This window comes from Pigmentiphaga sp. NML030171 (genome assembly GCF_002188635.1).
Taxonomy (GTDB): domain Bacteria; phylum Pseudomonadota; class Gammaproteobacteria; order Burkholderiales; family Burkholderiaceae_B; genus Pigmentiphaga; species Pigmentiphaga daeguensis.
Genome location: NZ_NINX01000033.1, coordinates 279,657 through 334,230 on the forward strand (window position 1 = coordinate 279,657; position 54,574 = coordinate 334,230).

Annotated in this window: 59 protein-coding genes (2 of these 59 only partly in view); 31 read left to right on the plus strand and 28 right to left on the minus strand. The window is 68.2% G+C overall.

Annotated elements, in window-relative coordinates; translation table 11 throughout:
• Both CDO46_RS28505 and CDO46_RS13555 read left to right on the plus strand, forming a co-directional pair.
• Positions 1–715, plus strand: partial view of a cytochrome c gene (locus tag CDO46_RS28505; RefSeq protein WP_087838988.1) — the 3' portion only. It extends 614 nt beyond the left edge of the window; only the last 715 of its 1,329 coding nucleotides appear in the window; the start codon falls outside the window, past its left edge; it ends in the stop codon at positions 713–715.
• A 278-nt stretch (positions 716–993) separates the two neighbouring features.
• On the plus strand, positions 994–1,308 hold the full coding sequence (locus CDO46_RS13555) for a DNA-binding protein (protein WP_087838989.1): 315 nt from the start codon (positions 994–996) through the stop codon (positions 1,306–1,308).
• Between the two features lie 7 nt (positions 1,309–1,315).
• Here CDO46_RS13555 and CDO46_RS13560 read toward each other — a convergent pair whose 3' ends face one another.
• From CDO46_RS13560 to CDO46_RS13600, 9 genes are all read right to left on the minus strand, one after another.
• On the minus strand, positions 1,316–2,407 hold the full coding sequence (locus tag CDO46_RS13560; protein ID WP_087838990.1) for an aromatic ring-hydroxylating dioxygenase subunit alpha: 1,092 nt from the start codon (positions 2,405–2,407) through the stop codon (positions 1,316–1,318).
• 201 nt (positions 2,408–2,608) lie between these two features.
• The gene (locus CDO46_RS13565) at positions 2,609–3,595 is read right to left on the minus strand and encodes a tripartite tricarboxylate transporter substrate binding protein (RefSeq protein WP_165963257.1); all 987 of its coding nucleotides are present in this window, start codon (positions 3,593–3,595) and stop codon (positions 2,609–2,611) included.
• Between the two features lie 49 nt (positions 3,596–3,644).
• Positions 3,645–4,220 carry an NADPH-dependent FMN reductase gene (locus CDO46_RS13570; RefSeq protein ID WP_087838992.1) on the minus strand — a complete coding sequence of 192 codons (576 nt, stop codon included), beginning with the start codon at positions 4,218–4,220 and terminating at the stop codon, positions 3,645–3,647.
• Between the two features lie 35 nt (positions 4,221–4,255).
• Positions 4,256–4,777, minus strand: a complete 522-nt coding sequence (locus tag CDO46_RS13575) for a DinB family protein (protein ID WP_132980250.1) — start codon at positions 4,775–4,777, stop codon at positions 4,256–4,258.
• A gap of 20 nt (positions 4,778–4,797) precedes the next feature.
• Entirely contained in the window at positions 4,798–5,862 is a 1,065-nt protein-coding gene (locus tag CDO46_RS13580) for an ABC transporter substrate-binding protein (RefSeq protein ID WP_176400735.1), read from the minus strand.
• Positions 5,863–5,893: 31 nt separating this feature from the next.
• The gene (locus tag CDO46_RS13585; RefSeq protein ID WP_176400736.1) at positions 5,894–6,505 is read right to left on the minus strand and encodes a nuclear transport factor 2 family protein; all 612 of its coding nucleotides are present in this window, start codon (positions 6,503–6,505) and stop codon (positions 5,894–5,896) included.
• Between the two features lie 10 nt (positions 6,506–6,515).
• Positions 6,516–7,721, minus strand: a complete 1,206-nt coding sequence (locus CDO46_RS13590) for an FAD-dependent monooxygenase (RefSeq protein WP_087838996.1) — start codon at positions 7,719–7,721, stop codon at positions 6,516–6,518.
• A complete protein-coding gene (locus CDO46_RS13595) occupies positions 7,718–7,927 on the minus strand; it encodes a DUF2783 domain-containing protein (RefSeq protein WP_087838997.1) in 210 nt (69 codons plus the stop codon). Before CDO46_RS13595 ends, CDO46_RS13590 begins: the two co-directional genes overlap by 4 nt.
• On the minus strand, positions 7,917–9,608 hold the full coding sequence (locus CDO46_RS13600) for an FAD-dependent oxidoreductase (protein ID WP_176400737.1): 1,692 nt from the start codon (positions 9,606–9,608) through the stop codon (positions 7,917–7,919). The genes CDO46_RS13595 and CDO46_RS13600 overlap by 11 nt, the downstream gene beginning before the upstream one ends.
• A 222-nt stretch (positions 9,609–9,830) precedes the next feature.
• Here CDO46_RS13600 and CDO46_RS13605 point away from each other — a divergent pair, with 222 nt between their 5' ends.
• From CDO46_RS13605 to CDO46_RS13645, 9 genes are all read left to right on the plus strand, one after another.
• Positions 9,831–10,346 carry a MarR family winged helix-turn-helix transcriptional regulator gene (locus CDO46_RS13605; protein WP_087838999.1) on the plus strand — a complete coding sequence of 172 codons (516 nt, stop codon included), beginning with the start codon at positions 9,831–9,833 and terminating at the stop codon, positions 10,344–10,346.
• Between the two features lie 110 nt (positions 10,347–10,456).
• A complete protein-coding gene (locus CDO46_RS13610; protein WP_087839000.1) occupies positions 10,457–11,422 on the plus strand; it encodes a tripartite tricarboxylate transporter substrate binding protein in 966 nt (321 codons plus the stop codon).
• A gap of 2 nt (positions 11,423–11,424) precedes the next feature.
• Positions 11,425–12,048, plus strand: a complete 624-nt coding sequence (locus CDO46_RS13615) for a 2-hydroxychromene-2-carboxylate isomerase (RefSeq protein WP_087839001.1) — start codon at positions 11,425–11,427, stop codon at positions 12,046–12,048.
• The gene (locus CDO46_RS13620) at positions 12,045–13,628 is read left to right on the plus strand and encodes a class I adenylate-forming enzyme family protein (RefSeq protein ID WP_087839002.1); all 1,584 of its coding nucleotides are present in this window, start codon (positions 12,045–12,047) and stop codon (positions 13,626–13,628) included. Before CDO46_RS13615 ends, CDO46_RS13620 begins: the two co-directional genes overlap by 4 nt.
• A 196-nt stretch (positions 13,629–13,824) precedes the next feature.
• The gene (locus CDO46_RS13625; protein ID WP_087839003.1) at positions 13,825–14,535 is read left to right on the plus strand and encodes an aspartate/glutamate racemase family protein; all 711 of its coding nucleotides are present in this window, start codon (positions 13,825–13,827) and stop codon (positions 14,533–14,535) included.
• Between the two features lie 30 nt (positions 14,536–14,565).
• A complete protein-coding gene (locus tag CDO46_RS13630; protein ID WP_087839004.1) occupies positions 14,566–15,390 on the plus strand; it encodes an IclR family transcriptional regulator in 825 nt (274 codons plus the stop codon).
• 3 nt (positions 15,391–15,393) lie between these two features.
• Positions 15,394–15,957, plus strand: a complete 564-nt coding sequence (locus tag CDO46_RS13635; protein ID WP_087839005.1) for a GNAT family N-acetyltransferase — start codon at positions 15,394–15,396, stop codon at positions 15,955–15,957.
• A gap of 79 nt (positions 15,958–16,036) precedes the next feature.
• Positions 16,037–16,834 (plus strand): class I SAM-dependent methyltransferase, encoded by a 798-nt coding sequence (locus CDO46_RS13640; protein ID WP_087839006.1) that lies wholly within the window; start codon positions 16,037–16,039, stop codon positions 16,832–16,834.
• Positions 16,831–17,559, plus strand: a complete 729-nt coding sequence (locus CDO46_RS13645) for a bifunctional 2-polyprenyl-6-hydroxyphenol methylase/3-demethylubiquinol 3-O-methyltransferase UbiG (RefSeq protein ID WP_087839007.1) — start codon at positions 16,831–16,833, stop codon at positions 17,557–17,559. Before CDO46_RS13640 ends, CDO46_RS13645 begins: the two co-directional genes overlap by 4 nt.
• 42 nt (positions 17,560–17,601) lie before the next feature.
• Here CDO46_RS13645 and CDO46_RS13650 read toward each other — a convergent pair whose 3' ends face one another.
• From CDO46_RS13650 to CDO46_RS13670, 5 genes are all read right to left on the minus strand, one after another.
• Positions 17,602–18,900, minus strand: coding sequence for an MFS transporter (locus CDO46_RS13650; protein WP_087839008.1), 1,299 nt, complete (start codon positions 18,898–18,900; stop codon positions 17,602–17,604).
• Between the two features lie 74 nt (positions 18,901–18,974).
• A complete protein-coding gene (locus CDO46_RS13655; protein ID WP_087839009.1) occupies positions 18,975–20,273 on the minus strand; it encodes a M24 family metallopeptidase in 1,299 nt (432 codons plus the stop codon).
• Between the two features lie 21 nt (positions 20,274–20,294).
• The gene (locus CDO46_RS13660; protein WP_087839010.1) at positions 20,295–21,398 is read right to left on the minus strand and encodes an alcohol dehydrogenase catalytic domain-containing protein; all 1,104 of its coding nucleotides are present in this window, start codon (positions 21,396–21,398) and stop codon (positions 20,295–20,297) included.
• Positions 21,399–21,428: 30 nt separating this feature from the next.
• Positions 21,429–22,409 (minus strand): hypothetical protein, encoded by a 981-nt coding sequence (locus CDO46_RS13665; protein WP_087839011.1) that lies wholly within the window; start codon positions 22,407–22,409, stop codon positions 21,429–21,431.
• A gap of 259 nt (positions 22,410–22,668) precedes the next feature.
• Positions 22,669–23,919, minus strand: coding sequence for a LysR family transcriptional regulator (locus tag CDO46_RS13670; protein WP_087839112.1), 1,251 nt, complete (start codon positions 23,917–23,919; stop codon positions 22,669–22,671).
• A 281-nt stretch (positions 23,920–24,200) separates the two neighbouring features.
• Between CDO46_RS13670 and CDO46_RS13675 the strand changes: the two genes are divergently transcribed.
• Both CDO46_RS13675 and CDO46_RS13680 read left to right on the plus strand, forming a co-directional pair.
• Positions 24,201–25,226: a tripartite tricarboxylate transporter substrate binding protein gene (locus tag CDO46_RS13675; protein ID WP_176400738.1), complete on the plus strand. Its 1,026-nt coding sequence runs from the start codon at positions 24,201–24,203 to the stop codon at positions 25,224–25,226.
• A gap of 144 nt (positions 25,227–25,370) precedes the next feature.
• Positions 25,371–26,411 carry a porin gene (locus CDO46_RS13680; RefSeq protein ID WP_176400739.1) on the plus strand — a complete coding sequence of 347 codons (1,041 nt, stop codon included), beginning with the start codon at positions 25,371–25,373 and terminating at the stop codon, positions 26,409–26,411.
• Between the two features lie 3 nt (positions 26,412–26,414).
• On the opposite strand, the gene CDO46_RS13685 is transcribed toward CDO46_RS13680, so the two are convergent.
• The 4 genes from CDO46_RS13685 to CDO46_RS13700 all read right to left on the minus strand — a co-directional run bounded on the left by CDO46_RS13685 (position 26,415) and on the right by CDO46_RS13700 (position 30,322).
• The gene (locus CDO46_RS13685; RefSeq protein WP_087839014.1) at positions 26,415–27,410 is read right to left on the minus strand and encodes a tripartite tricarboxylate transporter substrate binding protein; all 996 of its coding nucleotides are present in this window, start codon (positions 27,408–27,410) and stop codon (positions 26,415–26,417) included.
• 61 nt (positions 27,411–27,471) lie between these two features.
• Positions 27,472–28,470 carry an FAD-binding oxidoreductase gene (locus CDO46_RS13690; protein WP_087839015.1) on the minus strand — a complete coding sequence of 333 codons (999 nt, stop codon included), beginning with the start codon at positions 28,468–28,470 and terminating at the stop codon, positions 27,472–27,474.
• 11 nt (positions 28,471–28,481) lie between these two features.
• Positions 28,482–28,979: an aromatic-ring-hydroxylating dioxygenase subunit beta gene (locus CDO46_RS13695; RefSeq protein ID WP_176400740.1), complete on the minus strand. Its 498-nt coding sequence runs from the start codon at positions 28,977–28,979 to the stop codon at positions 28,482–28,484.
• The gene (locus CDO46_RS13700; protein WP_087839017.1) at positions 28,979–30,322 is read right to left on the minus strand and encodes a Rieske 2Fe-2S domain-containing protein; all 1,344 of its coding nucleotides are present in this window, start codon (positions 30,320–30,322) and stop codon (positions 28,979–28,981) included. The genes CDO46_RS13695 and CDO46_RS13700 overlap by 1 nt, the downstream gene beginning before the upstream one ends.
• A gap of 103 nt (positions 30,323–30,425) precedes the next feature.
• On the opposite strand from CDO46_RS13700, the gene CDO46_RS13705 reads away from it, so the two are divergent.
• Positions 30,426–31,391, plus strand: coding sequence for a LysR family transcriptional regulator (locus CDO46_RS13705; RefSeq protein ID WP_176400741.1), 966 nt, complete (start codon positions 30,426–30,428; stop codon positions 31,389–31,391).
• Here CDO46_RS13705 and CDO46_RS13710 read toward each other — a convergent pair.
• The 3 genes from CDO46_RS13710 to CDO46_RS13720 are packed head-to-tail and all read right to left on the minus strand — an operon-like array spanning position 31,380 to position 35,129.
• Entirely contained in the window at positions 31,380–33,602 is a 2,223-nt protein-coding gene (locus CDO46_RS13710; protein WP_087839019.1) for a xanthine dehydrogenase family protein molybdopterin-binding subunit, read from the minus strand. The genes CDO46_RS13705 and CDO46_RS13710 overlap by 12 nt on opposite strands.
• An 11-nt stretch (positions 33,603–33,613) precedes the next feature.
• Positions 33,614–34,615 carry a xanthine dehydrogenase family protein subunit M gene (locus tag CDO46_RS13715; RefSeq protein ID WP_087839020.1) on the minus strand — a complete coding sequence of 334 codons (1,002 nt, stop codon included), beginning with the start codon at positions 34,613–34,615 and terminating at the stop codon, positions 33,614–33,616.
• 10 nt (positions 34,616–34,625) lie between these two features.
• Positions 34,626–35,129 (minus strand): (2Fe-2S)-binding protein, encoded by a 504-nt coding sequence (locus CDO46_RS13720; protein WP_243724602.1) that lies wholly within the window; start codon positions 35,127–35,129, stop codon positions 34,626–34,628.
• 198 nt (positions 35,130–35,327) lie between these two features.
• Here CDO46_RS13720 and CDO46_RS13725 point away from each other — a divergent pair, with 198 nt between their 5' ends.
• From CDO46_RS13725 to CDO46_RS13760, 8 genes are all read left to right on the plus strand, one after another.
• Positions 35,328–36,299: a dipeptidase gene (locus CDO46_RS13725; RefSeq protein ID WP_087839022.1), complete on the plus strand. Its 972-nt coding sequence runs from the start codon at positions 35,328–35,330 to the stop codon at positions 36,297–36,299.
• A 15-nt stretch (positions 36,300–36,314) separates the two neighbouring features.
• The gene (locus CDO46_RS13730) at positions 36,315–37,079 is read left to right on the plus strand and encodes an RraA family protein (RefSeq protein ID WP_087839023.1); all 765 of its coding nucleotides are present in this window, start codon (positions 36,315–36,317) and stop codon (positions 37,077–37,079) included.
• Positions 37,076–37,441 (plus strand): NIPSNAP family protein, encoded by a 366-nt coding sequence (locus CDO46_RS13735; protein ID WP_087839024.1) that lies wholly within the window; start codon positions 37,076–37,078, stop codon positions 37,439–37,441. Before CDO46_RS13730 ends, CDO46_RS13735 begins: the two co-directional genes overlap by 4 nt.
• A 46-nt stretch (positions 37,442–37,487) precedes the next feature.
• Positions 37,488–38,465, plus strand: coding sequence for a tripartite tricarboxylate transporter substrate binding protein (locus CDO46_RS13740; protein ID WP_176400742.1), 978 nt, complete (start codon positions 37,488–37,490; stop codon positions 38,463–38,465).
• Positions 38,466–38,494: 29 nt separating this feature from the next.
• A complete protein-coding gene (locus CDO46_RS13745) occupies positions 38,495–39,286 on the plus strand; it encodes an IclR family transcriptional regulator (protein ID WP_165963252.1) in 792 nt (263 codons plus the stop codon).
• A 67-nt stretch (positions 39,287–39,353) separates the two neighbouring features.
• Positions 39,354–40,097: an IclR family transcriptional regulator gene (locus CDO46_RS13750; protein WP_087839027.1), complete on the plus strand. Its 744-nt coding sequence runs from the start codon at positions 39,354–39,356 to the stop codon at positions 40,095–40,097.
• Positions 40,098–40,287: 190 nt separating this feature from the next.
• Positions 40,288–41,226, plus strand: coding sequence for an ABC transporter substrate-binding protein (locus CDO46_RS13755; RefSeq protein WP_087839028.1), 939 nt, complete (start codon positions 40,288–40,290; stop codon positions 41,224–41,226).
• 57 nt (positions 41,227–41,283) lie between these two features.
• Positions 41,284–42,261: a tripartite tricarboxylate transporter substrate binding protein gene (locus CDO46_RS13760; RefSeq protein WP_087839029.1), complete on the plus strand. Its 978-nt coding sequence runs from the start codon at positions 41,284–41,286 to the stop codon at positions 42,259–42,261.
• A gap of 222 nt (positions 42,262–42,483) precedes the next feature.
• Here the strand turns inward: CDO46_RS13760 and CDO46_RS13765 are convergent, their stop codons facing one another.
• The gene (locus tag CDO46_RS13765; protein WP_087839030.1) at positions 42,484–43,218 is read right to left on the minus strand and encodes an ABC transporter substrate-binding protein; all 735 of its coding nucleotides are present in this window, start codon (positions 43,216–43,218) and stop codon (positions 42,484–42,486) included.
• A 43-nt stretch (positions 43,219–43,261) separates the two neighbouring features.
• Positions 43,262–43,909, minus strand: a complete 648-nt coding sequence (locus tag CDO46_RS13770; RefSeq protein ID WP_087839113.1) for a GntR family transcriptional regulator — start codon at positions 43,907–43,909, stop codon at positions 43,262–43,264.
• Between the two features lie 345 nt (positions 43,910–44,254).
• On the opposite strand from CDO46_RS13770, the gene CDO46_RS13775 reads away from it, so the two are divergent.
• From CDO46_RS13775 to CDO46_RS13800, 6 genes are all read left to right on the plus strand, one after another.
• On the plus strand, positions 44,255–45,181 hold the full coding sequence (locus tag CDO46_RS13775) for a fumarylacetoacetate hydrolase family protein (RefSeq protein ID WP_087839031.1): 927 nt from the start codon (positions 44,255–44,257) through the stop codon (positions 45,179–45,181).
• A gap of 14 nt (positions 45,182–45,195) precedes the next feature.
• Positions 45,196–45,780, plus strand: coding sequence for a VOC family protein (locus tag CDO46_RS13780; RefSeq protein ID WP_254914602.1), 585 nt, complete (start codon positions 45,196–45,198; stop codon positions 45,778–45,780).
• A gap of 204 nt (positions 45,781–45,984) precedes the next feature.
• Positions 45,985–46,974: a tripartite tricarboxylate transporter substrate binding protein gene (locus CDO46_RS13785; protein ID WP_087839032.1), complete on the plus strand. Its 990-nt coding sequence runs from the start codon at positions 45,985–45,987 to the stop codon at positions 46,972–46,974.
• 182 nt (positions 46,975–47,156) lie between these two features.
• A complete protein-coding gene (locus tag CDO46_RS13790; RefSeq protein ID WP_176400743.1) occupies positions 47,157–47,942 on the plus strand; it encodes an enoyl-CoA hydratase/isomerase family protein in 786 nt (261 codons plus the stop codon).
• Positions 47,943–47,954: 12 nt separating this feature from the next.
• Positions 47,955–49,154, plus strand: a complete 1,200-nt coding sequence (locus tag CDO46_RS13795) for a CaiB/BaiF CoA-transferase family protein (RefSeq protein ID WP_087839034.1) — start codon at positions 47,955–47,957, stop codon at positions 49,152–49,154.
• A 49-nt stretch (positions 49,155–49,203) separates the two neighbouring features.
• Positions 49,204–50,172 (plus strand): tripartite tricarboxylate transporter substrate binding protein, encoded by a 969-nt coding sequence (locus tag CDO46_RS13800; protein WP_087839035.1) that lies wholly within the window; start codon positions 49,204–49,206, stop codon positions 50,170–50,172.
• Between the two features lie 34 nt (positions 50,173–50,206).
• Here CDO46_RS13800 and CDO46_RS13805 read toward each other — a convergent pair whose 3' ends face one another.
• On the minus strand, positions 50,207–50,980 hold the full coding sequence (locus CDO46_RS13805) for an IclR family transcriptional regulator (protein ID WP_087839036.1): 774 nt from the start codon (positions 50,978–50,980) through the stop codon (positions 50,207–50,209).
• A 53-nt stretch (positions 50,981–51,033) separates the two neighbouring features.
• On the opposite strand from CDO46_RS13805, the gene CDO46_RS13810 reads away from it, so the two are divergent.
• The gene (locus CDO46_RS13810) at positions 51,034–51,963 is read left to right on the plus strand and encodes a fumarylacetoacetate hydrolase family protein (protein WP_087839037.1); all 930 of its coding nucleotides are present in this window, start codon (positions 51,034–51,036) and stop codon (positions 51,961–51,963) included.
• 31 nt (positions 51,964–51,994) lie between these two features.
• Positions 51,995–52,270 (plus strand): DUF2164 domain-containing protein, encoded by a 276-nt coding sequence (locus CDO46_RS13815; protein WP_087839038.1) that lies wholly within the window; start codon positions 51,995–51,997, stop codon positions 52,268–52,270.
• 9 nt (positions 52,271–52,279) lie between these two features.
• Here the strand turns inward: CDO46_RS13815 and CDO46_RS13820 are convergent, their stop codons facing one another.
• Positions 52,280–52,531 carry a hypothetical protein gene (locus CDO46_RS13820; RefSeq protein ID WP_087839039.1) on the minus strand — a complete coding sequence of 84 codons (252 nt, stop codon included), beginning with the start codon at positions 52,529–52,531 and terminating at the stop codon, positions 52,280–52,282.
• Positions 52,532–52,729: 198 nt separating this feature from the next.
• Complete coding sequence (locus CDO46_RS28510) at positions 52,730–52,924, minus strand: hypothetical protein (RefSeq protein WP_087839040.1); 195 nt, start codon at positions 52,922–52,924, stop codon at positions 52,730–52,732.
• A gap of 133 nt (positions 52,925–53,057) precedes the next feature.
• On the opposite strand from CDO46_RS28510, the gene CDO46_RS13830 reads away from it, so the two are divergent.
• A complete protein-coding gene (locus CDO46_RS13830; RefSeq protein ID WP_165963251.1) occupies positions 53,058–53,972 on the plus strand; it encodes a LysR family transcriptional regulator in 915 nt (304 codons plus the stop codon).
• A 41-nt stretch (positions 53,973–54,013) separates the two neighbouring features.
• On the opposite strand, the gene CDO46_RS13835 is transcribed toward CDO46_RS13830, so the two are convergent.
• The gene (locus tag CDO46_RS13835; protein WP_087839042.1) at positions 54,014–54,511 is read right to left on the minus strand and encodes a DUF4411 family protein; all 498 of its coding nucleotides are present in this window, start codon (positions 54,509–54,511) and stop codon (positions 54,014–54,016) included.
• Positions 54,511–54,574 carry the 3' end of an ImmA/IrrE family metallo-endopeptidase gene (locus tag CDO46_RS13840; RefSeq protein WP_087839043.1) on the minus strand. The gene runs 1,085 nt beyond the window's last position, so only the last 64 of its 1,149 coding nucleotides appear in the window; its start codon lies beyond the right edge, outside the window; its stop codon occupies positions 54,511–54,513. The genes CDO46_RS13835 and CDO46_RS13840 overlap by 1 nt, the downstream gene beginning before the upstream one ends.

Consider the following 54,574-nt stretch of genomic DNA (forward strand, 5'->3'; position numbering starts at 1 on the left):
CGCCTGCCATACGCCCCGCAACGCGCTGGGCGCCGAAAAAAGCGGAAAGGACTACCTGGGCGGCGGCGAAGCCGAAGGCTGGATCGCCCCGGCGCTCAATGGGTCCTCCAAGGCGCCGATACCGTGGACCGAACAGGCCCTGTTCGACTACCTGCGCGCCGGCTACTCGGACCAGCATGGCGCGGCCGGCGCATCCATGACCCCGGTTGTACGCGTCGGCACCTCGCAGATCGCCGAGTCCGACACCCGTGCGCTGGCCACCTACATCGCCAGCCAGATGGCCGGGGCCGGCCAGGGCAAGACCGGCCCCACGCCGCCACAGCGCGAGGCGGCGGCGCAGGCCGCGGTCGCCACCACCGACACGCTGGGCGCCCGCATCTACGCCAACGCGTGCGCGGCCTGCCACCACCCCGGCCCCGGCGGCCCCGACCTGTTCGGCACCCAGCCGCCGCTGTGGCTGGCCACCTCGCTGAACCTGGACCAGCCCGACAACGTGATCCGCTACGTCCTGAACGGCACCCAGCACGATGCGGGCAACCCGCGGGGCGGCCACATGCCGGGCTATGCGTATGCACTGAACGATGCGCAGGTCGCGGCGGTGGTGCAGTTCATGCGCGAGTCCTTCACCGGCCAGCCGGCCTGGAATGGCGTGCAGGATGCGGTCAGGCGGATCCGGGGCGAGTATCCGCTGGCGTTGCAAGGTAGGGGGGAATAGCGACGACAGGGCGCCCATGCGCGAGCCAGCCTGAGCGGGCGGCCTCGATTCGAGGCCGCCCGTTTTTTGTGGGGCAAGGCTGAAAAGCTCCTACTACGTATTTCGTGACGCAGTCATACCAGGGACTATCGGACAAGGAACGTTCATTCCTATTGACTGAGAATTCGTCTATAAACGAAAATATCTACTGCTGCTATCCGGCGGCAACAAATCCACACAGCGGTCGGACATCGATCGAGCGGTTGACTGCTGGCAGGACTGGAAACGACGAGGCAACCATGAAAAGCAGGCCCCATGACGACGCAATGGCGGAGCTGTACCGCAGCGATCCGGCGCTGGCACTGGAAGTCATCAACGACATCCTGAAGGATGGCGACCAGGCCGAGTTGCTGATCGTGCTGCGCCAGCTCGCACAGGCGTTCGGAGGCGTGCAGGCCGTGGCCCGCCAGGCACGGCTGAATCCGACCCAGCTCTATCGCACGCTCTCGCCCACTGGCAACCCGGCCTTGAGCAGCGTGACGGCCATACTGAAGGCGATGGGGTTGCGGCTGGCGGTACAGCCGCTGCCCTTGGCGGAGCAAGCGTCCGCCTGACTACCCTTCAACCCGCCGCGGCCGCCTGCGCCGTTGCCGCTTCGGCGGACGCCGCGATGCGGCTGGCCCGTTCGGCCGCTTCCGCGGCCAGCAGGCGATCGAGCACGACGCGCGACTGCACGCCCCCGGCATCGATGTTGAGCTTCAGGATCTTGCGGCCCGGGTTCTCGGACAGGTTGCGCTGCTGCGCTTCCAGCATGTCCAGGTCCTCGCCGAAGATCTTGTCCTGGCCTTCCCGAATCGTGGCCGTGAGCTGTTCGTCGTTGGGCTTGAAGTTGCGCGCCATGCCCCAGAAGTACCAGATCGAGGTCTCGGTCTCGGGGGTGATGAAATCGACCACGATGCTCGAGGCCTTGAACTCGGCCGGCGCGTTGTAGCCGCCCTTGCCGGCATGCGCCACGCCCACTTCGATCAGCACGTGGCTGGGCGGCGTGAAGCGGCAGATCTGCCAGCGGTCGCACAGGACGTCGTCGGCCAGCCCGTTGCCGCGCAGCGCCGCGGCCCAGAACGGGGGCGGCTTGATGTTTTCCATGTGGCGGCTGGTCACGACCTCGTCGCCGATGGTCTTGGTGGACGGGGCCGATTCCTCGATCTCGGCCTGGCCGATGCTGCTGGCGTGGACGTAGGTCTCATGGGTGAGGTCCATGAGGTTGTCGATCATGAGGCGATAGTCGCAATGGATGTGGTACAGGCCGCCACCGTAGGCCCAGTCGGGGCTCTCGGCCCATTCCAGGTGGTGGATCTTGGCGGGATCGGCCAGCTCGGCGTCGCCCGGCCACACCCAGATGAAGCCGTAGCGTTCCACGGCGGGGTAGCTGCGGATGCTGGGGAAGGCGCGCACGCGCTGCCCGACCATGCCGGCGCAGGTGCCGTCCGGGTTCATGCGCAGGCCGTGGTAGCCGCAGACCAGTTCGCCCTTGTCGATGAAACCCAGCGACAGCGGCGCGCCGCGATGGGGGCAGAAGTCTTCCAGCGCGGACACCTTGCCGTCCTGGCCCCGGTAGAAGACCATGCGTTCGCCGCAGATCTGGCGGCCCAGCGGTTTTTCGGCGATTTCATCGGGGGTACAGGCGACGTACCAGGTGTTCTTCAGAAACATGGTCTTCCTCCAGGAGCCCGGCCCGTGGCAGCGGCTAGGCGCATGCGAGGAACGGAGCATCATCAAATCTGTATACAGGTTGATTTTGCTCCCGAATCAAAACAAGGGAAATAGCGGGAAAACCCTAGGATTTTTGCCCCTTATCTCTGATCATCGCCTTTTTCTGTGGAAAATCTGTATACAGGTTTGCACATCCCCTCACTATTGCTCCAGCGTGATTCCCCGCTTGCGGATCACGTCCCCCCAGCGCTTCAGGTCGCCGGCCGTCAGGGCCGCCATGTCGGCCTTGCCACCCTCCATCGGCTCGACGCCTATCTCGCGCAGGCGTGCCTGGACGTCTGGGCTCTTGACGATCGCCTGCAAGGCCGCCGACAACCGGTCGACGGTAGCGGCAGGCGTCCCCGCCGGCACGACCACGCCCTGCCAGGCATAGGCCACGATGTCGCCCGCCCCGGCCTCGGCCAGGGTCGGGATCTCGGGCAGCGAGGGCAGGCGGGACGCCTCGGCCACGCCCAGCGCGCGCAGCTTGCCCGCCTGGACCTGCCGCATGCCGGTGGGCACGCCTATGAAAGAGACGCCGATATGGCCGCCCAGCAGATCCTGGGTCAGCGGCGCGGTGCCCTTGTAGGGGACGTGCAGCAGCGGCGCGCCGGTCATCTCCTTGAACAGCTCGCCGGCCAGGTGCTGCGGACTGCCCAGGCCGGGCGAGGCATACCCCATGGATCCGCCCGCCGCCTTGGCCAGGCGCACCAGCGATGCGACCGAGTCGGCCGGCACCACCTGCGGATTCACCACCAGCAACAACGGAAACTTGCCGTACAGGGCCACCGGCGCGAAGTCGCGCGATGGGTCATAGGGCAGTTTCTTGTAGAGCAGGGGGTTGAAGACGACCGTGCCGTTGTCGACCGAGAACAGCGTGTAGCCGTCCGGCGCGGACTTGGCCGCCGTTTCCGCCGCGACGATGGTGGCCGCGCCCGGATGATTCTCGACGATGACGGGCTGCCCCAGCTTCTCGGCCAGCCTGGCCGCCAGTATCCGCACCGCGTTGTCGCTGCCCCCGCCGGCCGGATAGCCGACGATCCACCGCAAGGGCTTGGCGGGAAAGCCCTGCGCATGGACACCCGCGGTAGCCAGGCCCACCATCGCCATGCCCCCGATCCGCAGCAACCGCTTCATCAATCCGAACATCGCCATTCTCCGGTTGGAACGATATGGACGCAGGACGGCCGTCCGCCCGTCAGGACTGGGTCCGCCCGCGCCGCACGAACTGCACGAACGCCTGCAGGGCGGCCATCTGCCGGCCCAGGATCTCCCGGGTCGGGGCGTCGGCCAGCGCGCCGGCCGCATCGAACTTGCCCGGCGCCATGCCGATGAAGACCTCGGGCTTGTTCAGCACCAGGGCGTCCAGGAAGACCATGATCTTGCGCAGGTCGTACTGTGACCGCGCACCGCCCAGCGGCCCCTGGGTGGCGCTGAGGATGGCGACCGGCTTGCCGGCGAAGGGCTGGTCGTCGCCGCGGGAAATCCAGTCGATCGCATTCTTCAGGACGCCGGACACCGAGAAGTTGTATTCCGGGCTGGCGATCAGCACGGCATCCGCGCCGCGCACGGCCTCCCGCACTTTCCGGACGGCAGTGGGCATTCCTTCGGCCAGGACGTCGGCGTCGAACATGGGAAAGCCCCGGATGTCGAGCACCGACAGCTCCATGCCGGCCGGCATGAGACTGCCGGCGGCCTCCAGGGCCAGCCGGTTGTAGGAGGCTTTGCGCAGGCTGCCGCACAGGCCCGCGATGCGTAGGGGGGAAGTGGTCATGGGTCAGGATCGCAAGAGAGGGAAAGGGACCGGCATCAGGCCATGATGGCCGGGTTGAACTCGAAGAACTCGGGCCCGACCACGTCGCTCTGCCGCAGATAGATGTCGATGTTGCCGACGTGGAAGGCGCGGTGGGCGTACATGCCCCACAACAGCCCCATGCCGGACCATTCCCGGCCGACGAAGTGCACCTTCTTGCCGAGCTCGGCTGGCGTATAGCGGCCCAGCGCCTCGAGGTTCTCGTCGTGCAGGGCAAGCGCCGTCGCGCGCAGGTCCCCCTGTTCGAAACGGGCCGCGGCGGCGGGATCGCTCGGCAGGGGAATGACACCACCGGGCTCGCAGGCCGGGATGGCGCGCACCCAGTTGCGCTCGGCCAGCACCGTATGGATCAGCAGGCTGCGCACGGTGATGCGCGACACCCGCGTGCCGAAGCGCGTGCTGGCGTTCTCGATCGGGGCCCAGTCCATCTTGCCGGCGTCCATGCGCGCCACCCAGTCGTCGGAGTAGCGGACCAGCCGGTCGAACAGGGTCAGGAAGCGGGTGAATTCCTCGGGCATGGCGGTCTCCTTGTCTTTGTTCACTGGGACACGGCCGCTTCGCCGGCCAGGATTTCCCGGGCGCGCCGCAGCGGGCCATGGTCGACGAAACGGTCGAAGTCGATGGGCGCGGCCAGGAAGCCATGCCGCAGCAAGTGGTCGTGTTGCACCCGCAGCGCCTCCACCCACTCCGGACGCAGGTCGACCTCGAGCTGGCGGTGGACCTCCTGCGGAAAGGCCGCGTCCACGAGTTCCTCGGGCAGGCCGGTGTCGGCAGCGATGACACGCTTGGCCTCGCGCTCGTTGGCCGCCGCCCAGGCGGCCGCGCGCAGGACCGCGGCCAGGCAGCGCGCCACCAGTTCCGGCTGCTCGGCCAGCAGGTCCTCGCTCACGGTCAGGGCCAGCGGTGCATCGTTGTTCACGCGACCGGCCAGGTCGGGACTGGAGGCCGCGTCGGCGATGGCCACCGCGCCGGTGAACCCCATGACCACGGCGGCAATCGCGCCCTGGCTGTAGAGCGCGTCCACCTCGCCCCGGACCAGCGCGAAGGCTTCCTCGCGCTGGTGGCCCAGCATGCACTGCGCGCCCCACAGCGTGGCCGTCCGGGCGGTGGAGGCCGTCGCTCCGTCCATGAACGTCCGGTTGGTCGAGACCGGCGTCATCGCCACGTCATCCATGGTCATGCCCTCGCGCGCCAGCGCGAGTTCGGTGCCCCGCAGCGACGAGGCCTTCCAGAAATCGATGGAATCGCCGGCGCGTATCGGCAGCGAGACCTTCCTGCCGGCCAGTTCGCGCACCGAGGCGATGCCGCTGTCCGGCATGACCAGCATGGGCTTGATGCTGTCGTTCCACGACAGGCCGATCAGCTTGACCCGGCCGCCGCGCGAGCGGGTCACCAGCGGAGGGCCGTTGCCGCCGTGGCGGAACGAGTTGGGCTGGGAATGGTGGAAATGCGACTGTCTGACCTGGTTGTCGGTGCTGGATGCGAGCGAACGCGCCACGATGCCGTCGCGCGCCAGTTCGGCATCGAGAAAGCCCCGCTCGACGGCGACGCCGAACGCCGTCGGCACCGGGCAGCGGGTGTACCAGAGAGTGGAGGGGTTCATCACGCGGGACTCATCGTTCAAGGGGGAATGTTCACTGGCCATCGCGCCGCTCCAGCCATGCCCAGGCCGCGCGCCGCAATTGCTGCTCGGCCTGGCTGCCGCCCACCACCGTCGAGGCGGACACGTCGCGGCCCTTCTTGCGTTGCCGCAGGCGCATGAAGGCCAGCCCGGCATCCGGGGCCGCCAGATCCACCTCGCGCAGCCATGGGGGCGCCTCGCCCTGCGCGGGATCGAGGCGGTCCTTGTCGAAGATCGCCGTCCAGTGCAGGATGCCCCACCTGCCGGCGCGGCGTTCCACCTGGTCGAGGAAACGGCAGTAGCCGGTGTAGTCGAACAGTTGTCCGTCGAGGTGCTCGCGGATCAGGATGGCCATGTCGGACTCCAGCAGGGCCCGGTCGCCACGCTGGTCCACGCGGCAGTTCCCGACCCAGTGCTTGCCGTGTTCGCCGGGCTTGCGCGCCGCGTCGCTGGCCGCCAGCAGCGGCACCAGGTCCGCGACCTTGCCGTTGAACCACGAGATGCTGGCGGTCGCCTCGGGGTGGAAGCAGCCGGCCATGCCGGCGAAATCGCCCTGGTCGCGATGGAAGGCCCATCGCTGCCGCAGGCTCCGTATGGCGAGATCGTCGGCGGCGGAAGAAGACATGGCGGCGCTCCTAGGCGAAAGGCTGTTCGATGGCGTCATAGCCATAGACCCAGTCGTAGCGGTCCTCGACACGGTGCGGCTCCCACTCGCGCCGGATGTGTTCCCGCGCGGCGCCGGCCTCGGCCAACACGGGCGCATGGACGCGCGTGATCTGGGCCGCCGACTCGTTCACGATCCGCGTGGTCCGCTCGACCCGCATCCGTTCATACGAGGCCAGCGCGGCCGGAATGTCATCGGGTGTGCGGCGCAGGCAGCGGCCCAGCACCATGGCGTCTTCCAGCGCCATGTTGGCGCCCTGGGCCATGAAGGGCAGCGTGCTGTGGCAGGCATCGCCCAGCAGGGCAACGTGCCCCCGCACCCAGACGGGCAGGGTATCGCGCACGATCAGTGCCCATTTGTAGGGCACCTCGATGCGCTCGATCATGGCGATTACGTCCTCGTGCCAGCCTTCGAAATCCGCCAGGCATTCCGCTATCGTGCCGCGCGCGTTCCATGACTCGACCGTCCAGTCCGCCCGGTCCACCATGCCGATGAAGTTCAGCATCCGTCCCTTGCGGATGGGATAGGTCAGCACGTGCGCGGTCGGCCCCAGCCAGGACACGCCGCCCGTGCGGTTGATCGATGCCGGCAGGCGGCTCGCGTCGATCAGGCCACGCCAGGCCATGCAGCCGGTGAACCGGGGCCGGTCCGCACCGAACAAGGCCTGGCGCACCTTGGAATGGACGCCGTCGGCGCCGATCAGCGCATCGGCCCGGACGGTCCGGCCCGAGGCCAGGCGCATCTCGGCGCCCCCGTCAGCCGTGCCCAGGGACGCGAAGGCGGCGTTCAGGTGAATGGCGTCGCGTTTCTCCCGCCGCACGGCTTCCAGCAGCAGCGCATGCAGGTCCGCGCGATGGAACGTCAGGTAGGGCGCGCCGTACTTCGATACCGACGCGGCGCCCAGCTCCAGGTAGCGATTGGCGTCCGCCGTGTTCCAGACGCGGATCTCCTTGCCCCTGGTCTGGGTGCCCAGTTCGAACATGGCGTCGCCCAGCCCCCATGCCTGGAGCAGCCGCGTACCGTTGGGGCTGATCTGCACGCCGGCACCCACCTCGCCCAGCTCGGCCGCCTGTTCGTAGATGTCGACGTCGAAGCCCTGCTTGAGCAGGGCCAGCCCCGCGGCCAGGCCGCCTATGCCGGCGCCGGCGATGGCGATGCGTTTGTCGCCCGTGCTCATGCCTGCTCCCCATGCCGCAGGTCGCGCAGTGCGACCTCGATGACCTGCGCCAGCCGGCCCGGATCGGCCAGCATGGACGACAACATCAAGGCGACCTTGGCCAGGAAGACCGCCTCCTTGTCCGGCCCGGCCGCGTTCATCGCGACGGCCAGCGCCTCCCAATTGCGTTCCAGCAGCCCCGCGGGCAATGTCTGTTCAACCAGCATGGTCCAACTCCTCTTTACCGCGCACCGCGCGCACCAGGCACGGCAACACCGTTTCGGGTTCCCAGGCACGCCACCGCGCCATCACGTGGCCGTCGGGCCGCACAAGGTAGGCCGTACCCGGCCTGACGTCGAACGCCCCGGCGATCCCGGCATCGTCGAGCGCGACGGCATCGATGCCGAACGGCACGCCCATCGACGCGCGCAGCGCGTCCAGGCGCCGCGACTTGTCGCCCAGTCCAGCGTCGCCGAACGCCAGCAGCGTGAAATCGCGACCCAGCCTGTCGTGCAGGAACACCGTCCCGCCGGCCGATGCGCCGCATGGCAGGTTCGGGCAGACGGCGCCGGGCGCGGGGCCGTGGCCGAACGAACCATCGTCGGCAAGACGCAGCGACGAACCGGTCATGCGCAGTTCCGTCACCTGGCGAGGATTGATCAGCTCGCGCACGAAGGCCTCGCTTACCGCCAGCGACAGCACCGCTTCCTGCATGACGGCGTGCCCGCGCGTGGGCGGCGTCATGAAACGCGTGCTCTTCTCCGCCAGTGCCATGTTCTGCCTGGCCGCATCCACGCGTTCGATCGAATAGGTATCCAGCAGGGCCGGCGGAGCCTGTCCCGCCGCCACCCAGGCCAGCTTCCAGCCCAGGTTGTGAGCGTCGTCCACGCCGCCGTTCATGCCCCGCGCGCCGAAGATGGGGACCAGGTGCGCGGCGTCGCCGGCGAACAGCACGCGGCCATCGCGGTAGTCGTCCAGCGTCAGGCTGTGTGCGCGGTACGGGCTGATCCAGTCGATCTGCCAATCCGCCGTCTCGCCTATCGACGCCAGGAATTCGGTCACCCGCTCGCGCACCCGCTTGGGCTGGATCTCCTGTTCCAGGTCCTCTTCGGGCAACAGCTGGTAGTCGATGCGCCAGATGTCGAAGGGCTGCTTGTGCATGATGATGGTCGCCCCCGGAAACGCCGGCGGGTCGAACCAGACGCGCCGGCCGGGCGGTTCCTTGCTGCGCATCTGGATGTCGACGATCAGGTAGCGGCCTTCGTACACGCTGCCCCGCAGCTCCTTGCCCAGCGAGCGGCGCACCGCGCTACGGCCGCCGTCGCACGCCACCAGCCACTGCGCATGCAACGCGTAGGACCCGGACGGCGTATGGACCCGGGCGGTCACCCGTTCGCCGTCCTGTTCGACATGCTCCAGCCGCGACGACCAGCGCAGGGAAACGTTGGGGTAGGCGCGCAGCGCCTCGTACAGGTACTGCTCGACGTGGCACTGCGCCAGCGACACCATGGGTGGATGCTTGAGCCGCGGATCCTGCTGCACCTGGAAATCCAGCACCAGCTTGTCCCGGTAATAGCTGCGGCCGCCCTTCCACGACACGCCGGTCTCGACGAAACGCGTGCCCGCGCCGATGCGCTCGAAGATCTCCAGGCTGCGCCGCGCGGTGCCCACCGCCCGGCTGCCCCGGTTGACGGTGTCGTCTTCCTCCAGCACCACCACCTCGATGCCGCGCCGGGCAAGCTCCAGCGCCACGGTCAGGCCGACGGGCCCGGCGCCGGCGACGACCACCTGGTGCACCGGCGCGTCCCCGCGCATTTCCGGGGGAAGCTCGAAAGGATGGTGCACATAGTCGAAGTAAAGGGAGTCATATCGCGCGCCACTGCCCGATATGCCTTCGGTCGATGCCATGCCGGACACTCCATCAAGAATCGATATGCGGTCCATGCGCCGCAATTAGTTTCCTACGAAACTAATTTCCGAACAGTATTGGTTTCCTATGAAACCAAGTCAAGCGATTTCCGAAGGTTCGGCGACTAGGCAAAACCCGGGTGCCTGCGCCACCCAGGCCTGCGTCCGCCGCGGCAAGAGGACTAGAATTCGCCCTTTGGCACCAGACCCTGCTTCGTCCCCATGGCCATCAAGCGATCGACGCCCGCTTCCTCCCGCCCGGCAGGCGAACACCCTTCCCTGCAGCTCGACGCCTTCCTGCCCTACCGGCTGAACATGCTGTCGAGCCTGGTCGCCGACCGCTTCGCGCGCAGTTATGCGGCGTATTCCGAACGCTTCGGCATCGACGGCCCGCGCTGGCGCGTGATTTCCTTCCTGGGTGAGCGGCGCGGCGCGGAAGGGGAACACGCCGCGATGACCGCACGCGATATCTGCGCCAAGACCCGCATGACCAAGGTCATGGTCTCGCGCGCGATCACCGATCTCGAGGCGGCGGGACTGATCCGGCGGCGGCCCAACGAGAACGACAGGCGCGAAGCCTTCCTGGACCTGACCGATGCCGGCCAGGAGGTCTACTGGGCCATCGTTCCCGTGGCCCTGGAATTCCAGGAAGACCTGCTGTCGGGCCTGTCGGCGCAGGAACGCGCGACGCTGTTCCGCGTGGTCGACAAGCTGCAGGGCCGGGCCTTGAAGATGTAGCGCGCCGAGCTAGGGTTCCCCCTCGTTACGCATATTGTAAGGAAGCCTTATATTGTCCCTGCCAGCGATCGGCCAGCCGAGCAGAAGCGGCCAATGACTCAGGAGACACCATGCCTTGCAAACGCCTGTCGGCGGGGGCCGTCGTGCTCGCCGCGTTCGTACACGCCCCCGCCTTCGCGAACGACTACCCCACGCGGCCGGTACGCCTGGTAGTGGGCTATACCGCCGGCGGCGGCAGCGACATCCTGGCGCGCGTGCTCGCGCAGAAAATGTCCGAAGGGCTGGGGGTGCAAGTGGTGGTCGAGAACCGCCCAGGCGCGGCCTCGATGATCGCGACGGAGTACGTGGCCCGCGCGGCGCCCGACGGCTACACCATCCTGCTGGGCGCCAGTGGCGCGCTCGCGATCAACCCCGCGCTGTACAAGGAAGTGAAGTACGACGCCGCCAGGGATTTCGCTCCGATTTCGCTGGTCGCGTCGCTGCCGGTGCTGATGGCCGTCAACAAGAGCGGGCCCGCCCAGAGCTTGCCCGAGCTGCTGGCCTATGCGAAGGCGCATCCCGAAAAAGCCAATTATTCGTCCGCGGCCGCGCCGTTTCGCCTGATCGGCGAACAGCTCAACCTGCAGGCGGGTTCCCGGTTCCAGGAAATCCTTTACAAGGGCAGTACCGACGCGGTCAATGCCGCCATCGCCAACGACGTGCTGGCGACCATTTCCGACTCGATTTCCATCGGCGCCGGCTTGAAGACGGGCAAGCTCAAGGCCATAGCGATCACCTCGCGTGCCGAACACCCCTCGTTTCCGGGCGTGCCGACCTTCACCAGCCTGGGACTCAAGGGCCTGGACGTGCAGCTGTGGCAAGGATTGCTGGCCCCCGCCGGCACGCCGCCGGCCATCGTCGACCGTCTCCAGCGCGAGGTACATCGCGTAATCGCGCTACCGGAAGTCCAACAACGGTATGCCGCCATGGGGCTGGATCCGGAAACCAGCACGGCCGCCGAGTTCTCGCGTCTCATCGCCAGCGAGCTGACGCGATGGAGCGGCATCGTGAAGGCGGCCGGCATCGAGAAGTTGTAGGCATGGACCAGCCTTCCCCCATCGCCTTCTACTTCGATCCGATCTCTCCCTATGGCTACCTGGCTTCGACCCAAATCGAGACACTGGCGGCGCGCCATGGCAGGCAGGTGGACTGGCGGCCGGTGCTCCTGAGCGTCACGGTACTGCAGGTGATGGGATTGAAGCCGGTTCCGGCGACGCCGCTCAAGGCCGATTACTCCCGGCAGGACAAGCACCGCATGGCGCGTCTGCTGGGCGTGCCGATATGCGAGCTGCGCCACCCGGACGTGTCCCCCATCCGCGCGCTGCGCGCCTTCCTCTGGTTGAAGCGGCACGATTCCGCGCAGGCCGCGCGCTTTGCGCGCGCCATCTGCGCCAGGCTGTGGGCCAAGGGGGAAGACATCTCCACCGCGGAAGCGGTCCTGGAGGAAGCGGCATTGCTGGGCGTGGACACCGCGGCGCTGGGCCAAGGCATGGAATCGCCCGGCATCAAGGCCGCGCTCAAGGAAGAGGTGGATCACGCGGTCGCCCAGGGGGTGTTCGGCGTGCCTTTCTTCATCGTCGACGGCCAACCCCTCTGGGGGGTGGACCGCCTATGGATGCTCGAACATTGGCTCGAGCACAGTTCGTGGGATCCCGCGCCATGACACACCAGGACGCGCTGCTTCAATTCACCGGCCACGATCTGGCCACATTGCTCCGCAGGAAGGCGGCCGAGCGGCCCGGACACCCGTTCCTGACCTGGGCGCCGGAGCCCGGCGTATCGCGCACCTGGACCTACGCCGAGTTCGCCGGACAGGTCGCCTCGCTGGCGGGCGGCCTGCAAAGGCGCGGCGTGCGCGTCGGCGACCGCGTCCTGATGCACCTGGAGAACTGTCCGGAATTCCTGCTGACGTATTTCGCCTGCGCGCATCTGGGCGCCGTCTGTGTTCCCACCAATGCCATGGCCGCCGGACCGGAACTGGCCTATTTCGCCGAACTGACGGAGGCCTGCGGGGCCGTCACGCATCCGAAATTCGCGGCGAAGATCCGCGGCCATTGCCCCGGCCTGAAATGGCTGGCGATCACCGACGACGATGCCGGGCAGCCCGCCGACGCCGCCACCGCGCCACGGCCCGACGAACGCCACGCCGCGCTGCTGGCCGCGCCCGCGCCGCAACGCCCGCCCGACGCGGCGGCGCCGCTGTCCGTGCTGTTCACGAGTGGCACGACCTCGCGTCCCAAGGGCGTGGCATGGACGCATGCCAACGCCTTGTGGGCCGGCAGACTCGGCGCCATGCAGCAAGGCCTGCGCGGCGACGACGTGTTCCAGGTGTTCCTGCCGCTGTTCCACGTGGTCGGCCTGTCCTGGTCGGTCTTTCCCGCGCTCTGGGCCGGCGCCAGCATCGTCCTGCAGCCCCGCTTCTCGGCCAGCCGCTATTGGCCGGTCGCGCTCGAGCATCGCAGCACCGTGGGATCTCACGTCATCTTCAGTGCCAACGTGCTGGCGGGCATGCCCGTTCCCCGCGGCCACGCCTTCCGGCAATGGTGCAATGCGCTTTGGCTGCCCGAGCACGAGGCCCATTTCGGCATCAGGATGATGGGAGCGTGGGGCATGACCGAAATGGTCGCGCAAGGCATCGTCACCGATCCGTGGTCGCCTCCCCGGCCCGGCGCCATCGGCCGCCCATCCGCCGGCTACGGCGTACGCATCGTCGACGACCGGGGCCGCGACTGCCTGCCCGGCGAACGCGGCAATCTTCTGGTCCGTGGCATACGGGGGATCACCCTGTTTGCCGAGTACTTCGGCAATGCCCAAGCGACGCGGGACGCCTTCGACGATGATGGCTACTTCAGGACGGGCGACAGCGTGCTGTTGCATGAAGACGGCTCGATCCAGTTCGGCGACCGCGCCAAGGACCTGCTCAAGGTCGGCGGCGAAGGGGTCTCCGCGGCAGAGATAGAGCGGGTCATCCGGACGGTACCCCGGGTAAGCGAAGTGGCCGTGGTCGGCCGGCCCGATGCCGCCTACGGCGAAGTTCCCGTCGCCTTCGTGCGACTGCCGGCGGACGGCGGCGTCACGGGGCTGGCCGACGCCATCGTCGAGGCATGCCGGCGGGAACTGGCCAAGTACAAGGTGCCGCGCGAGGTCGTGTTCGTCGAGGATTTCCCCCGCATCGGCGTGGGCAAGATATCGAAGGCCAGGCTCAGGGAACTGGCGGCGGCACCGGGCGCGGCAACGGGCTGACCGGTGCCGGCTCGCCTCCAGGCGCGCATGGAAATCGGGCGGATACGGGCCCGACGCCCTGCGTGCGGCGCCCGGCTGGCGCGGGCGCACGGGCATCGGCCGGAACCCCGGCCGCTATTGCACAATAGCCAATATATTGTTCATAGTACAATTCCTCGAATTTCGGGCGCCCAGCCATGCCGGAGGAATTCGACCCATGCCACAAACACAGCTGATCGGCCTCATAGGCGGCATGAGCTGGGAATCGTCGGCCCTGTACTACCGGCTGATCAACGAGGCCATGCAGCGCCGCGCCGGCGGCCACCACAACGCCGAGAGCATCCTCGTCACGCTGGACTTCGAGCCGCTGCTGCAGGCCGGCGCCGACGGCCGCTGGGGCGATGTGGGCGCATCGCTCGTCCATGCGGGCCAGCGGCTGGCGCGTGCCGGCGCCGGCTTCTTCCTGCTGACCGCCAACACCGCCCACCGCTTCGCCGACGAGGTCGAACGCGGCGTCGGCCTGCCCCTGCTGCACATCGGCACTCCCACGGCCACCGCGCTGCGAGCCGCCGGCCTGGATCGCGCCGGCCTGATCGGCACCCGCCACGTCACCATGTCGCCCTTCTACAGGGACTGGTACCGCGACCACCACGGCATCGAACTGGTTCCGCCGGCTTCCGAGGACTGCGCGGCGCTGGACGCCATCATCGTCGACGAGCTGACGCGCGGCCGCATCGATCCCGGCTCGCGCCGACGGGTGCTGGCGATCATTGACGGAATGCGGCTCGCCGGCCTGCAGGCGGTCGTCGTCGGATGCACCGAACTGCCGCTGCTGCTGGACGGCGCCGCGCCGCCTCTCGCCTGCTACGACACCACCCGGCTGCATGCCGAGGCCGCGGTCGAGCGGGCGCTGGGAGGACCGCCGTGATCCCGTCCACCATCTGACAGGCTGCCCCGCATGCCCGCATCGAAACAGCCCAAGCGTGCCGCAACGCCCGCCGTGCGCGAGAAGAAAGGCATCCAGTCCGTCGAAGTGGGCGTGCGGGTCATCGACGCACTGGCGGCGGCCACGGGTGCGCTACCGTTGCGCGACATCGGCAAGGACGCCGGCATCTCGGCCAGCCAGGCGCACCGCTACCTGACCAGCTTCGCCAAGTCGGGGCTGGTCGTGCAGGATCCGGCCACCGGCCACTACGGCCTGGGGCCGCAGGCGCTGCGCTGGGGCGTATCGGCCATGACCAAGACCGACGTCTTCACACTGGCCTCGCAAGCCCTGGACCGCATCTGTACACGCTTCGACCTGACGGGCCTGCTGTGCGTGTGGGGCGAATCGGGGCCGACCTGCATACGGCTCAAGCGCAGCACTTTCCTGATCGGCACCGACCTGGGCCTGGGATCGGTATTCCCGGTCCTGACCTCGGCCTCGGGCATCGTCTTCATGGCCCACCTGCCGCCGGCCATCACCAAGCCCTTCATCCAAAAGGAGATCGCGCGCGCCAAGGCGCGAGGCGAACGCATAGGTTCCGCCGACCTGGGCCAGATGTGCCAGACCGTACGTGCGCGGGGCTATGCCGAGAACCACGGCCACTACGTCAACAACCTGTCGGCCCTGGCCGCGCCCATCCTCGACTACCAGGGCGCGCTGTCCACCGTCATCACGCTGATCTTCCGCGAACCGCCCGGCCAGGCGATCGTGCCCAGCGCCGCCGAGATCGCCGCGGCGCTGGTCGAGGAAACCCAGGGCGTATCGCGCTCCATCGGCTGGAAGCCCGCGGCGGAGTAGGCCATGCCCATTCCCGCGCTTTCCACGCCGCGCCTGCTGCTGCCTCCCCTGACGCTGGCCGATGCCCCGGCCATCCAGCATGCCTTCGCGCGCTGGGAAATCGTGCGCTTCCTGGCCGACCGCGTTCCCTGGCCGTATCCCGAGGACGGCGCGCTCGTGTTCCTGCGCGATGCGGCGCTGCCGGCCATGGAGCAGGGCCGGGAGTGGCACTGGAGCCTGCGGCCCAGGCAGGAGCCCGGCCGGCTGATCGGCGTGGTGAGCCTGATGGACGACCCGGACAACAACCGGGGCTTCTGGATCGTGCCGGAATGGCAAGGCCAGGGCCTGATGACGGAAGCCGCCGAAGCGGTCACCGCCTACTGGTTCGACGTGCTGGGCAAACCCAGGCTGCGCGTGCCCAAGGCTGCGGCCAACATCGCGTCCAGCCGGATCTCGGCGCGCGGCGGCATGCGCATGGTCGCCACCGAGGAGCGCGGCTACGTATCGGGCAGGCTGCCCAGCGAAATCTGGGAGATCACGCGCGAGGAATGGCTTGCGCGGCGCAAGGGCCAGGCGGCGGGCGATTGATTGCCTGCATGCGACCTCCTGGCCCCGATAGACGCGCATGGTAAAACAGATCGCCCCCGCGCTTCACCGGAGAGAACACATGGACAGCACGAGCTCCATCCATCACTCGGCCGTCGACGGCTATACCAAAGGGGCGGACACCTACGTCCGCGGACGTCCCGACTATCCGCCGGAAATCGCCGGATGGCTGCGCGATACGCTGGGCCTGCATGCCGGCGCCACCGTGCTGGACCTGGGCGCGGGCACCGGCAAGTTCACGCCCCGCCTGCTTGCCACGGGCGCCAGCGTGATCGCCGTGGAGCCGGTGGCCGCGATGCTGGACAAGCTGGCCGCGTCCCATCCCGAGGTCCGCCCGCTGGTCGGCACGGCCGACGCCATCCCGCTACCCGATGCCAGTGTCGATGTGGTCGTGTGTGCGCAGGCCTTCCACTGGTTCGCCACGGCCGAGGCCCTGGACGAGATCCATCGCGTGCTCAAGCCCGGCGGCCGGCTGGGACTGGTCTGGAACATGCGCGACGCGCGCGTGCCCTGGGTGGCCGCGATCGACCGCATCGTCAACGAGTTCGAGGGCGACGCGCCGCGCTACTACACCGGTGCCTGGCGCCAGGCCTTTCCCCATCCGGGCTTCGGCCCCATGGACGAGCGGCACTATGCCAACGGCCACACCGGATCCCCGGAAGACGTCATCCTGAACCGGGTGCGCTCCACCAGCTTCATCTCGGCGCTGCCGCCGGAACAGCGGGCCGGGGTGGATGAACGGCTGCGGACCTTGATCGACGCCCAGCCCGAACTGCGCGGCCGCGACGTCGTGACCATTCCCTACGACACCGCCGCATACTGCCTAGTGCGGGTGGATCGGGTGGCATCGGCGCCATGAGCCAGAACATCTACGACAACCCCGCCTTCTTCGAAGGCTACGGCCGCCTCGGCCGGTCCATCCACGGCCTGGCGGGCGCGCCCGAGTGGCCGGCGTTGCGGGACATGGTGGGCGACGTCCGGGACCAGGCCATCGTGGACCTGGGCTGCGGATATGGCTGGTTCAGCCGATGGGCGCGGGAGCATGGTGCCGCTGGCGTGCTGGCGCTCGACGTTTCCGAGCGGATGCTCGCTCGGGCGTGGGAGCTGACTCCCGAAGGCGGCATAGACTATCGGCGGGCAGACCTCGAACAGCCCGCGCTGCCAGCCCGGGCATTCGATCTCGCGTACAGCTCGCTGACCTTTCACTACATCCAGCGCCTGCCGGAACTGCTCGCGGCCATCCACGCCGCGCTGAAGCCGGAAGGCCGCCTGGTTTTCTCCATCGAGCATCCGATCTACATGGCCTCGCGCCATCCGGGATGGTTGCCAGGTGTCGACGGCCGCAAGACCTGGCCAGTGGACAACTACCAGCTCGAAGGCCCGCGCGTCACGAACTGGCTGGCCGAGGGCGTGGTCAAGCAGCACCGCACCCTGGGCACACTGTTCCGGCTCCTGGTCGAGGCCGGATTCACCGTGACGCGCCTGGTCGAATGGGGCCCCACGGAAGAACAGGTGCGGGCCATGCCCGAACTGGCGGAGGAGCGCGAGCGGCCGATGATGCTGCTGGTCTCGGCATCGGCTTGAACGGCCGGTCCGGCCGGCCGCCCTGGAAGCATGCAAGGGCGGCTACGCATGATCCGGCCGCGCATCGCGCATCGCCCGCATCTCCCGGCCCAGCGACAGCGCCAATATCGCGGCCGCGCCCAGGCAGCCGGCCAGGGCTGCCATGCCCAGCGAGAAGCTGCCGGTGCTTTCCTTGATCCAGCCCATCAGGTAGGGGCCGGCAAAGCCGCCCAGGTTGCCCACCGAGTTGATCAGCGCGATGCCGCCCGCCGCCGCCGTGCCTTGCAGGAACAGCGGCGGCATTGCCCAGAACGGCCCCAGGCAGGCATAGATGCCGACCGAGGCCAGGCCCAGGCAGCACAACGCGATCCACGGCGTGCCGAAGTACAGACTGGCGAGCAGGCCGGCCACGCTGAGAAGGGCCGCGGCCGCGACGTGGCCGGCGCGTTCTCCGCGCTTGTCGCTGCGGCGGCCCCAGGCCAGCATGGCCACCGCGCTGACGGCATAGGGCGCGGCCACGATGAAGCCGACCGCGGCATTCGAGTAACCCATCGCCTTGGCGATCTGCGGCAGCCACAGGCCGATGCCGTACAGCCCGATGACGATGCCGAAGTACACGCCGCACAGGACCAGCACGCGGCGATCCACCAGGGCCGGCCACATGGCGTGGTGGCTGCGCCCCGAACCGGCCAGCCGGTCCCGCGCCAGGTCTGCCTCGACGATCTCGCGCTCGCGCGGCGACAGCCACCTGGCGGTGGCCGGCCTGTCCGGCAGCGCGAACAGGACCACGATGCCGAGCACGCACGAGGGCAGTCCTTCCAGGATGAACAGCCATTGCCAGCCCTTGAGCCCCATCACGTCGTCCATGCCGACCAGCAGGCCCGAGATGGGCGAGCCGATCGCGCTGGCCAGCGGCACCGCCGCCATGAACAGGGCGATGAACTTCGCCCGGTGACGGGCCGGGAACCAGTAGGTCAGGTAGAGCAGCATGCCGGGCAGGAAGCCCGCCTCGGCGACGCCGAGCAGGAAGCGCAATGTAAGGAAGCTCGCGGTGCCGGACACGAAGGCCATGGCCGCCGAGATCAGGCCCCAGGTCACCATGATCCGCGCGATCCACAGCCGCGCGCCAACCTTCTCCAGGATGACGTTGCTGGGAATCTCGAACAGGAAGTAGCCGATGAAGAAGATGCCTGCGCCCCAGCCGAAGATGGTCGGCGTGAAACCCAGGTCCTGGTTCATGGTCAGCGCGGCGAAGCTGATGTTCACCCGGTCCAGGAAGGCCATCAGGTACAGCAGCATCATCAGCGGAATGATGCGCGCGCTGATCTTGCGGTAGGGGTCGATCGGCGTGTCGTTGTCCATGCCCGCTCCGGTGGGGGATGTCTTTTTGGCCGCGCCCATCGTAGCGCATTCCCTCCGGAGCATGGCGGGCCCGCCTACGCCCCCCCGCCCAGCACCGTGACGTCGGTGGGCCAGTCGGTGAACGGCCCGGGTTCCGAGACCTGTACGCCGTGGGGCATCCTGCCCATGCGCCGCGCGCCGCGCGCCGTGACACGCACGGTGTCGCCCCAGGCGAACTGGAACACGCCGTCGGCGGTCGAGATCGCCGGCTTGCAGATATAGACGCCGTCCTCGGGGAACACCGCCTCCATGGCGCGTTCGGTCGCGCCGTAGAAGGGATCGCCGCCGAGCTTGGTCAGCACCAGCGGCCGGTCGTCGCCCAATCCCCGTCCGTGCAGGATAAGCGAGGCCTTCAGCCCGGCCAGCGGGCCGCTGCGCGGCGCGATGCGGCGCGTGATGTCCACCGTCGCGGCGATCGCCTCGCGTACGGTGGCACCGGCGCGCAGCACCTCGAGCAGTTCGGCGTACATGTCGCCATGGATGACCGACAGGTCGCGGATGACGGGCGGACAGCGGTTCACCGCCACCACGGGCAGGCGCTGGGCGCGGTAGCCGATGACCGAGGCCTCGATCTCGCCCAGGATCAGGTCGCCCTCGCGCAGCGGCCGGGCGGTGGGCCGCGTGAGCGTGCGGCCGGGATTATCGCCGCTGATCCAGTTGAAATGAACCGACAGTTCCGAGCCGCGCCGAAACATGGCGTGCATGGTCTCGGCCCAGACGACATAGTCCGGCACCCCAGGCTGCGCCGCGGCCAGTTGCGCCTCCAGCGCGCGCTCGACCAGGTCGATGGAGCATTGCAGGACGTCGATCTCTTCCTGGCTCTTGACCTCGCGCACGTCCTGCATCAGTTCGCCTGCCTCGACGAAGCTCGCGTTCGGCACCGCGCGGACCAGCGCCTCATAGGTGCCGTGCATGATGGTGCCTTCGGGGGTGCGAGTGCCACCGACCAGCCCGCTGATGCCAATGCGCTGCCCGTCCAGCCCCAGTTCCCGCAGCCGCTCGCCCATGGCGGCGCCGAACTGCCGGTTGACGGTGCGCACGTCCGCCACCCAGTCCTGTACCAGCGGCCCCCACCGCTCCTGCGCGGAGGTTGCGACGACGGTGACCTCGCCTTCCAGCGGGAAGACCACGCCTATGGACGTGTCGGCTCCGCCCCCGCAATGGGACAGATAGCGGGCATCGGCCTGCCAGTCGGTGGAGTTGCCCGGATTCGGCGGGGCAATGATGGCGGCAAGGTTTTCCTCGGCCATGCGCTGGCGTACCGCCTTCCAACGGCGGTCGCGTTCGGCCAGAGAAAAGCGGCGGTAGGGGTGCATCGTCGGTGTATCGGTCATGACGGTCGAAGGAAAAAGGGGTCACGCGGCATCCGGATGCACGATGGCCATCCAGATCGGTTCCTTGCGGCTGCCGGTGACTTCCATGGCCTCGGCCAGCCGCGACAACGGGAAGCGGTGAGTGATGAGATCGTCGGCGGTGACCTGCCCCGAGGCCAGCAGGTTCAGCACCAGGTCCGTGTCCTGCTTCGTGCAGGAACGCGTGCCGACGAAGCGCCAGCAGTGATGCATCATGTCCCGGATCGAGAAGGGCAGCATCGACGTGTTGCCACCCATGTGGACCAGGGCGCCGCCCGTGCCCAGGGCCGCCATGGCCTGCGCGCTGCCCGGGCCCGAGGGAAAGAAATCCAGCACCGCGTCCGCCCCCTGGGGCAGCAGTTCGACCAGGCGCCGCGTCAGGCCCCCGTCCTCTTCCCAGCCCGGCAGATCCTCCAGGGCCACCGTTTTCACGGGCAGGCCGCCGGCCAACGGCCGCAGGGCCTCCAGGCGCGAGTCGGAGCGCCCGACCAGCACCAGTTCCCGCGCGCCGAAGAAACGGGCGAACTTGATCGAGGCCGTGCCCATGGTGCCGGTGGCCGCAGTGATGACCAGCCGGCCGGAGGCCGGCATGCCGGTCTGCCGCAGCGCGCGCACGGCATTGCCCAGGTCGTGCAGCTTGGCGCCCACGTCGAAGCTGACGTTGTCCGGCAGCGGATCGACGTGGCTGGCGGGCACGCGCACGTATTCCGCCAGGCCGCCGTCGTGGTAGCGCTCGTACAGCGGCATGGGGCCGGTGCCGAAGGCCGCGTGGCCGATCATCGCGGTGGACGGGCACATGGGCTCGCGCCCGCTCAGGCAGTATTCGCAGCGTCCGCAGGTCAGATTGGGCGAGACGCGCACGCGCCGGCCGGCCAGGGCCGGATCGACGCCGGCGCCGGTCTCGGCCACCGTGCCGGCGATTTCATGGCCGAGCGTGGTCGGCAGGTGGCGAAAGCGCCCCTTGGCCAGCAGCTTGGTGATGCCCGGCGCGATGCCCGCGCTGGCCACCCGCACCAGCACCTCGCCCGCTTCCGGCACGGGCACGTCCACCGTTTCCAGCTTGAGTTCGCCCGATGCATGGGCGCGGGCGGCGATCATCTGCTTCATGTTTCCCTGTCCTGTCGTTCTTCTTGCGGCTTAGCGCGCGCGCAGCCGTTCCACCGCCGCGGCATCGAGCCTGCCGCCTTGCTTGGTGCCCTGGGCCGATTGCGGGATCTCGTGGCGGGATGCCAGCATCAGGTACTCGACGGGTTCGTGGTGGATGCTGGTGAAGGCCACGCCCTGCGGGATGCGCACGAAGTCGCCGGGCTCGATCTCCAGGCAGCCGCGCTGCGTGACCAGCGTGCGGCGCCCGCTCACCTGGTACTGCACTTCGTCGGCGTTCAGGTGGCGCTGGTAGACGCGGCCGTCACTGGCCGGGCGGCGCGTGCGGCCTATCCAGACGTGGGTCGAGCGGTAGATCCAGCAGGCCCCCGCCGCCTCGTCACCGGGGTCGAGCACGGCCAGCCGGCGCGGATCGTTCAGGGCGTGGTCCAGCAGCAGGCGTTCGTCGGCCGGCGCGAGCACCAGGCACTGCCCTGGGCCCGCCAGGTCCTTGGACACCATCTCGTTGACCACCGCAGGCTGCCATTCGGGAAACGGCGTCTGGCGATGTTCCGAGGTCCGGCGCGCGGGCAGCAGTTCGGCCGCCGGGTCCGACACGTACAACAGCAGGTGGATGTCCTGCCTGCCGTAGTTGTCGTGCGCCACGCCGTTGGGCAGCCGCACGAACTCGCCCGGCACCAGGTCGACCGAACCCAGCTCGGTCATCAGCAGGCGCTGGCCGTCCACCTGGTAGGAAATCTCGTCCGCGCCGGTATTGCGGTGATAGAAGCGCTGCCGCCCGTGCGCCATGGAGTAGCGTTCGATGCGCAGGTAAGGGCTTTCGTAGACGTTGCGTTGAGGCCCCTTCTGCTCGGAGTAGCGCGGCGCATAGTGGATGGCCTCGATGGGCGGCGGCTCCGGCGCCTTCACCGTGGACGGCACGGGGTCGTCCAGCAGCAGCGCCTCGCGCCGCGTCAGTATCACGGGCGGCGTGTCGAACGGAAAGATGTCGAGATGTTCCTGGACGGTGCTCATGCTTGGTCTCGCGTGGTCGATGGGATGGCCGTGGCCTCCGGTGCGCGCATCATGGCGGCAAGCGGTGGGAAAGACAAGACGACGATAAGTTTTTTCGGCAGGGCGGAAATGCGGTTTCTGGACTGAATCCGAGGGCTCGAAAACCCCGGTTCTCCAGCGGCCGGGCGGAGCCCGGCGAACAGGTTTGGCAGACCCATGCCGATAAATAAAATAGATACCATGGCGGGCCAGATTGATCGGCTGGACCGGCCGATCCGACTCAGGTGGCCGCGGCGGCCATCTCGGCGACGACGCTTCGTATCGCTTCGATCAGCGTCCGCGCCGCCGGAGACGGCTCTCCCGTGGTGCGCAGGGTCAGGCCGATGTCCCGTTCCGTGCCCGGCAGGGCGATGTCCAGCACCGCCAGGCTGCCTGTCTGGCACTCGTAGTGCAGCTGTTGGGCCGGCAGGATCGCCAGCATGTCCGTGCGCAGCAGCAACCCCCGGATCATCGCGAGATCGGCGGTCTCCACCGCGGGCTCGGGCGTGCGCACCCGCGCCCGCGCAAAGACGTCGTCCAGTATCGTGCGGGCGGGTGTGTGGGCGCGGGGCAGTATCCATTGCTGCCGGCCCAGCCGGGCCAGGGCCAGCCCCTTGCTGGCGGCCAGCGGATGGTCGCTGCGCGCCAGCACCACCATGGCCTCGGACATCAGCCTTTCGCTGCGGAACCCACTGGCCATGTCGGCGGCCCTCAGGCCGCCAAAGATGAAATCGACGTCGCCGGCGCGCAGGTCCGCGGCCAGGATCTCGTAGGCGCTTTCGTCGGTCACCACGCGCACGCCGGGGTGGGAACGGCTGACCCGGGCCACGGCCTCGGGCAGGATACGGGTGCGCGCGAAGGGCAGCCCGCCGACCACCACCTGGCCGCGTATGCTGCCCTTCACCGCTGCGATGTCGTCGGGAATGTGGCGCAGTTCGTTCAACGCCCGGCGCACCTGCAGCACGAACTGTTCCCCCGCCTCGGTCGGCTGCAGGCCGCTGGTCGTGCGATCGAACAGCGGGAAGCCCGCCCCGCTTTCCAGGATGCGTATGGCCGCGCTGACCGCTGGCTGGCTGATGCCCAGGGCATGCGCGGCGGTGGGCATGTGGCGATGCCGGGCCAATGCCACCAGCAGTTGCAGGCGGCGCGTGTTGAGGAGGTAGCTAGGCACCGCCGGCGCCACGGCCGTGCGGGCGCGCGGTTGTCCAGCCGCGCACCACGACGCCAGTTCTTCCAGTTCGCCGAACACCCGTGCGTTGCGATCGAGCACCGTCCGTCCGACCGCGGTGGGAACCATGCCCGTGGCGCGCCGCTCCAGCAGGGGCTCACCCAGTGCCTGCTCGATCTCGCGTATGGACCGGGTGACGGCCGACTGCGCGCGGAATAGGGCCGCCGCCGCGCGGGTAGCGCTGCCGTGCTGGGCCACAGCGGCCAGTACCCGTAAATGGGCCAGGCTGGGCAGGGAAGCGAGACGCTTTGGGGAAGTAGCCACGTTGCGGGTCCGGAAAAGATCCAGGTTGGGGCACGGCGCGCCGCACCGGCATACAAGCTTGTTCAAATGCCATCTTATTTTTTTATCGGCATTATGGCAGCCGCATGGATAATTTCTCCTCCTGACGCCTCGCCTGCTGGCGTCTCCTGGCACACTGCGGCCCCTGAAAGGCGATCGGATTGCCTTATGCCGGGCGCCCAATCTGTCTCAGAATGCGAGAACGCGCTTTGACGGCGCCGCGGCGGGTTGCGGACCATGGCCGCCAGGATCGAGGAGACGACATGAAATCCATCCCCAACATTTCCGTCGTGGCGGCGCGCCACGGCCTTCGCGCCCTGCACGTACTGGCGGCGGCCCTGCACGTACTGGCGGCGGCCGTCCCCTTGGCCTGCGCCGTGGCGCAGCCCTCGGGCTTTCCGAACGGTCCGGTCAGGATCGTCGTGCCGGGCCCTGCCGGCAGCTCCATGGACCAGTCTGCGCGCACGTTGTCCGAACCCCTGAGCAAGGCCTGGGGCGTACCGGTCGTGGTGGAGAACCGACCCGGGGCCGGCACCACCATAGGCAGCGACGCCGTCGCGCGAGCCGCCCCGGACGGCCACACGCTGCTTTTCACCTCGACCGCGTTCGTGCAGGCACCCTCGCTCTACCGCAACCTGACCTACGATCCCATCAGCAGCTTCGTGCCCGTGGCCCAGGCCGCGGACGCACCGCTATGGCTGGCTGTGAACGCCGGCATCCCGGCCAGGACCGTGCGCGAATTCATCGCCCTGGCCAAGGCGGCGCCCGGCAAGTACACCTATGCCTCGCCCGGCGCCGGCACGACGCCCCACCTGCTGGGTGGCCTGCTGGCCAAGGAAGGCGGCGTCGACATGCTGCATGTGCCCTACAAAGGCACGCCGCCCGCCGTCATGGACGTGGTGGGCGGTCGTGTCTCGGCCGTCTTCGCCAGTTACTCCACGCTGGCCCCGCAGGTCGAGGCGGGCAAGCTGCGCGTGCTGGCCAGTACCGGACCCACGCGTTCTGCGCTGACGCCCAACGTGCCAACCATGAAAGAGGCGGGTTTCTCGAACTTCGACCTCGTGGGCTTCGAGGGCCTGCTGGCCCCGGCGGGAACGCCGGGGCCGGTCGTCCACGCCATCGCCCGCGCGGTGGCGCAGGTCGGCGCAACGCCCGACGTGAAGACCAAGTACGCCTCCGTCGGCCTGGTCCCGGTAGAAAGCTCGCCCGAGGCCTTCTCGCAACTGGTCCGCAACCAGCTCCAGGCCTGGAAGGCCATCATCGCCAACGCCGGCCTGCAGCCAGAATAACCAGCCTTCCCTCTGGCACGACCGCATCGCGCGCCGTCCCGACGGACGGCGCCGGCCCGCTTTGCGTCCGCGCAGCCCGGGCCCGCCCTCATGCGCCCACGCTTCCCACAACGAGCCAGCCACGACTGGCAACGGAGACACCCGATGAAGACACTCAAGCCCCTGCTGGCCATCGCCACCGCCGCGCTGGCGCCCGGTCTGGCCCACGCCCAGAGCAACGTCACCCTGTATGGCATCGTCGATGCCTCGATCGAGTACATCAAGTCCGGCGACAACAAGGCCACGCGGCTCCAGTCCGGCGGGCTGACGCAATCGCGCTGGGGCCTGCGCGGCACCGAGGACCTCGGCAACGGCAACCAGGCGCTGTTCGTGCTGGAAGGCCGCTTCAACGTCGACGACGGCACCCAGGTGGGCGGCCAGTTGTTCGGCGGCCGTTCGGTGGTGGGCCTGTCCGGCAAGTGGGGCACGCTCACGGCCGGCCGCGAGTACAGCCCCATCTACGACCTGAAGATCCGCTCGAACGCCTTCAACGTCGCGCCGTACAGCACCACGCAGGTGCTGATGACCGCCGGCGCCTCGCGCACCGACAATGCCGTCCGCTACGACAGTCCCGTCTGGAAGGGTCTGCGCGCAGGCCTGTTCTACAGCCTGGGGGCGGAAAGCACGGCCCAGGGCAAGATGGGCCGCCATACCGGCGTGGCCGGACAGTACCAGCAGGGTCCGCTGTATCTGGGCCTGGCCTGGAACCGCGTGGACGTGCTGAACGCCGGCGTGCACGCCACCAACGAATGGATGGCTGGCGGCAGCTACGCTTTGGGCCGCGCCAAGCTCTACCTGAGCTATTGGCAGTTCCGCACCGACAACGGCGCGGCCCCCGACGCCCGCGTCAGCCTGTGGACGCTGGGCGCGAGCTTCACCGTCACGCCCAACGGCCGCCTGCTGGGCAGCCTGGGCCTGCTCGACGCGTCGCGGCCGGCTGCCGCCTCGGGCAACGACGCGCGCCAGATCACGCTGGGCTACGAGTACGACATGTCCAAGCGGACGACGCTGTATGCCCAGTATTCGCATGTCACCAACAAGGCGGCCGCCAACTATCAGCTGAGCCGCTTCGCCAACAGCGGCGTGGGCACCGGCAACGTCTCGGACCCGACCGCCTTCCAGGTCGGCATGCGGCATTCGTTCTAGGCGCTAGCGCGTGATGCCCTTGCTCTCGATCAAGGCGCCCAGCATGTCGTAGTCCTTCCGGAGATTCCGCTTGAATTCCTCGGGCGAGGTCATGTAGGGCTCGGCCGACAGCTCCTTCAGGCGCGCACGCACGTCGGGCGCGTCGGCCGCCTTGGCGAAGGCCTGGTGGATACGGGCCACCAGCGCCGGCGGCGTGCCCGCCGGCACGAACAGGCCGGTCCATTGGTGCGGGTTGAACGTGGGATAGCCCGCCTCGGCGAAGGTGGGCACGTCCGGCAGCGCGTCCATGCGCTGGTCGCTGGTGACCGCCAGCGCGCGCACCTTGCCGCCCTGCGCCTGGGGCACCGCCAGGGTGGCCGAGATCAGCAGCGCCTGCACGTGCCCGCCGACCAGGTCGGTCATGGCGGGGCTGCCGCCCTTGTACGGCGCGTGCACCATGTCCATCCGGGTCATGTCCTTGAACACCTCGAAGAAGAGATGGTTGCTGGTTCCCGCGCCGGGGCTCGCATAGGAATACTTGCCCGGCGCGGCGGCGGCGAACGAGACGAGTTCCTTGACCGATTTCACCGGCAGGGAGGGATTGACCAGCATGACCAGGGGTATGCGGACCAGCTGGCTGACCGGCTGCAGGTCCCGGAACATGTCGTAGGACAGCCCCTTGTAGAGATGCGGATTGGCCGGCACGCCGTCGGCGGTCATCAGCAGGGTGTAGCCGTCCGGCTCGGCCCGCGCCACGGCGCCTTCGGCCACGGTGCCGCCGGCCGCGGGGCGGTTCTCGATGATGACCGGCTGGCCGAAGATCTCGGCCAGGCGCGGCTGGAAGGCACGGGCGATGATGTCGGTCAGCCCGCCGGGCGCGAAGGCCACGATGACGCGGATGGGCTTGGCGGGCCAGGCTTCCTCTTTCGCGCCGGCGGCGGCGTGGGCGGACAGCAGGCTGCCGGCCACGAGCAGACAGGCGGCGCGCCGGGTACGGACGGACGGAATGGACTTGGGCATGCTTGTCTCCAGTAGGTATGGCACTGCGTGACACTGCGGTCACTTGCGATCCGGCCGGCGTTCAGGCCGAGGGAAGAAACTTCTCGGCCCGCACCCGGTGGCGGTCCACACCCCGCGCCGCCAGCCAGCCGGCGCAGGACTCGATCATGGGCGGCGGGCCGCACAGATAGACATCGGGCGCATCCCGCAGCATGTCGTCGTGCAGCAGTTGCGTGACGTGGCCGGTGGCGCCGGTCCATCCTTCGCTGGAGACCGCGATGCGCTCGATCTCGACAGGCAGGATGCCGGCCAGTCCGGCCAGTTGCTCGTGGGCGAAGAATTCCGCCGCCGCGTTGGCGCCGATCAGCAGCCGGATCGGCGGCGCCGCGCGCGGCGCGCGGGCCAGGTGGCCCAGCATGGACAGGAAGGGCGCCAGCCCCGTCCCGCCGGCGACCAGCAGCAGCGGGCGGCCGTTCTCGCGCAGGTAGAAATGGCCGGACGGCGGCGTCAGCGTCAGTGCCTCGCCCACCTTGGCGCGCTGGGAGAGGTAGGCGCTCATGGCACCGTCCGGGACCAGCTTGTGGAAGAACTCCAGTTCGTCGCGCCCCGGCAGGTTCGCGAACGAATAGGCCCGCGACACGCCGGCGCCGGGCACCGACAGGTTGGCGTACTGGCCTGGCAGGAAATCCAGCGGACGGTCGGCCTGCAGCCGCGTCCGCACGACCGTGGACGAGACGCGCTCGACCGCGGCCAGCCGCGCCGCGATGGCCGCCGGCGCATCGCCGGCCTGGAAACTGGAAGGATAGGGCAGCTCCACCACGCACGACGAACGCGGCAGCATCTTGCACAGCAGCGTCTGCCCCTGGTCGCGCTCGTCGCGCGACAAGGCTTCGTCGCTGTAGTCGTCCAGTTCGAACTCGCCCGCCGTGCACCAGGCCTTGCATTCGCCGCAGGCGCCTTCCAGGCAGTCGTGGGCCAGTTCTAGCGAGGCGCGATAGGCGGCCTGGTAGACCACCTCGCCGGGGCGGGCGGGAAACCGGACCGTCCGGCCGTCCTCGAAGATCGCGGTGATGTCATGCATGGGGTGCCCGCCTAGATGTGATAGACATCGACCGTGCCCTCGATCTTCTCGTCGATCATCACGATGCGCTTGCGGGCGATCTTCAGGCCGCCGTCCGTGCGCCGCAGCGTGTAGTCGTAGCGGCCGCCACGCGTGGCCTGGCCGCGCGGCCCCACGCAATGCACCAGCCAGGACGCGCTGACCTCGACCTCGTCGCCGGACTGGCCGGTGATGAGGATGTTGCTCGTCTGGTGCGCGGTCCGGTCCAATGGCAGCGACGCGAACGAATCGCGGCTGCGGATCCGGAACACGCGCTCCTCCAGGCCCAACCGGGAATCCATGTGCATCAGGCACAACTGCGTGCGCGGGTCGGTGGTCAGGGTGTCCTCCGACAGCCAGGCGGGCACGAAATACTCCACGTCCGGCGCGAACAGGTCCAGCCAGGCGTCCCAGTTCTTCTCGTCCAGGTAGGTGGCCTCGCGGGCCAGCAACGTGGATACCTGCACGTGCAGGTCGGTATCGACGACCATCAGCCCCGCTCCTCGTTCATCACCCGCAGCCAGTGGCGGTAATAGCCCTGGTAGAAGACCTCGTGGTCCCAGTTGTCGGAGGCCGCGACCGCCTCGCAGCCTATGTCCATCAGCGGCCGGCATTGCGCGCCGGGCCGCATGGCCCGCTCCCCGCGGCCGTAGTCGTTCCACCGGCTCAGCCGGGCCTCGCCGCCAATGGCGGTGTCCTCCAGCGCGGCAATGTCGTCCGAGGTGGCCATGCCCGTGGGCAGGTAGAAGTCCACGAACTTGCGCAGCCGCGACGCCCGCGCCTCGGCGCTTTCGCCGCGCGGCGCGATGCACTGGATGCGCACCTCGGTACGGTCGGCCGACAGCGGACGCAGGATGCGGATCTGCGTGGAAGGCTGGTCGAACAGCAGCATGTTGGGGAACAGATAGAGATTGCGGCCCATGCCGACCATCCAGTCCACCTTGCGCTCGTCGAACTCGCCCAGCAGCCGCTCGCGGGCCTCGTACAGCGGCGCGGCCTCGGGCGTCGAGCGACGCGCCCAGATGCCGATGTGGCCGTTGCCGAAATCCGCGGTGCCCGATTCGACCCTGCCCACGATGCGGCCGGCCTCGGTCCGTTGCGTGCCGGCGCCGCCGCGCGCTTCCTCGCGCATCGCCATCGTGGCGGCGAAGACGCGGTGCACGGTGCTGACGTGATAGCCATCCACGCCGTTCTCGCCACCCATCTTCCAGTTGCCGCGGATGATGTAGGTGGAATCGCCCTCGACCACCTCCAGCCCCTCGGGCGATTGATCCACCATCAGGTCCATCCAGACCCGGGCCGGTCCCAGGTGATCGTGCAGTTCACCCACATCGGCGCACAGGCTGCCGAACACGAAGCCCCGGTAACTGTCGACCCGGGGCACCACCTTCAGCCCGAAGCCCTCGCGCAGGTTCTCGTCGCCCGCGTAGGCGCCGGTCTCCTGGTTCTTGATCTTGATGCAGCGCCCCGTCTCGGCATAGGTCCAGCCATGGAACCGGCAGGTGAAGCTCTTGGCCGACCCCTTGCGCAGCGGCGCGACCACGGTGCCCCGGTGCGCACAGGCATTGACGAAAGCGCCGATGCTGCCGTCCTTGCGGCGGTTGACCACCACGGGCTGGCGCCCCATGTATCGCGTCACGTAGTCGCCGTGCCGGGGCAGCTCGCTTTCATGGCACAGGTAGACCCAGCCGCCTTCGAAGATGCGGGCCATCTCGGCCTCGAACAGCGCCGGATCCCGGTAGATCCCGCGATCGACCAGGAACCTGCCGCCGTCCGCCTCGTCCAGCACATACCCGGAGAAAGCGGGCTTGCTGGTGGTTGTCGGTGTTGTCATCGTCTCGCTCCACTCGTTGTGCAGCGAATCTTAGGTTTGGGGTAGATATATGTAAAATGAAATGATTGAATCTCACTCATTCTTCATGAGAATGACATTGGGCATGAACAAGCCGCTTTCGCGCAAGCTGGACCTGAACCTGCTGGACCTGTTCGATGCCATCTATCGCACGCGCAACCTCACGGCGGCGGGCAAGGCGCTGGGGCTGAGCCAGCCCGCGATGAGCCACGCGCTGGCCCGCCTGCGCGACATGTATGGCGATCCGCTGTTCGTGCGGCTGGCCAAGGGCGTCGAGCCCACTCCCTTCGCCGACGAACTGGTGGGCCCGGTGTCCCAGGCCTTGCAGATCCTGGCCCAGACGCTGGAGAAGGGTTCGTTCGTACCCGCGACCGCGCGACGCGTGTTCCGCCTGGCGATGACCGACATCGGCGAGCACACCTTCCTGCCCCGGCTGATCCGCCATCTCCAGCACCATGCGCCGCAGCTGTGCGTGGAGACCATCGCCACCAGCGCGAGCCCGGAGGAGCTGGCCCAGGAACTCTCGAAGGGGACCATCGACCTGGCGCTGGGCGCCATCAACCCCGACATCGCCGGCGTGCGCAGCCGGATCCTGTTCTCGGACGTCTATGCCTGCGTGGCGCGGCCATCCACGGTGCCGCGCGGCACGCTCAGCCTGGCCGAGTTCAAGCGGGCGCGACACGTGGTGCCGAACGTGGCGGGTACCAACCATTCGATACTGATCGACCGCATGCTGGTGGCCAACGGCATGAGCGACAGGGTGGTGGCGCGGGTGACGCACTTCCTGGCCATCGCCGAACTGGTGTCGGACACCGACGTGGTGGCCATCATGCCGCGCAACCTGGCGCTGTCGGTGGCCCGGCGCTGGGGCCTGTGCCACTTCGCTCCGCCGGTGCAGATGCCGGGCTACGACGTGATGGTGTACTGGCACAAGCGCCATGACCAGGAACCGGGCAACACCTGGCTGCGGCAGGTGATCGTGGAGCTGTTCCATGGCGGGCCGCATCCGGCCCGGACGAAGGCCAGGACACGGGGTGGTTCAATCCGCTGACTGCGCCTGCAGCAGCGTCTCGACCTTCACCGGCAGGTCCCGCACGCGCACGCCGGTGGCATGGTGGACAGCCGAGGTGATGGCAGCCGCCACCCCGGCCAGGCCGATCTCGCCGATGCCCCGCGTGCCCAGTTCGTTCAGCACGGTGTCCGGATGCTCGACGAAATGCACGTCGATGTCCGGCGCGTCGGCATGGGTGGCGACCATGTAGTCCGCGAGGTTGTTGTTGACGGGTGCGCCCTGGCGCGAATCGTAGGAAGTTTCTTCCAGCAGCGCCATGCCCACCCCCATCACGACGGCCCCCTCGATCTGGTTGCGGCCGGTGCGCGGATTGATGATGCGCCCGGCATCGATCACCGTCACGACGCGGGCCACGCGCAGCCGGGCGATGGCCGGCTCCCAGGTCACCTCGACGAAATGAGCGCCGAAGGAATGCATGGAATGGCGCTTGGCCCGGGGGTCGGCGTCGCTGCCCTCGGACTGGCCGTGGCCCTCGATCCGCTCGATGCCCGCCGCGCGCAGCACGTCCTGGAAAGGCACCCCGGACGATGGCGGGCGCCCCGCGCCATGCAGCCGGCCGCCGGTCAACCGCAAGTCGTCGGCGGCCACGCCGGCCAGTTGCGGCAGGCCGGCGCGCGCGGCGCAGGCGGCCAACTGGCGGACCGCGTCGCGGGCGGCCGCCAGCACCGCGGGCACGAGCGAACCGGTGGCCATCGAGCCGCCGGAGGTGGGTCCCGGCGGCAGCGCCGTGTCTCCCAGCGCCACCTCGATGCGGTCGGGCGGCAGGCCCAGCACCGAGCCCGCCATCTGCGCCATCACGGTGTAGGTACCGGTGCCGATGTCCTGCGTGGCGCTGGCCACGCGCGCGGTACCGTCGGCCCGCAGCGCCACGCTGGCCTGTGCCTTCAGCCTGACCGCCATCCACGAACAGGCCGCCATGCCCCATCCCAGGACCAGGCCGTCGCGCCGCATGGACCCGACGCGCGGATCGCGCCGTGCCCAGCCGAAGCGCTCCGCGCCTTGCAGCAGGCACTCGCGCAGGTGGCGGGACGAGAAGGGCAGGCCGGCCGCCTCGTCCTGCTCGGGTTCGTTGCGCAGCCGCAGTTCGACGGGATCCATGCCCAGCTCGATGGCCAGCTCGTCCATGGCCGATTCGATCGCGTACAGGCCGGGCACGGCGCCCGGCCCGCGCATGGACGTAGTGGGCGCGATGTTCCGGCGCGCGGATCCGTAGGCGGCGCGCAGGTTGGGCGTGCTGTACAGGAAGCCGGTCGCCTCGCCGCAGTTTTCCTTGTGGTATTCATCCATCGCCACATGGAACAGGTAATCGTGCCGCAGCGAGGTCAGCCGGCCATCCCTGGTCGCGGACAGGCGCACGCGCTGGCTCGTGTTGGAGCGATGCCCGACGTTGTGGAACATCATCCTGCGGCTCAGCACCAGCTTGACCGGACTTCCCAGGTCGCGCGCCGCGGCCGCCGCCAGCAGCGAATGTCCCCAGGGCCAGAGCTTGCTGCCGAAACCCGACCCCACGTGTTCGGTAACGACGCGGACGCTATCTTCCGGCACGTCCAGCATGCGCGCCATCGCCACGCGATGGTTCACGATGCCCTGCGAGCTTTCGTACAGCGTGAACGCGCGGCCGTCGTAGACCGCCACGGTGGCGTGCATCTCCAGGGGATTGTTGGTCTCGGGCGGCGTGGTGTAGGTATGGTCGATGCGGATCCCGGCTTGGGCGTATGCGCCCGGCGCATCGCCGCGCTCGGTATCCACCCGCGGTTCGTCATCGGGCGCCAGATCCATGGATACGTCCGGCGTCTGCGCGTCGTATTGCACGGCCACCGCCGCCGCCGCGGCCATCGCCTGCTCCAGCGTGTCGGCCACCACCAGCGCGACATACTGGCCGTAGTAGCGGATCTCGTCGTCCTCCATCGGCGGACGGTATTCGTCCAGCTTGGCCGCGCTCTCGTCCACGCGCGGAAAACGGCCGATGTTCTCGCGGGTGTAGACCTTGCGCACCCCGGGCATGCCGCGGGCGACGCCCGTCTCGATGCCCAGGATGCGCCCCTTTCCCACGGTGGCGCATACCGGTACGGCGTGCAGCATGCCGGGCAAGCCGTGGTCCGCCGCGTAGCGCGCGCGGCCCGTCACCTTGAGCGGCCCTTCCACGCGGATATGGCCGGCGCCGATGGAGGATTCGGTGTGCTGGGTCATTTCGCTCTCCGTCAGCCGGCCGCCGTCACGGTATCCAGGGCGTGGACCAGGCAGCGCCGCGCCAGCTCGATCTTGAACGCGTTCTGGCTTTGCGGCCGCGCCTCGCGCAGCAATTCCCGCGCCGCGGCATCGAATACCGCCGCCGAGGGCGCGCCGCCCGCCAGCAGGACTTCGGCCGGCGGCGAGCGCCAGGGCCGCGTGCCCACGCCGCCCATGGCGACCCGCGCGGCCTGGATGCTGCCGTTGGCCATGGTCACGACCACCGCGGCCGAGGCCAGGGCGAACTCATAGGACGCGCGATCCCGCAGCTTCAGGTAATGGGAGCGGGTGCCGGCTGGCAGCGCGGGCAGCGTCACGTGCGTGATCAGCTCGCCTTCCTCCAGCACCGTCTCGCGCTGCGGCGTATCGCCCGGCAGCACGAAGAAATCGTCGATGGCCACCGTGCGCGCGCCTCCGGGCCCCTGGATGTCTATCGTGGCGCCCAGCGCCATCAGTGCGACGTTCATGTCCGACGGATTGCTGGCGATGCATGCCTCGCTGGTCCCCAGCACCGCCAGGTTGCGGTTGTAGCCGCCGATGGCGGGACAGCCCGAACCAGGCTCGCGTTTGTTGCAGGGCATGGCCACGTCGCGGAAATACACGCAGCGGGTCCGCTGCAACAGGTTGCCGCCGGTCGTCGCCATGTTGCGCAACTGCGCCGAGGCTCCGGACAGCAGCGCCTGCGACAGCACCGGATAGCGTTCGCGGATCAACGGATCATGGGCCAGGTCCGAATTGCGCACCATCGCGCCTATGCGCACGCCGCCGCCGGGCGTGGCCTCGATGCGGTCGAGCGGCAGATGGCTGATATCGATCACCATGGCCGGCCGTTCCACGTCCAGCTTCATCAGGTCGATCAGCGTCGTGCCGCCCGCCAGGAACCGGACCGTCGAGCCTTGGCGGTCTTCGGCATAGGCGGCGGCACCCACCGCCTGGGCGACGTCTTCGGCTCGCCAGAGCTGGAATATTTCCATGGCCGCCCCGCTACGCGGTGCCGCGGCGCGCCTGCCGCACGGCCGCCAGGATGTTCTTGTATGCGCCGCAGCGGCAGAGGTTGCCGCTCATGGCCTCGCGGATATCGGCATCCGTCTCGCCGCAGGGTTCGGACAGCAGCGCCGCCGCCGACATGATCTGGCCCGCGGTGCAGTAGCCGCACTGGTAGGCATCCTGCTCCAGGAAGGCCGCCTGCACCGGATGCAGTCCGCCGTCCCGGGCCAGTCCTTCCACGGTGGTCACCTCGCGGCCGTCCAGCGTGGCCGCCAGCACCAGGCAGGCATTGACCCGCCGGCCATCCAGGTGGACGGTACAGGCGCCGCACTGCCCATGGTCGCAGCCCTTCTTGGTCCCGGTCAGGGCGAGGTGTTCGCGCAGGCAATCGAGCAGGGTGGTGCGAGGGTCCAGGCGCAACTCGTGGCGCACCCCGTTGACGGTCAGGCCCACTTTCGTGGACAGGAACATGGCGGGTTGCGAGGCGGGGGCAGGGCACATGGCGATCTCCGGAAGCCCCGGCGCCGCAGCAACTGCCGTTCCCGGCCCCGGCCCGGGCATGGGGACCGGCGCCGCCCGTTTTGCCCTTTTGGTCCATATATCGGACTACCTATATCGACACATTATTTCTATAAACAGAAAATCCTGCTCTCGCCGGTCCATATTACGGACCAGCAATCACCAGGAAAACTACCGAGCATGATCAAGGTATTCGACTTGCTGAACGGCGCGCGCATGACCGCCGCCTACGCCGAGGCCTGCCTGGCCCACGGCGTGGAAGCCGTCCACATCACGCTGAACAATTTTCGCGGCATCAACCCCATCCCCGACCTGCGCCATTCGCTGAACCAGCTGGCGGACTACCGCGCGCACCTCGCCACCCTGTCGGACCTGGTCCAGGTGGTCGAGGACGGCGACGGCTTCGAGCGAGCCAGGCAGGCGGGCAAGCTGGGCATCGTGCTGGGCTACCAGAACGTGCCGGGCGTGGCGCGTGACCTGAAGCTGATGGAGCTTTTCCACGCGCTGGGCGTGCGCGTGATCCAGGTCGCGCACAACATCCGCAACCTGTACGGCGACGGCTGCGCAGAACCGGCCGACGCCGGACTGTCCTCGCTGGGGCGCGAACTGGTGGGCGTGCTGAACGACCTGGGCATCGTCATCGACCTGTCGCACGTGGGCGACCGCAGCGGCCTGGACGTGCTGGCCCTCTCGCGCCATCCGGTGGCGGTGACGCATGCCAATGCCTACGCCCTGTGCCCCAACGCCCGCAACAAGAGCGACGCATTGCTGGACGCGCTCAAGGCCAACGGCGGCGTGCTGGGCATCACCTACCTGCCGCCGCTGGTGCGCATGCCGGGCGAAACCCCGGGCGTGCAGGACGTGGTGGCGCACATCCGCTATGCCGTCGACCGCATCGGCGTGGCGCACGTGGGCATAGGCTCGGATTTCATCACCGACCAGCCGGCCGAGCGCTACCAGGAATTCATGCGCAAACCCGAGGTCTACGGGACCTGGCCATGGCGCTATCCCATCAACGACCTGCAGGCCCAGCAGGACATGCTGGCCGGCCTGGCGGACATCGGCCTGGCGCGCCGCGACATCGACGCCATCGCCCGCGACAACTTCCTGCGGCTCTTCCGCATCGTGATGGCGGGCACGCCCGCCGCCTGACCACAAGGACATCCCATGACCAGCAAGACTCCCCTGGGCAAGCTGCCCGCCGCCGTCTTCGGCGACCTCGACATCCCCCGCTATCCGCAGGCCGTCATCGACGCCTTCCTGGCGCTGGAGGACCTGACCGGCACCGTCTCCGACGCCATGGACGAACTGGGCCTGTGCGGCGTGGTCCCGGGCTGCGACCTGCCTCCCACCCTGCCCGGGCGGCGCATGGCCGGCCCGGCGCTGACCCTGCGCAACGTCGAACAGCGCGATGACGCCTACAAGGGCGCCAAGGACCGCATCTCGAAGATGGCCGAGATCGAGGCCCACAACCTGGCCGAACCCGGCGACGTGCTCGTCATCGAAGGCGTGCCCGGCATCTCCAACATGGGCGGGCTGTCGGCCGCCATCGCCAAGCGCCAGGGCGAGGCGGGCGCCGTCATCGACGGCGCCATCCGCGACGTCGAGCAGTCGCGCTCGCAGGACTTCCCGATCTGGTCGCGCGGCGTCAGCTCCATCACGGGCAAGTGGCGGCTGGAGACCGTCGCCATCAACGGCATCGTGCACATACGCGGCGTGCAGGTGCGGCCCGGCGACCTGGTGGTGGCCGACGAAGGCGCCATCTGCTTCATCCCGCGCGAAGCCGTCGAGACGGTGCTCAAGCGCGCCCAGGAAATCGGCGAAGGCGAGGCCCGCCGCTACCGCGACATCCAGGACGGCATGCCCATTCCCGAACTGGCCAGGCGCACCCACGTCTACAAGTTCAGCCAGGACCAGCGGGAGGCGACATGATCGTCGAACAACGCCTCTATACCTTCCACCCGGGCAACCTCGACGCCTTCGTCGCGCTCTATAGGAAGGAAGGGATGGCCGCGCAGATGCGCCACCTGCCCGCGCTGCTGGGCTACTACGTGAGCGAGATCGGCGCCCTGAACCAGACCGTCACGCAATGGGGCTACCGCAGCCTGCAGCAGCGCATGGACTGCCGCGAGGCGCTGTTCGCCGACCCGGACTGGAAGGCTTTCCTGGTCCAGGCCCGGCCGCTGATGCTGGCGCAGGAGTGCCGCATCCTCAAGCCGGCGCCCTTCTTCCGCGAACGCCTGGCCCATCTCATCGACGACGCGCGCGGCCTCGACCTGTCCAGCCAACCCTGACGCGCCACGACACGGGCCGCGACAGGCCCGCACAATGGAGACATACATGTTCAAGCCCCTTATCCACTGGGCGGCCGCCTTCGCGCTGGCCGCCACCGCCTCCCTGCCGGCCCGCGCGGCCGACTTCCCCACCCGCCCCGTACGGCTGCTGGTACCGTTCTCCCCGGGGGGAGGCATCGACCAGCTGGCCCGTATCGCGGCGGTGAAGATGGCCGAGGACCTCAAGCAGCAGGTCGTCGTGGAAAACATGGCCGGCGCCGGCGGCGCCATCGCCGCCAAGACCGTGGCCAACGCGGCGCCGGACGGCTACACCCTGATCTTCAATTCCTCGTCCGCCGTCGCCACCGGCCTGCTGGGCAAGGAGCGGCTGGGCTTCGACCCGGTCAAGGACTTCGCGCCCGTGTCCCTGGTCGCCCAGTTCCCGCTGGTCATGGTCGTCAATCCCAAGGTGCCGGCGCGGAACATGAAGGAATTCGTCGAACTGCTCAGGAAGAATCCCGACAAGTACAACTACGGGTCTTCCGGCAACGGCACCGCCATCCACCTGGCCTCGGAGCTGTTCAAGACCCTGGCCGGCGTCAACATGCAGCACGTGCCCTACAAGGGCACGGCGGCGGCCATGCAGGACCTGCTGGGCGGGCGCATCCACATGATGCTGGACGGCGTGCCGCCGCAGATAGGCAACATCCATGAAGGACGGGTGCGCGCGTTGGGAGTGACCACCACCGAGCGCTCGGCCATGCTGCCCGACGTGCCCACCGTGGCCGAGGCGGTACCCGGCTACGCGTTCCCGTTCTGGGTCGCGATCTACGCGCCCGCCGGCACGCCCCAGCCCGTCCTGGACCGCCTGGCCGCGGCCGTCTCGGCCGCCGCGAAAGACCCGCAGTCGCGCCAGCGGTTCAAGGATGCCGGGTCCGACGCCGTCGGTTCCACGCCCGCGGAACTGGCCGCCTTCTGGAAGCAGCAGATCGACCTGTACAGCGGCATCGTCAGCAAGACCGGCATCAAGCTCGACGGCGAGTGACGGCCAACCCGCATGCTACGATGCGCGCCATGAACCGTCCCGACACCAGCGGCGCGCAGACCGTGGACCGGGCCGTCGCGGTGCTGCGGCTCCTGGCGTCGGCCGGCGAATCCGGCCTGCGCCTGATCGATCTCCAGCATGCCTCGGGCCTGTCCAAGCCCACCGTCCACCGGCTGCTGACTTCCCTGCTGCAACACGGCCTGGTGGAACAGGACGAGGACACCCGGCGCTACCGCCTGGGCATGGAAATGGCGGTGCTGGGCTGGTCCGTCTCCAGCGGCCGCGCCGACCTGCGCCAGCTGTGCGGGCCCGAGATGCAGGCGCTGGCCGACGAAACCGGCGACACCGCCTTCCTGGCGGTGCGCTCGGGCTACGACACCGTCTGCATCGAACGCAAGATGGGACCCTATCCCATCAAGGCCTTCACCGTCGACGTCGGCACGCGCCGGCCGCTGGGCGTGGGGGCGGGCGGCATCATCATGATCGCGGCGCTGCCCGAGGACGAGGCGGAACTGGTGTTCGAATCGATACGCGAACCGCTGCGGGCCTACCCCAACGTGTCGGAACCGTCGCTGCGCGAGGCGGTCTCACGGGCGCGCCGGGACGGCTACGCCTTGAGCGACGGATTGGTCATGACCGGCGTGCGCGGCCTGGCGGTGCTGGTATCGGACGCGCGCGGCGCCCCCACCGCGGCGCTGAGCCTGAGCGCGGTACAGGACCGCATACGGCCCGAGCGGGTGCCGGCGCTGGTCAAGGCACTGGAAGAAAGAAGGAAGCGGATCGAACGCAGCCTGGCGGGGCCGGGCCGGCGCTTGCGGTAGGCCACGGGACAAGCGAATCCGCGCGAGATAAACTCGCCCGTGATCCGCAACGAATCCTCTTCTTCCTATGATCGACAAGACCCTCTCGAAGGGCCTGAAACTGCTCGAGGCTTTGGCAGACAGCGATACGCCGCGCGGGGTAACCAACATTGCGAGCGAACTCGAACTGTCCAAGAGCAACGCGCACCGCCTGTTGCAGACGCTGGCCGCGCTCGGTTATGTCGATTCCGTCGAAGGCAAGTATTTCGCCACGCCCAAGATCTGGAGCCTGGGCGAGAAGATCGTGGGACGCCTGGCGGTGCGCACCGTGGCCTTGCCGGAGATGGAAAGCCTCGCGCTCGAAACGCGTGAAACGGTGCATTTGTCGATACTCGACAAGACCGAGGTCATCTATCTCGAAAAGATCGACAGCCCGCAACCCATCCGGGCGTACACCGAGGTCGGCGGCCGGGCGCCCGCCAGCGCCGTCGCGACGGGCAAGGCGATGCTGGCCTACCAGGACGATGCCATCATCGCGGCCGCGGCCGCGGCACTCGCCCCCCACACGGGCCTGTCCCTGGCCAACGACGCAGCCCTGCGCAAGGAACTGGCCGGCATACGCAAGCTCGGCTATGCGATCAACCGCGGCGAATGGCGGGAACGCATAGGCGGGCTGGCCGCTCCCGTCTTCAACCGCTATGGCAAGGCCATTGCCGCCATCGGCATTTCGGGGCCGACCGACCGCCTCACGCCCAAGCTGATGCGCGACCATGCGCAGCGGGTGTGCGAGGCCGCCCGCCGGGTCTCGGAAAAACTCGGCTCCTCCGCCTGACCCCATCCCACTTCGTTTCCGCCTGAGCGCCTCGCGTCGTCGTCAGACACCGAGGCCGCCCGGCCTTGCCCCGCGCAGGCATTCACCGATTGACGGCCTTGCGCGCCGGTGCTTATGATAGGTTCGTATTTCGATACGCCGTTCTCTATTTCAGAACAACCCGCGACCAAAGCAGGGAAGGGAGACATTCATGCCAGGGGAACACAAGGGGCCGGCCAGGCCGTACCGGGTCGGCCTGATCCACGTCGTGGCGAAAGGCGATCCTGTCATCGACACGCAGGACATCGTCGATTTCAAGCGGGGCATGGAGACCATCGGCTATCGGGAAAACGTCGACGTGGTCTACCAGGAGCTGTACGGCAACCGCGATCCCGATCTCATCCAGGCCCATGCCAACGCCCTCGTGGCCTGGCCCGCGGATGTGATCGTTTCCTTCCTGACCAATGCCAACATAGCGCTCAAGGAAGCCACGCGGGACGTCAGGATTCCCGTCGTCTGCTGGGCCACCAATCACATCGAGGCGGGGCTTGCGGAAAGCTACCGGCGGCCGGGCATGAACTTCACCGGCTTCTCCTACATTCCCTACAACAACTGGGCCAAGGTCAGGCTGCTGAAGATGGCGGTTCCCGGCCTGACCCGCATCGGCCACCTGTACAACCCGACCTATTCGCCCGCGCCCGCCGTGATGCGGGAATTCGGCGAAGCCGCACGGACCATGGGTTGCGAGATGCCGATCTATGAAACGCTGCGGATCGAGGACTTCGAGTTCAGTGTCCACGCCATGAAGCGCGATGGCTGCCAGGCCGTCCTGGTGGGGCCCCATGCCTTGTTCAACATGAACGGCGAAATGCTGGGCAGGCTCTTCCTGGACGCGCGGCTGCCTGCCGTGGGCAACCAATTGTCCATCACCCGCGCGGGGGGCCTGGCGACCATCAGCCCGGGCAAGAAGAAGGGCTGGCCGATGATGGCCCAAGTCGTCGACCAGATACTGCATGGGGCGGATCCCGCGGAAATCCCCATCGACCGCAGCATGCGCGGCCCCACCACGCTCAACCTGAAGAACGCCGGCCTGCTCGGACTCCAGCTTCCCGCATCCTTGATCGACGAGGCGGACGTGTTGATCGAATGAAGCATCCGTTCCAGGTATCGAGGGCAGGCAGCCAACACATCCACTGAGGTCGGTCGCATGGACAGCACGAAACTCCTCGCAATCGCCGGCTTGCTCGCGGGTACGATGGCCACCATCCCCTGCGCCGCGGCCGATGCATCGAACTACCCGGAGCGGCCGATACGCGTGGTCGTCAACTATGCGCCGGGCGGCAGCAGCGATTCCCTCGCACGCGCGGCACTGGCCGATCTGGAGCCCTTCCTGGGCCAAGGCGCCATCGTCGACAACCGTCCGGGCGCCAACGGCAACATCGGCACGGGCTTCGTCGCCAAGTCCCCGCCCGACGGCTATACGCTGGGCGTCAGCGGACTCTCGGGCGTCACCAACTCCTTCCTTTACCGCAACCAGAGCTACGATTTCTTCAAGGACCTGGTTCCCGTCGCCATGATCGCCCGCAACCCGGGCGTGCTGATCGTCAACAAGTCCCTGCCGATACGCACGGCCCAGGAACTGGTGCAGTACGCCAAGGCGCACCCGGGCAAGCTGAACTTCGCTTCGGGCGGGCGCGGATCCAGCCTGCACCTGAACGGCGAGATATTCAAGAACGCCGCCGGCGTGGACATCGTCCACGTGCCCTACCGCGGGGAAGCGCCGGCCTTGAACGACCTGGTGGGTGGGCAGGTGCAGATGATGTTCGCGGTGCTGGCTTCGGCCAAGCCCTTCATCGACCAGGGACTGGTCAGGGCGCTGGCCGTTACCAGCCCGGAACGCACTGACCTGATGCCCGGCTTGCCCACCTTGCGCGAGTCGGGTATCGGCTTCGGGCTGTACTCGTGGGCGGCGATCTTCGCGCCCGCCAGCACGCCCAGGCCCATCCTGGAGAAACTGAACGTGTCGATCAGAAAGGCCATCGCCCAGCCCAAGACCACCGAACGGCTACGGGAAATGGGAGCCGAGACCGTGGACATGGATCTCGCGCAGATCAAGGCCTACACCGACCAGGAACAGCGGTTCTGGTCGGACGTGTTCTCCAGGCTGCACGTGCAGATGGACTAGGGGGAATCGACATTCATGGCATCCATGATGGCTAAGGATGCGATGAGTGTGATTACTTGCAGGAATGGGTTCTTGATCCGCCCATGGATCTGCGTGTCCAGCGGTGCAGGTCTTGTCCGGGGTGCCGGGGCCGGGCGGGCGCGCAGGCGCAGCGAAGCCGGCCCCGGCACCCCGGACAAGACCGGATAAAGAAAATGAATGTCGAGTCAGCCTAGCGCCTGTTCAGTCTTCGGCGCGGGGCACCGCCGCGCCGGTTATCCCATGGCGCGCCAGCGCTTCCTGGACGAACCCCGAGGCCTTCATTTCCTCGACGAAGGCGCGCAGGTAATCCGCGGCGGCATCGCCGCGCGACTTGGGCACGCCCATGGCCTGCCGGATCAACATGAAATGACCGGGCAACAGATGCACGCCGCCCAGCCGCGCGGCATCGGCTTCGAGCTGCTGGCGCACGCCGGCCGCCACGTCCGCGCCGCTTTCCAGGAACACGTCGACCACGGCCGGCGACGTCGGCGCCCGCTCGATGCTTGCCTGCAGCAGGCTCCGGGTCAGGTAGAGATCGTAGGCGCTGCCCTTGCCGACCGTGACCCGCACGCCCGGCCGGTCCACGTCGGCATGGGCGGCGATGGGCGAGCCGTCGCGTACCAGGTAGGCTCCCTCGATCACCACGTAGGCGTCGGTGAAGGCGATGTGCTCGCCACGCTTGGGGTCGATGGCGAAGAAGCCGATGTCGGCCTGTTCGGCGGCCACGGCCTCGACCGATTCGCCGGCCGACGGGAAGACCACCAGTTCCAGCCCGACGCCCAGCCGTCTGGCAAGTTCCCGCGCCAGGTCCACCGATACGCCGCGCGCGCCGTGCTCGTCGTCACGGCTGGCGAGTATGGGATTGCCGACGTTGATGGAAGCGCGCAGGACCTGCTGGGGCGTGAAGGCGGCGCGAAGGGCTTCGGTCGGTTGCATGGCGAATCAGTTTCTTCAGTGGCCGACGCGCGAGGAATGGTCGCTAGCCGGCGCGTTGGGCCTCGATCTGCTCCATCACATGAAGCGTCAGCCGGGTGGTGTGGCTGCGCATGGCCAGGTAGGCCTGCTCGGGCTGGCCGGCCAGCACCGCTTCCACGATCTTCTCGTGTTCGCGATGGGAAGTTTCGAAGCGGCGTTCGACCCCGCTTTGCGCGGCGCGCACCGGCGCCAGCCGGTCGCGCAGGTTTTCGACCTGAGCGACCAGGGTCTGGTTCTGCGTACCCTGGCAGATGAGCTGGTGGAAGCGCGCGTTGATCTTGAGATAGGCATCGGCATCGCCGCGCTCGGAAACCTGCTGGGCCTGTTCGTGCAGCAGTTCGAGCTGGCGGCGCTGCATGGCGCTCATGCGCTGGGTGGCGATGCGGCAGCACAGCGACTCCAGTTCGCACAGCGCCTCGAGCATGTCGGCCAGTTGTTCGGCGCTGACGTTGGCCACCACGCCGCCACGGCGCGGCACCAGCTCGATCAGGCCGCGGGCATTGAGCAGGCGCAGCGCCTCGCGGATGGGTGTGCGCGATACCTGGAAGCGCTCGGCCAGCGAGGGCTCCTCGAGCTTCTCGCCCGGGGCCAGGGTACCCGCAATGATCTCGTCAGCCAGCGACTGGCTGATCCGAGCGGCAATGGTGGTCACGAAAGCATCCTTCAACATGGGCCAGCGAATGCCTGCGGATTATACGCGGCACCGCTTCGACCATGAACATGAGCGGCACCTGGATATGCCTGACCTCCCTTATTGAACACACTAGGACGATATTGCATACAAAAAACAGCCGCATTCGATGGCCTGACTCCTGCCCCGCCCAGCCATTCAGGGTTTGTCCCCCCTTTTTCTGGCACACACCTGGCAAAAAATTTATCTTAAAACGGTTGACGTGTATACACGATATGCTTAAAGTATCCCAAAGCATGGGGTAAAACTGGCGGTCCCGCCGGGTCGACGCCCCGGATCCAACACAGACAGCAACGAGGAGATTCCGTGAACTGGCACGGTCTGGCGACTTATCAGCGCAACGGCGGCAAGCATCCTGGCCTGGTGGTCAACGACACCCTGTATGACCTGGCGCAATTGGCGAAAGCCTGCGACGTGGACCCGGCCCGCGTGGCGGGGGGCATCGGCGCGCTGATCGCGGATTGGGCCGGCAGCGGCCCGCTGATCGCCACGATGGCCGATCGCGCCGTCCAACTCGCCGCAAGCGGCCGGCTGGCCGTGGTGGAAGACGCCACCTATGCGGTCCCCTACCAGCCCCGCCGCATCTTCGCGACGGCTTCCAATTTCTACGAACACGCCGACGAGATGGGCACCAAGCTGGCGGCGCGCAGCGAAAGCCAGCCCTACATCTTCATGAAGGCCGAGACCAGCGTGGTCGCCACCGGCGAAAACGTCCAGATGCCGCCCGAGACCAGTCGGCTCGACTGGGAAGTGGAACTGGGCGTGGTCATCGGCAAGACCTGCCGCCACGTACCGGTCGACGACGCCCTGTCGGCCATCGCCGCCTATACCGTATTCAACGACATCAGCGCGCGCGACCTCAACCGCCGCACCGACTATCCCTTCACCCACGACTGGTTCCGCGGCAAGAGCTTCGACACCTTCGGTCCCATGGGCCCGTGGCTGGTGCCGGCGGGCTGCATCGGCGACCCCCAGCAACTGCGCATGTCGCTGGCGGTCAACGGCGAGACCATGCAGGACGGCAGCACCTCGGAAATGATCTTCTCGGTGGCCGAGCAGATCGCCTACCTGTCGCGCATCCTGACCCTGCATCCCGGCGACTTCATCGCCACCGGTACGCCCGACGGCGTGGGCATGGGGCGCGGCGTCTACCTGAAGGCGGGGGACAGGATGGTGGCGCGCATCGAGAACATCGGCACGATCGAGAACACCGTCGTGCAGGAAAGCCGATAGGCAAGGAGGCAAACGTGACATCCGCTGACCAGCAACCGGTCGCTCCCATCCGTACGCGCAAACTGGGCCACCTGGTCCTGATGGTTCGCGACCTCGAAGCCTCCACCCGCTTCTATACCGAGGTCATGGGCCTGCGCGTGTCCGACCGCATCGGCGACCAGATGGTCTTCCTGCGGGCGGGTGAAGACCACCATGACCTGGCCCTGTCGCGCATCCCCGACGACGCCCCCGACCGCGACGATCTTCCGCGCTATACGCGCCCAGGGCTCGAGCACTTCTCGTACTACGTGGAATCGGTCGAGGAAATGCGCCGCGCCGTGGACGTGGCCCGCCAGTTGGGCGTGACGATCGAGCGCGGCATCGGCCAGCACGGCCCCGGCGCGAACTGGTTCCTGGTGTTCAAGGATCCGGACGGCAACAACGTCGAGATCTATACCGACATGGACCAGATTCCGATGGACGCCGACCACCAGCCGCAGACCTGGGAGCGCAACCTGGAATCGTTCGACCGGCACCGCCTCGCCCACTTCGTCGTCCAGCCGCCCGCCGCGGTGCTGGCCGCCAAGGACGGCAAGAAGGACACGGGAAAAAAAGACTGAGCACGAGCGCCGGCGGCCCCGGCGCCCGCCAGCCCGGCACATACGAACCCGGCACGCAAGGGGATTCTTTCCACAGGCATTGCCCCGGCGCGTTCGCGCGCGGGGAGGCCCCTTTCGCGCCCGTTTTCCGGCCGCCGGCGCGCTCGCACCGAACGGCGGCCTGCTCCACCGACGACAATGACGACCGATGAAGGAGACGACACCATGAACCCCCTCCAGCAATGGCTGCGCCGCATTCCCCTGGCCCTGGCGGCGGCCGCGATCGCCGCGGGCCCCGCCACCGCCCTGGCCGCCGATGCCTGGCCCAGCCGGCCGGTCACCATCGTGGTGCCGTTCGCCCCGGGCGGCAATACCGACATGATGGCCCGCATGATGGCCGAGCGCATGAGCAAGATCTTCGGCAAGCCCTTCATCGTGGACAACAAGGGCGGCGCGGCCGGCACCATCGCCGCCGAGCAGGTCGCGCGCGCCCAGCCCGACGGCTACACGCTGTTCATGGCGACCATGACGCAGATCGTCACGGCGCCCATGACCAACAAGATCCGCTACGACCCGATCCGCGACCTCGCCCCCATCGTCAACGTGGGCGGCAACCCCTTCGTGCTGGCGGTCAACCCCCAGCGCAACTTCCGCACCGTGACCGACCTCGTCAACTACGCCAAGGCCAATCCCGGCAAGCTGAACGTGGGCCACGGCGGCAACGGCACGCTGACCCACCTGTCGGCGCTGCTGTTCCTGAGCCGCGTCGGCGTGACCGCCACCACCGTTCCCTACCGCGGCGGCGCGCCGGCCCTGGCCGACGTGCTGGCCGGGCAGATCGACATGTACAGCGCCAGCGTCTCGGAAGTCATGTCCTACGCCAAGACGCCCGAGAAGCTCACGCTGCTGGCGGTTTCCAGCGACAAGCGCCTGCCGCAGCTGCCTTCGGTACCCACCATCGCGGAAACCTACCCGGGCCACGAGGTCGACACCTGGAACGGACTGATGGGCCCGACCGGCATGCCGGCGGACGTGGTCGCCAAGCTGGCCGAGGAAGGCCGCAAGATGATCAACGAACCGGCTTTCCGCGCACAGCTCGAGAACGCCGGCATCACGCCGCTGGGTGAAATGCCCGACGTGTTCGCCGCCCGCATCAAGGCCGAGACGGCCAAGTGGAAGCCGGTGATCCAGGCGGCGGGGATCGAACCTCAATAAGTCTCCCGCGTGTCCTTGAAGCGGTTCGCGCGGATCTGCGCGCGAACCGCTTCTGCGTTTTCCACATCACTGAATTTCACATTTGTGAAAACGCTTTCACACTGGTGAAAGCGACGTCTTCCCGGTGTCTTCCGTCGAGATAATCCGCCGCACCGATGCACGCGGCCACGACAGGAGACACCATGCCTCAGCACATCAGGATCGACCAACAAGGCCCCATCTGGCGGGTCGTCATCGATCGCCCCGACGCCAGGAACGCCCACGATCTCCAGACCTTCCAGGAACTGGTCGCCGCCTTCGACGAGGTCGAGGTCGACCCGGGTTGCCGCTGCGCCGTCCTGACCGGCGCGGGCGACATCTTCAGCGCCGGCCAGGACCTGCGTTTCACCGCCCAGGCAGATCCCCAGGCCATCGATGCCTACGGCCGCTGGAACGTCGCCGCGCGGCAGCGCATCCAGCGCAACGCCAAGCCAGTGGTCGCGGCCGTGAACGGCCCGGCCATCGGAGGCGGCGTCTACCTGGCCACGTCCTGCGACCTGGTGGTGGCCGTCGACACGGCCTTCTTCCAGATGCGCGAGATCCAGGCCGGCAACCATAGCGGCGGCGCCTTCCTGTTCACCATCGGACGCGCGCGCTCGCTGGAGCTGTCGCTGCTGGGCGGACGTCTGCAGGCGCCGCAGGCGCTGGAATGGGGCCTGATCAACCGCTGCGTGCCGGCGGCGGACTTCGACGCCGCCGTGGACGAACTGGCGGCCACGCTGGCCGAGCTACCGCCGCTGGCCATCCGCTATACCAAGAGCGCGACCAACCTGCTGCTGGACATGGCCGGCTTCAGCAACCACATGGAGGCCGGCGCGCCGATGCAGCGCTACCTGGGCCTGACCCCCGATGGCCGCGAGGCCAAGCGCGCCTTCAACGAACGCCGCAAGCCGGTCTTCACCGGCCAGTTCCCGCGCGTCGCCGACTAGGAGACACCGACCGTGCCCCAACCGTTGCAAGGCTACCGGATCGTCGACTTCACGCACGTGCTGTCGGGCCCCATCGCCACCAACTTCCTGCGCCTGCTGGGCGCCGAGGTCATCAAGGTCGAATCGGCCGCCGGCGACACCATGCGCAACTACGGCGGCATCCAGTATGCCGACGGCATGGGCCCGTCGTTCGCCTCGGTCAATTCGGGCAAGAAGTCTATCGTGCTCGATCTCAAGCGCGACGCCGACGTGGCGGTCGCGCGCGAGCTGATCGCCGGCGCCGACGTGGTGACCGAGAACTTCCGGCCCGGCGTCATGGACCGCCTGGGCCTGGGCTACGAAGCCTGCAAGGCCCTCAACCCGCGCATCGTCTTCTGCTCGATCTCGGGCTACGGCCAGCGTGGCGAGTTGCGTCACCAGCCCGCGATCGACCAGATCATCCAGAGCACCTCGGGCATGATGAGCCTGAGCGGTGAACCGGGCACCCCGCCCATCCGCATCGGCTATCCGGCGGTCGACACCTACTCGGGCCTGCTGGCCGCGTTCGCCATCGTCGCCGCCCTGCTGCAGCGTGGCCGCGACGGCCGGGCGCAGCAGGTGGACGTGGCCATGTACGACGCCGCGCTGGTGCTGATGATCTCGATGGCCGGCCCGCACCTGCTGACCGGCAAGCGTCCAGCCAAGCAGGGCAACCGCGGCTACAGCATGTCGCCCACCGCCGATACCTTCCCCACTGCGGCGGGGCACCTGACGCTGGGCGCGGTCCGCCAGGATCAGTTCGAGCGGCTGTGCCGCGTGATAGGACGCGAGGACCTGATCGCCGATCCGCGTTTCCAGGACCGGGGCACACGGGTCGCCCACGGCGAAGCCTTGCAGCATGAGGTGCGCCAGGCGCTGGCCGGCCGTGGCGCCGCCGAGTGGGCGGAGCTGCTCAACGCGGCCGGCGTGCCGGCCGGCGAAGTGCGCGAGCTGCCCGAGGCACTGGCGCAGCCGCACCTGGACGACAGGCGATTGCTGCTGTCGATCGCGGCTGGCGACCAGGCCCTGCGCGTGCTGAACGCAGGCTTCTGCTACGAGCACGACGGCCCGGGCCTGGACGCGCCGCCGCCGGCGCTGGGCCAGCACACGGCCGAGATCCTGGCCGGCCTGGGCCGCACGCCCGAACAGATCGCGGCCTTCCTGCATCGCGAGGACACCCAGGCGAGATCCTGACCCCCCGGGGCGCCAACCCGGGTACGACAACATTCCAAGGAGACACCCCATGAAGATCATGCACCTTGCCGGCGCCCTGTGCGCGCTGGCCATCTCGGCCCCGGCCGCGCAGGCGCGCGAGGCGGCCTATCCCGCCCAGCCTATCCGCCTGATCGTGCCCTTCGCGCCCGGCAGCACCAGCGACACCTCGGGCCGCGTCATCGCGCAACAGCTCGCCAGCCGGCTGGGCCAGGCGGTCACCGTGGATAACATGCCTGGGGCCGACGGCCGCATCGGCATCATGGCGGCCAAGAACGCGCCGGCCGACGGCTACACCCTGGTGCTGGGCAGCTGGACCAACCTGTCGGTCAACCCCATCGTCGTCAAGGACCTGCCCTACGATCCGCTCAAGGACTTCAAGCCCATCTCGGGCGTCACCCGCAGCATGTTGGGCATCGCCGTGCCGGCCAACTCGCCGTACAAGACGCTGGCCGACCTCGTCGCCGCGGCCAAGGCGCAGCCCGAGAGGCTGAACTTCGGCAACTTCGCCTGGGGCTATCGCCTGGCCACCGAATGGTTCTCCAGCATCGCCGGCATCCGCTTCACGCCCATCTCGTACAAATCGACCAGCCAGATGAACACCGACCTGATCGGCGGGCAGATCGACGTGGCGATGGACGGCGTGGCCTCGCTGGCGCCCTCGGCCAAGGCAGCCAAGCTGCGCATCCTCGCCGTCACCGGCGAAAAGCGCCACGTCGAGTTCCCGGACGTACCCACCATCCGGGAAAGCGGCTATCCCGGCTACGTCATCTATGGCTGGTCGGCATTGATGGCGCGCGCGGAGGTCAGCGACGCGATCACCCGGCGCCTGGCCGACACCATGAAAGAGGTGCTGGAATCCCGGTCGGTGCAGGAGTTCGCCGAAAAGGGAGGCTCCGAGCTGCTCAAGCGCGATCCGGAGCAGATGCGCGCCTTCAACGTCAAGGAAATCGAAACACTGCGCACCGTTGCCGACAAGGCCGGCCTGGTCGCGCAATGAATACGGCCGGCCCGCTGCGGCACGCGCGTCCCGCTCAGTGCCCGAACTTGTCCGGCAAGGCCTCCATATGCTTGCGATGAAGCTCCACCACCCGCTGCAGCGCCTTCAGGAAATCGAGCTTCTTGGCGCGCAGCGCCGCGAGGCTCGCGCCTATGCCCAGGGCCATCGGCGGCTGGTGGGCCGGCGCGGCCAGCAGCGTCGTGATGATGCCGGCTCCCGGCGTCGACACGCCTTCGCTGTAGGCATAGCCGCTTTCGCGGTACTGCTGGATACGCTTGCCCAGTTCGGCCATCGACACCCGGTGCTCCGGCGACTCGTGCGCGTTGATCCGGTTGACCAGCGCCCACAGCTCGGAAGGCGGCTTGAGCGACAGCAGCACCGTCCCCATGGCCGAGCGCAGCAGCGGCCGCAGCGTGCCCGGCGCCACGTCGCGCCGGTGCAGGGCGTCCGGGCCGCGCACCACGTGTATGTACTGCACGTGGTGGCCACTTTGTATCCCCAGCGTGGGCGTCCCGCCCGTCTCCTCGCGCATCTGGTACATCAGGCGGGCGATCGTGCCGTCGGCCATCAACGCGTCGTTGACCCAGATGCCCAACAGCGCTGCCTTCACCGTCGGCACGAAGGTCCGCTCGCTGGACGAATGGTCGAGATAGCCCATTTCGCTCAGCGTGCGCAGCAGGGCCAGTGTGCTCGAGGCCGGATAGTCCAGCGCCGCGGCGATCTCGCTCAGCGTCGCGGGCGCCTTGCGCCGCGCGAAGAATTCCAGGATCTCTATGGCCCGTTGGGCCGACTTGACCTTGGGCACCATGTCCTTGCCTCCACCGTTGCGCCTATCCGCTTTCTTTCAGCCAGGAACGAACCATGAAACTCGCCACCATTGAACTGGGCGGCCGCCAGCTGCCCGCACTCTTCCTGGACGACGGCCGCGTCTGCGACCTCCAGGCCTTCGCCCAGGCCGCTCCGCCCGCCACGCTGCCCTTCCCGTGGCCCGAGACCGGCCGCCTGACCATGGTCGACCTGGCCGCCGGCGGCGCCGGCACCTGGGCCTGGTGCCGCGACATCGCCGCCGTCGCCGACGCCCACCTGGTTTCGCCCGGCAGCTACCGCCTGCTGGCACCCATTCCGCGTCCGCCCAAGAACATCTTCTGCCTGGGCCGCAATTATAGGGAGCACATCCAGGAAGATAACGCCTCGCGCAATCTCGATACCCAGGAGCCCGAGCATCCGCAGTTCTTCACCAAGCCCTGGACCGCGATCGTCCCGCACGAGGGCGCCATCCGCTACGACCAGCGCGTCACCCGCCGCCTGGATTACGAGGTCGAACTCGCCGTCGTCATCGGCCAGGGCGGCCGCGACATCGCCGAAGGCGACGCCCCCGGCCACATCTTCGGCTACACGATCCTCAACGACATCAGCGCCCGCGACCTGCAGAAACGCCACGACCAGTGGTTCAAGGGCAAGGCCATCGACGGCAGTTGCCCCCTCGGCCCGTGGATCGTCTCGCCCGAAGCCGTCGGCGATCCCCATGCGCTGCGGATCTCCCTCAAGGTCAACGGCGAACAGCGCCAGAACGCCAGCACCGGCGCGATGATCTTCTCCATCCCGCGCACCATCGCGTCGCTGTCGTCGGGGCTGACGCTGGAGCCGGGCGACGTGATCGCCACCGGCACGCCCTCGGGCGTCGGCTATGCGATGAACCCGCGCCAGTGGCTGAAGGACGGCGACGTGATCGAATGCGAGATCGAGAAGATCGGGAAATTGGTGAACCGGGTGGAGGAGGTGATAAATTGAACGGCCCGGCGCCCCTCGCCAGAAAGCCGACATGACCATCGAACTCGACAAGCAAGTCCGCACCACTGCCATCGCCTCGATCCAGCGCTACTTCGACCAGAACATGGAGGAGCCCATCGGCAACGTCGCCGCCGGCGGGCTGCTCGCCTTCTTCGTCGAAGAGATCGGGCCCGCGATCTACAACCAGGCGGTCGCGGACGTGCAGGAGCGGTTGCAGTTGCGCCTATCGGAGATCGACCTCGAGGTCCACGAGGAAGAGTTTGCCTACTGGCGCAAGTACGACCAGGCGAGCAAGGGGCGCCGCTAGGCTCGCGCCTTACCCACGGCGCGCCCACCACCACAGACCCCATGCGACCAGCGCCGGGATGCCGAACAGCGCCGCATGGATGGGCAGTTCCTCGGCCAGGGTATAGCCGTGGGAAAGGCCGGTGCGCAGGTTCCATGCGCACGCCGCCAGCCAGGCCAGCGTGAAGAGCCCGGCGGCCCAGGTGCGATGGGGCGCGGGGACCACGCGCAGCAGCGCGATGGCCAGGACCAGTCCGATGGCGATGATGATCAGGGTACGCATGGTGGCCTCACTTGGGAGCTTCAGCTTAGGGCAGCCGGCCGGGGCCGATAAGTCCCCGGCTTCTGGATGGATTATCCAGCATGGCGATCCAATCCACGAGTCCCGGCTGCTATGCGAACTTCGCCTCCACGCCCGGCGCCGGCGTGGCGCCGAATCCCCCGCGCCGGACCACCGCCTCGCGGCCACCGTGGGCTTCGATCAGTGCGTGCTGGTCGGCCTTGGCGATGCGATCATGTCGGTGCCGCCGCCCGCGCTGACCGGCACCAGCAGGCGCACCGGACGCGAGGGATAGGACTGCGCCAGCGCGCAGGCCGGCACCAGCCCGGCCACAGCGGCGGATCGAGCGGCCGTGGCCAGGACCCGGCGCCGGCCCCGATCGATATCCTGAGTCATCTCCTCCTCCCACCGCGGCCTGACATGCCGCGGGATGCCGGGCAGTCTAATCAGCGCGGCGAAGGCGCGGAAGTACAATTCCTTTAGAGCTTTTCTAAAAAAAATGGATAGCGGCCAGGCCTGGAGACGCTGCGTGGCACTCAATCTCGATCATCTGCGCGCGTTCCTGGTGGTGGTGGAAGAAGGCAGCATCAATCGCGCGGCCGCGCGCCTGCTGCGAGCGCAGCCCGCGGTGGGCCGGCAGATCCGGCTGCTGGAAGAATCGCTGGGCACGCCGCTGCTGGAACGCTCGTCCAGCGGCGTGCAACCCACCAACGCGGGCGAACAGCTCATCGCCCATGCGCGGCGCATCTTCCGCAACGTGGCCGAGGCCGAAGCCGCCATGGCGCGCGTCGCCACGGAACCGGCCGGCGACCTGATCGTGGCGATCCCGACCTCGCTGGCCGACCAGCTCGGCCCCGTCCTGTTCGGCGCGATGCGCGACCGCCATCCGCGGGTGCGCCTGACGCTGCTGGAAGGAGACAGCCACGCCATCACCAGATGGATGGCGGGCAACGAGGCCGACATAGGCGTGCTGCCCGAAGGCAGCTCGGACACCAGCCTGCATGCGATCGAGTGCGGCCGGCAGGTGTTCTGCTTCTGCGGCCCCGCGGACGGTTTCCCCGTGCTGCCGGCGTCCATGCCGCTGGGGGATGCCTTGTCCTATCCACTGGCTCTGTCCATCCCGCCGAACCGGCTGCGGCGGCTGGTCGACAGCGCCGCGGCCGGCATAGGCCGCGAGGTGCGCCCGGTGCTGAACGCCAGTTCCAGCCACTTGATCACCGCGCTGATGCGGCAGGGCGAGCTATATACGATCCGCCCCCGCATCGGCCCGGTGCCGGCCGTGGTGGACGGCATTGCCTTCATCCCCATTGCCGAGCCGGCCATCCAGCGTGGCATCAGCGTCGTGTGGAGTACCGCGCGGCCGTTGAGTCCGGCGGGGGAGGCGGCGCGCGCCACACTGGAGGAACTGCTGCGCGGCATGGACGGCGCGCAGGCGCCGGGCTGAAAGCGCTAGATGCTCGATGAGCCACGATCCGGCGCCTAGCCTCAAGTCGGCGTTGGCCCCAAGACGAATCTAGCCTGCTCCCTGCGCAGCATTTGGTAGGGAGACATGAAGTCCACCCCTAGTCCAATGCACACATTGGGAATCTTGATTTTCTTGACGGATGCTGACGCCACTTCATGCGTCACCAGCGTATGATGGCCGGTCAACGCGGTTGCAACCAACCAGAAGTCCGCTACCTGCATAAAGGTATTCACAGCCGCAGGCTCATACCCTTGTTGGACTACCCATGCGCTTACGTGCTGGGCGGCAGTAAGCACAGCGGCGTCCGGGGCCAGGAAGAATCCGTCCTCCCTACCCAGTGCCCACTCGGCCAATTCGTCCCCACCACCAGTCAGTTCATCACCCACTTGGCGAATGCTGCAGAGTCGCCCGGCGTCATATGCCTGGTCAAGCCAAGACCAAAATGCGGGGCAAAAGTCGAACCCGTACTGTAGGTTCTTGGCCTGAATGAAGACGTTGGCATCCAGCAGGTAGGCCATCAGGTCGGAAATCCCAGTATTCGCCCCAGCTCGTTGAACGTGCCCGACTTTGCGATGCCAAGC

What these genes read in the sequence shown, in the direction of transcription:
- CDO46_RS13785 (WP_087839032.1), top strand. Translation starts at nt 45,985, where the DNA reads ATGAACCCCCTCCAGCAATGGCTGCGCCGCATTCCCCTGGCCCTGGCG.
- CDO46_RS13690 (WP_087839015.1), bottom strand. Translation starts at nt 28,470, where the DNA reads ATGCATGACATCACCGCGATCTTCGAGGACGGCCGGACGGTCCGGTTT.
- CDO46_RS13745 (WP_165963252.1), top strand. Translation starts at nt 38,495, where the DNA reads ATGAACCGTCCCGACACCAGCGGCGCGCAGACCGTGGACCGGGCCGTC.
- CDO46_RS13740 (WP_176400742.1), top strand. Translation starts at nt 37,488, where the DNA reads ATGTTCAAGCCCCTTATCCACTGGGCGGCCGCCTTCGCGCTGGCCGCC.
- CDO46_RS28510 (WP_087839040.1), bottom strand. Translation starts at nt 52,924, where the DNA reads ATGACTCAGGATATCGATCGGGGCCGGCGCCGGGTCCTGGCCACGGCC.
- CDO46_RS13765 (WP_087839030.1), bottom strand. Translation starts at nt 43,218, where the DNA reads ATGCAACCGACCGAAGCCCTTCGCGCCGCCTTCACGCCCCAGCAGGTC.
- CDO46_RS13750 (WP_087839027.1), top strand. Translation starts at nt 39,354, where the DNA reads ATGATCGACAAGACCCTCTCGAAGGGCCTGAAACTGCTCGAGGCTTTG.
- CDO46_RS13835 (WP_087839042.1), bottom strand. Translation starts at nt 54,511, where the DNA reads ATGGCCTACCTGCTGGATGCCAACGTCTTCATTCAGGCCAAGAACCTA.
- CDO46_RS13705 (WP_176400741.1), top strand. Translation starts at nt 30,426, where the DNA reads ATGAACAAGCCGCTTTCGCGCAAGCTGGACCTGAACCTGCTGGACCTG.
- CDO46_RS13710 (WP_087839019.1), bottom strand. Translation starts at nt 33,602, where the DNA reads ATGACCCAGCACACCGAATCCTCCATCGGCGCCGGCCATATCCGCGTG.
- CDO46_RS13600 (WP_176400737.1), bottom strand. Translation starts at nt 9,608, where the DNA reads ATGGCATCGACCGAAGGCATATCGGGCAGTGGCGCGCGATATGACTCC.
- CDO46_RS13755 (WP_087839028.1), top strand. Translation starts at nt 40,288, where the DNA reads ATGCCAGGGGAACACAAGGGGCCGGCCAGGCCGTACCGGGTCGGCCTG.
- CDO46_RS13605 (WP_087838999.1), top strand. Translation starts at nt 9,831, where the DNA reads ATGGCCATCAAGCGATCGACGCCCGCTTCCTCCCGCCCGGCAGGCGAA.
- CDO46_RS13625 (WP_087839003.1), top strand. Translation starts at nt 13,825, where the DNA reads ATGCCACAAACACAGCTGATCGGCCTCATAGGCGGCATGAGCTGGGAA.
- CDO46_RS13760 (WP_087839029.1), top strand. Translation starts at nt 41,284, where the DNA reads ATGGACAGCACGAAACTCCTCGCAATCGCCGGCTTGCTCGCGGGTACG.
- CDO46_RS13810 (WP_087839037.1), top strand. Translation starts at nt 51,034, where the DNA reads ATGAAACTCGCCACCATTGAACTGGGCGGCCGCCAGCTGCCCGCACTC.
- CDO46_RS13735 (WP_087839024.1), top strand. Translation starts at nt 37,076, where the DNA reads ATGATCGTCGAACAACGCCTCTATACCTTCCACCCGGGCAACCTCGAC.
- CDO46_RS13570 (WP_087838992.1), bottom strand. Translation starts at nt 4,220, where the DNA reads ATGACCACTTCCCCCCTACGCATCGCGGGCCTGTGCGGCAGCCTGCGC.
- CDO46_RS13730 (WP_087839023.1), top strand. Translation starts at nt 36,315, where the DNA reads ATGACCAGCAAGACTCCCCTGGGCAAGCTGCCCGCCGCCGTCTTCGGC.
- CDO46_RS13630 (WP_087839004.1), top strand. Translation starts at nt 14,566, where the DNA reads ATGCCCGCATCGAAACAGCCCAAGCGTGCCGCAACGCCCGCCGTGCGC.
- CDO46_RS13615 (WP_087839001.1), top strand. Translation starts at nt 11,425, where the DNA reads ATGGACCAGCCTTCCCCCATCGCCTTCTACTTCGATCCGATCTCTCCC.
- CDO46_RS13595 (WP_087838997.1), bottom strand. Translation starts at nt 7,927, where the DNA reads ATGCTGGTTGAACAGACATTGCCCGCGGGGCTGCTGGAACGCAATTGG.
- CDO46_RS13590 (WP_087838996.1), bottom strand. Translation starts at nt 7,721, where the DNA reads ATGAGCACGGGCGACAAACGCATCGCCATCGCCGGCGCCGGCATAGGC.
- CDO46_RS13655 (WP_087839009.1), bottom strand. Translation starts at nt 20,273, where the DNA reads ATGACCGATACACCGACGATGCACCCCTACCGCCGCTTTTCTCTGGCC.
- CDO46_RS13675 (WP_176400738.1), top strand. Translation starts at nt 24,201, where the DNA reads ATGAAATCCATCCCCAACATTTCCGTCGTGGCGGCGCGCCACGGCCTT.
- CDO46_RS13555 (WP_087838989.1), top strand. Translation starts at nt 994, where the DNA reads ATGAAAAGCAGGCCCCATGACGACGCAATGGCGGAGCTGTACCGCAGC.
- CDO46_RS13695 (WP_176400740.1), bottom strand. Translation starts at nt 28,979, where the DNA reads ATGGTCGTCGATACCGACCTGCACGTGCAGGTATCCACGTTGCTGGCC.
- CDO46_RS13815 (WP_087839038.1), top strand. Translation starts at nt 51,995, where the DNA reads ATGACCATCGAACTCGACAAGCAAGTCCGCACCACTGCCATCGCCTCG.
- CDO46_RS13610 (WP_087839000.1), top strand. Translation starts at nt 10,457, where the DNA reads ATGCCTTGCAAACGCCTGTCGGCGGGGGCCGTCGTGCTCGCCGCGTTC.
- CDO46_RS13700 (WP_087839017.1), bottom strand. Translation starts at nt 30,322, where the DNA reads ATGACAACACCGACAACCACCAGCAAGCCCGCTTTCTCCGGGTATGTG.
- CDO46_RS13645 (WP_087839007.1), top strand. Translation starts at nt 16,831, where the DNA reads ATGAGCCAGAACATCTACGACAACCCCGCCTTCTTCGAAGGCTACGGC.
- CDO46_RS13720 (WP_243724602.1), bottom strand. Translation starts at nt 35,129, where the DNA reads ATGTGCCCTGCCCCCGCCTCGCAACCCGCCATGTTCCTGTCCACGAAA.
- CDO46_RS13715 (WP_087839020.1), bottom strand. Translation starts at nt 34,615, where the DNA reads ATGGAAATATTCCAGCTCTGGCGAGCCGAAGACGTCGCCCAGGCGGTG.
- CDO46_RS13575 (WP_132980250.1), bottom strand. Translation starts at nt 4,777, where the DNA reads ATGCCCGAGGAATTCACCCGCTTCCTGACCCTGTTCGACCGGCTGGTC.
- CDO46_RS13565 (WP_165963257.1), bottom strand. Translation starts at nt 3,595, where the DNA reads ATGTTCGGATTGATGAAGCGGTTGCTGCGGATCGGGGGCATGGCGATG.
- CDO46_RS13800 (WP_087839035.1), top strand. Translation starts at nt 49,204, where the DNA reads ATGAAGATCATGCACCTTGCCGGCGCCCTGTGCGCGCTGGCCATCTCG.
- CDO46_RS13635 (WP_087839005.1), top strand. Translation starts at nt 15,394, where the DNA reads ATGCCCATTCCCGCGCTTTCCACGCCGCGCCTGCTGCTGCCTCCCCTG.
- CDO46_RS13805 (WP_087839036.1), bottom strand. Translation starts at nt 50,980, where the DNA reads ATGGTGCCCAAGGTCAAGTCGGCCCAACGGGCCATAGAGATCCTGGAA.
- CDO46_RS13820 (WP_087839039.1), bottom strand. Translation starts at nt 52,531, where the DNA reads ATGCGTACCCTGATCATCATCGCCATCGGACTGGTCCTGGCCATCGCG.
- CDO46_RS13620 (WP_087839002.1), top strand. Translation starts at nt 12,045, where the DNA reads ATGACACACCAGGACGCGCTGCTTCAATTCACCGGCCACGATCTGGCC.
- CDO46_RS13650 (WP_087839008.1), bottom strand. Translation starts at nt 18,900, where the DNA reads ATGGACAACGACACGCCGATCGACCCCTACCGCAAGATCAGCGCGCGC.
- CDO46_RS13790 (WP_176400743.1), top strand. Translation starts at nt 47,157, where the DNA reads ATGCCTCAGCACATCAGGATCGACCAACAAGGCCCCATCTGGCGGGTC.
- CDO46_RS13725 (WP_087839022.1), top strand. Translation starts at nt 35,328, where the DNA reads ATGATCAAGGTATTCGACTTGCTGAACGGCGCGCGCATGACCGCCGCC.
- CDO46_RS13585 (WP_176400736.1), bottom strand. Translation starts at nt 6,505, where the DNA reads ATGTCTTCTTCCGCCGCCGACGATCTCGCCATACGGAGCCTGCGGCAG.
- CDO46_RS13680 (WP_176400739.1), top strand. Translation starts at nt 25,371, where the DNA reads ATGAAGACACTCAAGCCCCTGCTGGCCATCGCCACCGCCGCGCTGGCG.
- CDO46_RS13580 (WP_176400735.1), bottom strand. Translation starts at nt 5,862, where the DNA reads ATGAACCCCTCCACTCTCTGGTACACCCGCTGCCCGGTGCCGACGGCG.
- CDO46_RS13665 (WP_087839011.1), bottom strand. Translation starts at nt 22,409, where the DNA reads ATGAGCACCGTCCAGGAACATCTCGACATCTTTCCGTTCGACACGCCG.
- CDO46_RS13660 (WP_087839010.1), bottom strand. Translation starts at nt 21,398, where the DNA reads ATGAAGCAGATGATCGCCGCCCGCGCCCATGCATCGGGCGAACTCAAG.
- CDO46_RS13685 (WP_087839014.1), bottom strand. Translation starts at nt 27,410, where the DNA reads ATGCCCAAGTCCATTCCGTCCGTCCGTACCCGGCGCGCCGCCTGTCTG.
- CDO46_RS13640 (WP_087839006.1), top strand. Translation starts at nt 16,037, where the DNA reads ATGGACAGCACGAGCTCCATCCATCACTCGGCCGTCGACGGCTATACC.
- CDO46_RS13560 (WP_087838990.1), bottom strand. Translation starts at nt 2,407, where the DNA reads ATGTTTCTGAAGAACACCTGGTACGTCGCCTGTACCCCCGATGAAATC.